The organism is Paractinoplanes aksuensis (assembly GCF_024137025.1).
Classification (GTDB): domain Bacteria; phylum Actinomycetota; class Actinomycetes; order Mycobacteriales; family Micromonosporaceae; genus Actinoplanes; species Actinoplanes aksuensis.
The window spans coordinates 1-56,145 of the sequence record NZ_JAMYJR010000029.1 but is presented as its reverse complement, the minus strand read 5'-3'; the positions used below and the strand labels follow the sequence as shown (position 1 = coordinate 56,145).

General features: G+C 71.2%; 57 protein-coding genes. 37 read left to right on the top strand and 20 right to left on the bottom strand.

Going from position 1 to position 56,145, the window contains the following annotated elements:
* Positions 1–9 precede the first annotated feature (9 nt).
* The 4 genes from M1L60_RS26620 to M1L60_RS26605 all read left to right on the top strand — a co-directional run bounded on the left by M1L60_RS26620 (position 10) and on the right by M1L60_RS26605 (position 4,372).
* Complete coding sequence (locus M1L60_RS26620; RefSeq protein ID WP_253240257.1) at positions 10–282, top strand: Rossmann-fold NAD(P)-binding domain-containing protein; 273 nt, start codon at positions 10–12, stop codon at positions 280–282.
* Entirely contained in the window at positions 252–530 is a 279-nt protein-coding gene (locus M1L60_RS26615; protein WP_253240256.1) for a hypothetical protein, read from the top strand. The genes M1L60_RS26620 and M1L60_RS26615 overlap by 31 nt, the downstream gene beginning before the upstream one ends.
* Positions 531–617: 87 nt before the next feature.
* A complete protein-coding gene (locus tag M1L60_RS26610; RefSeq protein ID WP_253240255.1) occupies positions 618–3,542 on the top strand; it encodes a M36 family metallopeptidase in 2,925 nt (974 codons plus the stop codon).
* Positions 3,543–3,667: 125 nt separating this feature from the next.
* Entirely contained in the window at positions 3,668–4,372 is a 705-nt protein-coding gene (locus M1L60_RS26605; protein ID WP_253240254.1) for a GTP pyrophosphokinase, read from the top strand.
* Here M1L60_RS26605 and M1L60_RS26600 read toward each other — a convergent pair.
* Positions 4,369–5,175, bottom strand: a complete 807-nt coding sequence (locus tag M1L60_RS26600) for an SAM-dependent methyltransferase (protein ID WP_253240253.1) — start codon at positions 5,173–5,175, stop codon at positions 4,369–4,371. The genes M1L60_RS26605 and M1L60_RS26600 overlap by 4 nt on opposite strands.
* 166 nt (positions 5,176–5,341) lie before the next feature.
* Here M1L60_RS26600 and M1L60_RS26595 point away from each other — a divergent pair, with 166 nt between their 5' ends.
* Positions 5,342–6,079 carry an aquaporin gene (locus M1L60_RS26595; RefSeq protein WP_253240252.1) on the top strand — a complete coding sequence of 246 codons (738 nt, stop codon included), beginning with the start codon at positions 5,342–5,344 and terminating at the stop codon, positions 6,077–6,079.
* On the opposite strand, the gene M1L60_RS26590 is transcribed toward M1L60_RS26595, so the two are convergent.
* Complete coding sequence (locus M1L60_RS26590) at positions 6,076–6,825, bottom strand: SDR family NAD(P)-dependent oxidoreductase (protein WP_253240251.1); 750 nt, start codon at positions 6,823–6,825, stop codon at positions 6,076–6,078. The two genes, M1L60_RS26595 and M1L60_RS26590, sit on opposite strands and share 4 nt — an antisense overlap.
* A gap of 100 nt (positions 6,826–6,925) precedes the next feature.
* On the opposite strand from M1L60_RS26590, the gene M1L60_RS26585 reads away from it, so the two are divergent.
* The gene (locus M1L60_RS26585; RefSeq protein ID WP_253240250.1) at positions 6,926–8,107 is read left to right on the top strand and encodes an MFS transporter; all 1,182 of its coding nucleotides are present in this window, start codon (positions 6,926–6,928) and stop codon (positions 8,105–8,107) included.
* 724 nt (positions 8,108–8,831) lie between these two features.
* Here M1L60_RS26585 and M1L60_RS26580 read toward each other — a convergent pair.
* On the bottom strand, positions 8,832–9,191 hold the full coding sequence (locus tag M1L60_RS26580) for a cupin domain-containing protein (protein WP_253240249.1): 360 nt from the start codon (positions 9,189–9,191) through the stop codon (positions 8,832–8,834).
* A 51-nt stretch (positions 9,192–9,242) separates the two neighbouring features.
* On the opposite strand from M1L60_RS26580, the gene M1L60_RS26575 reads away from it, so the two are divergent.
* Positions 9,243–10,232: a GlxA family transcriptional regulator gene (locus tag M1L60_RS26575; protein ID WP_253240248.1), complete on the top strand. Its 990-nt coding sequence runs from the start codon at positions 9,243–9,245 to the stop codon at positions 10,230–10,232.
* Between the two features lie 400 nt (positions 10,233–10,632).
* Here the strand turns inward: M1L60_RS26575 and M1L60_RS26570 are convergent, their stop codons facing one another.
* The 4 genes from M1L60_RS26570 to M1L60_RS26555 form a co-directional block, all read right to left on the bottom strand.
* The gene (locus tag M1L60_RS26570) at positions 10,633–11,565 is read right to left on the bottom strand and encodes an NADP-dependent oxidoreductase (protein ID WP_253240247.1); all 933 of its coding nucleotides are present in this window, start codon (positions 11,563–11,565) and stop codon (positions 10,633–10,635) included.
* Positions 11,566–11,637: 72 nt separating this feature from the next.
* Complete coding sequence (locus M1L60_RS26565; RefSeq protein ID WP_253240246.1) at positions 11,638–11,889, bottom strand: type B 50S ribosomal protein L31; 252 nt, start codon at positions 11,887–11,889, stop codon at positions 11,638–11,640.
* Positions 11,886–13,745: a sensor histidine kinase gene (locus M1L60_RS26560; protein ID WP_253240245.1), complete on the bottom strand. Its 1,860-nt coding sequence runs from the start codon at positions 13,743–13,745 to the stop codon at positions 11,886–11,888. The genes M1L60_RS26565 and M1L60_RS26560 overlap by 4 nt, the downstream gene beginning before the upstream one ends.
* The gene (locus M1L60_RS26555; RefSeq protein WP_253240244.1) at positions 13,738–14,424 is read right to left on the bottom strand and encodes a response regulator transcription factor; all 687 of its coding nucleotides are present in this window, start codon (positions 14,422–14,424) and stop codon (positions 13,738–13,740) included. Before M1L60_RS26555 ends, M1L60_RS26560 begins: the two co-directional genes overlap by 8 nt.
* Before the next feature lie 101 nt (positions 14,425–14,525).
* Here M1L60_RS26555 and M1L60_RS26550 point away from each other — a divergent pair, with 101 nt between their 5' ends.
* From M1L60_RS26550 to M1L60_RS26520, 7 genes are read left to right on the top strand one after another with little or no spacing between them, the layout of a single operon-like run.
* Positions 14,526–15,053 (top strand): hypothetical protein, encoded by a 528-nt coding sequence (locus tag M1L60_RS26550; RefSeq protein ID WP_253240243.1) that lies wholly within the window; start codon positions 14,526–14,528, stop codon positions 15,051–15,053.
* On the top strand, positions 15,040–16,062 hold the full coding sequence (locus M1L60_RS26545; protein WP_253240242.1) for a peptidoglycan-binding domain-containing protein: 1,023 nt from the start codon (positions 15,040–15,042) through the stop codon (positions 16,060–16,062). Before M1L60_RS26550 ends, M1L60_RS26545 begins: the two co-directional genes overlap by 14 nt.
* Positions 16,059–16,721 carry an ABC transporter ATP-binding protein gene (locus M1L60_RS26540; protein WP_253240241.1) on the top strand — a complete coding sequence of 221 codons (663 nt, stop codon included), beginning with the start codon at positions 16,059–16,061 and terminating at the stop codon, positions 16,719–16,721. The genes M1L60_RS26545 and M1L60_RS26540 overlap by 4 nt, the downstream gene beginning before the upstream one ends.
* Complete coding sequence (locus M1L60_RS26535) at positions 16,718–17,869, top strand: ABC transporter permease (RefSeq protein WP_253240240.1); 1,152 nt, start codon at positions 16,718–16,720, stop codon at positions 17,867–17,869. Before M1L60_RS26540 ends, M1L60_RS26535 begins: the two co-directional genes overlap by 4 nt.
* A 29-nt stretch (positions 17,870–17,898) precedes the next feature.
* Entirely contained in the window at positions 17,899–18,510 is a 612-nt protein-coding gene (locus M1L60_RS26530) for a flavodoxin family protein (RefSeq protein ID WP_253240239.1), read from the top strand.
* 49 nt (positions 18,511–18,559) lie between these two features.
* Complete coding sequence (locus M1L60_RS26525) at positions 18,560–19,333, top strand: cyclase family protein (RefSeq protein ID WP_253240238.1); 774 nt, start codon at positions 18,560–18,562, stop codon at positions 19,331–19,333.
* The gene (locus M1L60_RS26520; protein ID WP_253240237.1) at positions 19,330–20,988 is read left to right on the top strand and encodes a thiamine pyrophosphate-binding protein; all 1,659 of its coding nucleotides are present in this window, start codon (positions 19,330–19,332) and stop codon (positions 20,986–20,988) included. The genes M1L60_RS26525 and M1L60_RS26520 overlap by 4 nt, the downstream gene beginning before the upstream one ends.
* 23 nt (positions 20,989–21,011) lie before the next feature.
* Here the strand turns inward: M1L60_RS26520 and M1L60_RS26515 are convergent, their stop codons facing one another.
* Positions 21,012–21,359, bottom strand: a complete 348-nt coding sequence (locus M1L60_RS26515) for an STAS domain-containing protein (RefSeq protein ID WP_253240236.1) — start codon at positions 21,357–21,359, stop codon at positions 21,012–21,014.
* 113 nt (positions 21,360–21,472) lie between these two features.
* On the opposite strand from M1L60_RS26515, the gene M1L60_RS26510 reads away from it, so the two are divergent.
* The gene (locus tag M1L60_RS26510) at positions 21,473–22,138 is read left to right on the top strand and encodes a hypothetical protein (RefSeq protein WP_253240235.1); all 666 of its coding nucleotides are present in this window, start codon (positions 21,473–21,475) and stop codon (positions 22,136–22,138) included.
* Positions 22,139–22,141: 3 nt separating this feature from the next.
* On the opposite strand, the gene M1L60_RS26505 is transcribed toward M1L60_RS26510, so the two are convergent.
* A complete protein-coding gene (locus M1L60_RS26505; protein ID WP_253240234.1) occupies positions 22,142–22,957 on the bottom strand; it encodes a MurR/RpiR family transcriptional regulator in 816 nt (271 codons plus the stop codon).
* Between the two features lie 58 nt (positions 22,958–23,015).
* Between M1L60_RS26505 and M1L60_RS26500 the strand changes: the two genes are divergently transcribed.
* Both M1L60_RS26500 and M1L60_RS26495 read left to right on the top strand, forming a co-directional pair.
* A complete protein-coding gene (locus tag M1L60_RS26500; protein WP_253240233.1) occupies positions 23,016–24,029 on the top strand; it encodes an ornithine cyclodeaminase family protein in 1,014 nt (337 codons plus the stop codon).
* Complete coding sequence (locus tag M1L60_RS26495; protein WP_253240232.1) at positions 24,026–25,417, top strand: aromatic amino acid lyase; 1,392 nt, start codon at positions 24,026–24,028, stop codon at positions 25,415–25,417. The genes M1L60_RS26500 and M1L60_RS26495 overlap by 4 nt, the downstream gene beginning before the upstream one ends.
* Here the strand turns inward: M1L60_RS26495 and M1L60_RS26490 are convergent.
* On the bottom strand, positions 25,395–25,757 hold the full coding sequence (locus tag M1L60_RS26490; RefSeq protein WP_438862155.1) for a hypothetical protein: 363 nt from the start codon (positions 25,755–25,757) through the stop codon (positions 25,395–25,397). The genes M1L60_RS26495 and M1L60_RS26490 overlap by 23 nt on opposite strands.
* A 29-nt stretch (positions 25,758–25,786) precedes the next feature.
* The gene (locus M1L60_RS26485) at positions 25,787–26,770 is read right to left on the bottom strand and encodes a LacI family DNA-binding transcriptional regulator (RefSeq protein ID WP_253240231.1); all 984 of its coding nucleotides are present in this window, start codon (positions 26,768–26,770) and stop codon (positions 25,787–25,789) included.
* Between the two features lie 326 nt (positions 26,771–27,096).
* Here M1L60_RS26485 and M1L60_RS26480 point away from each other — a divergent pair, with 326 nt between their 5' ends.
* Both M1L60_RS26480 and M1L60_RS26475 read left to right on the top strand, forming a co-directional pair.
* Positions 27,097–27,984 (top strand): amidohydrolase family protein, encoded by an 888-nt coding sequence (locus M1L60_RS26480; protein ID WP_253240230.1) that lies wholly within the window; start codon positions 27,097–27,099, stop codon positions 27,982–27,984.
* Entirely contained in the window at positions 27,981–28,475 is a 495-nt protein-coding gene (locus M1L60_RS26475; protein ID WP_253240229.1) for a cysteine dioxygenase, read from the top strand. The genes M1L60_RS26480 and M1L60_RS26475 overlap by 4 nt, the downstream gene beginning before the upstream one ends.
* Here M1L60_RS26475 and M1L60_RS26470 read toward each other — a convergent pair.
* Positions 28,442–29,899 (bottom strand): aromatic amino acid lyase, encoded by a 1,458-nt coding sequence (locus tag M1L60_RS26470; protein ID WP_253240228.1) that lies wholly within the window; start codon positions 29,897–29,899, stop codon positions 28,442–28,444. The two genes, M1L60_RS26475 and M1L60_RS26470, sit on opposite strands and share 34 nt — an antisense overlap.
* A 114-nt stretch (positions 29,900–30,013) precedes the next feature.
* Between M1L60_RS26470 and M1L60_RS26465 the strand changes: the two genes are divergently transcribed.
* From M1L60_RS26465 to M1L60_RS26445, 5 genes are all read left to right on the top strand, one after another.
* On the top strand, positions 30,014–31,024 hold the full coding sequence (locus M1L60_RS26465; protein WP_253240227.1) for an ABC transporter ATP-binding protein: 1,011 nt from the start codon (positions 30,014–30,016) through the stop codon (positions 31,022–31,024).
* A complete protein-coding gene (locus tag M1L60_RS26460) occupies positions 31,024–31,674 on the top strand; it encodes an ABC transporter permease (RefSeq protein WP_253240226.1) in 651 nt (216 codons plus the stop codon). Before M1L60_RS26465 ends, M1L60_RS26460 begins: the two co-directional genes overlap by 1 nt.
* Positions 31,671–32,330 (top strand): ABC transporter permease, encoded by a 660-nt coding sequence (locus tag M1L60_RS26455; protein ID WP_253240225.1) that lies wholly within the window; start codon positions 31,671–31,673, stop codon positions 32,328–32,330. The genes M1L60_RS26460 and M1L60_RS26455 overlap by 4 nt, the downstream gene beginning before the upstream one ends.
* 11 nt (positions 32,331–32,341) lie before the next feature.
* The gene (locus M1L60_RS26450; protein ID WP_253240224.1) at positions 32,342–33,274 is read left to right on the top strand and encodes an ABC transporter substrate-binding protein; all 933 of its coding nucleotides are present in this window, start codon (positions 32,342–32,344) and stop codon (positions 33,272–33,274) included.
* A 99-nt stretch (positions 33,275–33,373) separates the two neighbouring features.
* Complete coding sequence (locus M1L60_RS26445; protein WP_274622905.1) at positions 33,374–34,975, top strand: sensor domain-containing diguanylate cyclase; 1,602 nt, start codon at positions 33,374–33,376, stop codon at positions 34,973–34,975.
* On the opposite strand, the gene M1L60_RS26440 is transcribed toward M1L60_RS26445, so the two are convergent.
* Positions 34,935–35,555 (bottom strand): DUF998 domain-containing protein, encoded by a 621-nt coding sequence (locus tag M1L60_RS26440; RefSeq protein WP_253240223.1) that lies wholly within the window; start codon positions 35,553–35,555, stop codon positions 34,935–34,937. The two genes, M1L60_RS26445 and M1L60_RS26440, sit on opposite strands and share 41 nt — an antisense overlap.
* A 29-nt stretch (positions 35,556–35,584) precedes the next feature.
* Between M1L60_RS26440 and M1L60_RS26435 the strand changes: the two genes are divergently transcribed.
* Positions 35,585–36,400, top strand: a complete 816-nt coding sequence (locus M1L60_RS26435; RefSeq protein WP_253240222.1) for an SDR family NAD(P)-dependent oxidoreductase — start codon at positions 35,585–35,587, stop codon at positions 36,398–36,400.
* Positions 36,401–36,408: 8 nt separating this feature from the next.
* On the opposite strand, the gene M1L60_RS26430 is transcribed toward M1L60_RS26435, so the two are convergent.
* Positions 36,409–37,581 (bottom strand): lycopene cyclase family protein, encoded by a 1,173-nt coding sequence (locus M1L60_RS26430; protein ID WP_438862156.1) that lies wholly within the window; start codon positions 37,579–37,581, stop codon positions 36,409–36,411.
* A 65-nt stretch (positions 37,582–37,646) separates the two neighbouring features.
* Here M1L60_RS26430 and M1L60_RS26425 point away from each other — a divergent pair, with 65 nt between their 5' ends.
* Complete coding sequence (locus M1L60_RS26425; protein ID WP_253240221.1) at positions 37,647–38,243, top strand: CBS domain-containing protein; 597 nt, start codon at positions 37,647–37,649, stop codon at positions 38,241–38,243.
* Positions 38,244–38,250: 7 nt separating this feature from the next.
* Here the strand turns inward: M1L60_RS26425 and M1L60_RS26420 are convergent, their stop codons facing one another.
* Positions 38,251–38,535 (bottom strand): universal stress protein, encoded by a 285-nt coding sequence (locus M1L60_RS26420; RefSeq protein ID WP_253240220.1) that lies wholly within the window; start codon positions 38,533–38,535, stop codon positions 38,251–38,253.
* Positions 38,536–38,651: 116 nt separating this feature from the next.
* On the opposite strand from M1L60_RS26420, the gene M1L60_RS26415 reads away from it, so the two are divergent.
* The gene (locus tag M1L60_RS26415; RefSeq protein WP_253240219.1) at positions 38,652–40,739 is read left to right on the top strand and encodes a glycoside hydrolase family 99 protein; all 2,088 of its coding nucleotides are present in this window, start codon (positions 38,652–38,654) and stop codon (positions 40,737–40,739) included.
* Between the two features lie 135 nt (positions 40,740–40,874).
* Complete coding sequence (locus M1L60_RS26410; RefSeq protein ID WP_253240218.1) at positions 40,875–41,786, top strand: NADP-dependent oxidoreductase; 912 nt, start codon at positions 40,875–40,877, stop codon at positions 41,784–41,786.
* Here the strand turns inward: M1L60_RS26410 and M1L60_RS26405 are convergent.
* Complete coding sequence (locus M1L60_RS26405) at positions 41,767–42,714, bottom strand: NAD(P)/FAD-dependent oxidoreductase (protein WP_253240217.1); 948 nt, start codon at positions 42,712–42,714, stop codon at positions 41,767–41,769. The genes M1L60_RS26410 and M1L60_RS26405 overlap by 20 nt on opposite strands.
* 102 nt (positions 42,715–42,816) lie before the next feature.
* On the opposite strand from M1L60_RS26405, the gene M1L60_RS26400 reads away from it, so the two are divergent.
* Positions 42,817–43,824: a hypothetical protein gene (locus M1L60_RS26400; protein ID WP_253240216.1), complete on the top strand. Its 1,008-nt coding sequence runs from the start codon at positions 42,817–42,819 to the stop codon at positions 43,822–43,824.
* Between the two features lie 181 nt (positions 43,825–44,005).
* Complete coding sequence (locus tag M1L60_RS26395) at positions 44,006–44,533, top strand: SigE family RNA polymerase sigma factor (protein ID WP_253240215.1); 528 nt, start codon at positions 44,006–44,008, stop codon at positions 44,531–44,533.
* Positions 44,534–44,827: 294 nt separating this feature from the next.
* On the opposite strand, the gene M1L60_RS26390 is transcribed toward M1L60_RS26395, so the two are convergent.
* The 4 genes from M1L60_RS26390 to M1L60_RS26375 all read right to left on the bottom strand — a co-directional run bounded on the left by M1L60_RS26390 (position 44,828) and on the right by M1L60_RS26375 (position 50,233).
* A complete protein-coding gene (locus M1L60_RS26390; protein ID WP_253240214.1) occupies positions 44,828–46,558 on the bottom strand; it encodes a beta-galactosidase in 1,731 nt (576 codons plus the stop codon).
* A gap of 122 nt (positions 46,559–46,680) precedes the next feature.
* Positions 46,681–47,622: a carbohydrate ABC transporter permease gene (locus tag M1L60_RS26385; protein ID WP_253240213.1), complete on the bottom strand. Its 942-nt coding sequence runs from the start codon at positions 47,620–47,622 to the stop codon at positions 46,681–46,683.
* Positions 47,619–48,575 carry an ABC transporter permease gene (locus M1L60_RS26380; RefSeq protein WP_253240212.1) on the bottom strand — a complete coding sequence of 319 codons (957 nt, stop codon included), beginning with the start codon at positions 48,573–48,575 and terminating at the stop codon, positions 47,619–47,621. Before M1L60_RS26380 ends, M1L60_RS26385 begins: the two co-directional genes overlap by 4 nt.
* The gene (locus M1L60_RS26375) at positions 48,572–50,233 is read right to left on the bottom strand and encodes a type 2 periplasmic-binding domain-containing protein (RefSeq protein WP_253240211.1); all 1,662 of its coding nucleotides are present in this window, start codon (positions 50,231–50,233) and stop codon (positions 48,572–48,574) included. The genes M1L60_RS26380 and M1L60_RS26375 overlap by 4 nt, the downstream gene beginning before the upstream one ends.
* A gap of 100 nt (positions 50,234–50,333) precedes the next feature.
* Between M1L60_RS26375 and M1L60_RS26370 the strand changes: the two genes are divergently transcribed.
* The 7 genes from M1L60_RS26370 to M1L60_RS26340 all read left to right on the top strand — a co-directional run bounded on the left by M1L60_RS26370 (position 50,334) and on the right by M1L60_RS26340 (position 55,998).
* Entirely contained in the window at positions 50,334–51,581 is a 1,248-nt protein-coding gene (locus M1L60_RS26370; RefSeq protein ID WP_253240210.1) for an ROK family transcriptional regulator, read from the top strand.
* Positions 51,582–51,691: 110 nt separating this feature from the next.
* On the top strand, positions 51,692–51,904 hold the full coding sequence (locus tag M1L60_RS26365) for a hypothetical protein (protein ID WP_253240209.1): 213 nt from the start codon (positions 51,692–51,694) through the stop codon (positions 51,902–51,904).
* Positions 51,905–52,013: 109 nt separating this feature from the next.
* Complete coding sequence (locus tag M1L60_RS26360) at positions 52,014–52,589, top strand: hypothetical protein (RefSeq protein ID WP_253240208.1); 576 nt, start codon at positions 52,014–52,016, stop codon at positions 52,587–52,589.
* A gap of 205 nt (positions 52,590–52,794) precedes the next feature.
* Complete coding sequence (locus tag M1L60_RS26355; protein WP_253240207.1) at positions 52,795–53,205, top strand: hypothetical protein; 411 nt, start codon at positions 52,795–52,797, stop codon at positions 53,203–53,205.
* A gap of 166 nt (positions 53,206–53,371) precedes the next feature.
* Positions 53,372–53,761: a hypothetical protein gene (locus M1L60_RS26350; protein WP_253240206.1), complete on the top strand. Its 390-nt coding sequence runs from the start codon at positions 53,372–53,374 to the stop codon at positions 53,759–53,761.
* The gene (locus M1L60_RS26345; protein ID WP_253240205.1) at positions 53,758–55,098 is read left to right on the top strand and encodes a serine hydrolase domain-containing protein; all 1,341 of its coding nucleotides are present in this window, start codon (positions 53,758–53,760) and stop codon (positions 55,096–55,098) included. The genes M1L60_RS26350 and M1L60_RS26345 overlap by 4 nt, the downstream gene beginning before the upstream one ends.
* A gap of 159 nt (positions 55,099–55,257) precedes the next feature.
* A complete protein-coding gene (locus M1L60_RS26340) occupies positions 55,258–55,998 on the top strand; it encodes a MerR family transcriptional regulator (protein WP_253240204.1) in 741 nt (246 codons plus the stop codon).
* Positions 55,999–56,145 lie beyond the last annotated feature (147 nt).

Sequence of the window (56,145 nt, the reverse complement as noted above, 5' to 3'; positions counted from 1 at the left end):
GAGCAAGGAGTGGTCCAGATTTCGGCCTCGACCAACCGCCGCCGGCTGCTGGCCGACGGCACGCTGGCCCCCGGGGCGCGCGTCATCACGATCGCCGGCGACCTGGTCACCCGCGGCCGCCGCGACCTCGCCCGGCCTGACGTCACCGGCACGTCCTGGCGTACCAGATATTCGCAGCTCGCTGTCCACGGCACAGCCAAGCTCGCGGCCGTGCTGGCCACCTCGGCCCTGGCCGAGCGGCTTCGGCCGGGATGTCCGCCTACAGCGCCAACCCCGGAGTGATGCGCACCGGCTTCAACGCCAAGGCGGGCGGCCTGCTCCGGCTCACCTCGGCCGTCACCAACCTGTTCGCCACCATGCCGCAGCAGGCCGCCCGCACGCCTGTCCGCCTGGCCACGGCGGCCACGCCCGAACCCAGCGGCGCCATCTTCGGCAAGAGCGTCGAGGTGGACCCCGCCCTGGCGTCCGAGGTGTACGAGCACACGGCCCGGACGCTCGGCCTGAGCCCGCTAAGCATCACGTCGTTATAGATGTATTTAGATGTTTGGCCCATGTTCCGCAGGTCGGGGGTGCGATCGGATGGCTGTGGTAACGAATTAATCCACAGAGGAGGTACCGTGCGCACCCCACCCCGTGCGTTGGCGGGAACCGCTGCCGGCTTTTTGGCCGCCGCGATCGTGTTGACCGCTTCATCCGGCGGCAACGCGGCCCCCGCGACACCGGCCCCGGCCCCGACCCAGAAGGTGCAGGGCGACGACCACCACGAGCACGTCGTCGACAACAGGCAGGGCCGGGTCGCCCCGACCACCGGCCAGCGGGCGGCCGCGGTGGGCACCTCGGCCCGCTGGAACGCCCTCGGCACGCCGGCCACGCTCACCGCCACCGGCGCTGCCCTCGAGACCGGGTTGCCGGCCGATCCGGTCGCGGCCGCCCGGGCGTACGTCAATAAGAACTTGGACGTTCTCGGGCTCACGGCCCGGGGCGCGCAGGCCTTGGAACACCTGACCACCTCGCCGATCGGGGAGGGCGCGGCGGTCGTCCTCCGGCAGAAGTTCGGTGACCTGGTCGCCGGGCGCGACGGCCTGATCTCGGTCGGCGTGCGCGACGGCAAGGTGTGGTTCGTGAGCTCGTCGCTGGCCCGGGACGCCGTGGCGCCCGAGCCGGCCACCCTGACCGCCGAGCAGGCCGTGACCGCGGCCGCCGCCGAGGCCGGGGTCACGAACCCGACCGTCATCGCCAACAAGCTCGTGGCCGTGCCCACGCCCAGCGAGGGGGTCCGCGCCGCCTGGCAGGTCACCTTCGGCGCCGACCTGAGCGGGGTCGAGCCGGTCGCGTACACCTCGTACGTCGATGCCCGTGACGGCGGCATCCTGGTCCGCGAGGACATCGTCGACCACGACAGCGACAACCCGTCGTGGGACGTCTTCCCGAACTCGCCGCCCACCGACTACTCGTCGCGGGACACCCGCAAGACGTGGTGCTGGGGGCCGCAGCGGGGCTGTGACGAGATCGTCGCGACCACCGCCTCCCCGCTGGCCTGGGACGTCGACCCGGCCACCAACGAGCCGACGTTCACCACCAAGGGCAACAACGCGATCGCGGTCGAAAATCTGAACTCGAACGACGCGTTCTCGGTCGGCACCGAGACGGCGACCGCGAAGCCGGACCGCGACTACAACTACAAGTGGACCAACCAGTGGTACCGGGAGCGTTGCTCGCCCGACGTCCACACCACGCCGCAGCGCAACGACCTGGATGCGGCCCGGGCCAACCTGTTCGGCATGCACAACCGCATGCACGACTGGTCGTACCACCTGGGCTTCACCGAAGCGACCTGGAACATGCAGGACGACAACCTGCGCCCGGGCGGTCTGGGTGACGACTACGAGCAAGGCAACGCGCAGGCCGGCGGCATCAGCGGCGGCCCGCCGAGCTTCGCCGCCCGCAACAACGCCAACCAGATCACCCCGCCCGACGGCGAGGCGCCGATCACCAACATGTACCTGTGGCAGCCCATCGCGGCCGCCTTCTACGGCGCGTGCGTCGACGGCGACTACGACATGTCGGTGATCGGGCACGAGTACGGCCACGCCATCACCGGCCGCATGATCGCCGGGCCCGACGCCGGTGTGAGCACGCCACAGGGCATGAGCGAGAGCTGGTCCGACCAGATGGCCGTGGAGTATCTGGCCGAGCACGGCTACGCGCCCAAGGGCGAGCGGGGCTTCACCATCGGCGAGTACGTCACCACCGACAAGGTCGCGGGCATCCGCAACTACAACATGAGCAACAGCCCGCTGAACTACTCGAGCGTCGACTACGACTTCGTCGGGCTGCAGGTGCACGCCTCGGGTGAGGTGTGGAGCGCCACCAACTACGACATCCGGCAGGCGTTCATCCGCAAGTACGGCGCGGGCACGCCGGCGCTGCAGAAGTCGTGCGCCAACGGCAAGACGCCGGTCACCAAGTGCCCGGGCAACCGGCGCTGGGTCCAGCTGATGTTCGACTCGTTCCTGCTGATGGCCAACAGCCAGAACAGCATGGTCGACGCGCGCGACGCCATGCTCGGGGCCGACCTGGTGCGCTTCAACGGGGCCAACCAGTCCCTGATGTGGAACGCGTTCGCCAAGCGCGGTCTGGGCGAGGGCGCCGTGAGCGTGGGGGCCGGGGACGCCGACCCGACGCCGAGCTTCTCGTCGGCGTACGCCAAGGAAGGGACCTTCAAGTTCCGCCCGGTCGACGAGAAGGGCAAGCCCGTCGTCGGGGCCAAGCTCTTCGTCGGCGACTACCAGGCGCGGGCGGTCGCGGTGGCCGACACCGACCCGGCCACGCCGCTGACCGACGAGGTCAAGCTGGTGCCGGGCACGTACGGCTTCATCGCCCAGGCCCCCGGCCACGGTCACACCCGGATCAGCCCGAAGCTGGTGCTGCCCGGTCTGACCCTGCCGCTGTTCGTCTCGATGCCGGCCAACCTGGCCTCGACGACGACCGGCGCGGTGGCCACGGGCGACGGCGTCAACCTGGCCCGGATCACCGACGACGACGAGGCCACGAACTGGGCCTCGCTGGGCAGCGCGGTGGCCGGCAAGCAGGTCACCGTCGACCTGACCGGTGGGGCCCAGACCGTACGCCGGGTGCAGGTCAGCGCCCAGCTGCGACCGCCGGTGACCGGTGACGTCGACGCCGGCACCCAGAACCGGTACACGGCACTGCGGCAGTTCAAGGTGCTCGCGTGCACCGCGACGGCCACGGTGACCTGCTCGAACGCGGCCGAGTTCAAGACCGTGTTCACGAGCAAGCCGGATGCCTTCCCGTCGGGCGCCCCGCGGCCGCGCGTGAAGGACCTGGTCGTGAAGTCGTTCGACATCCGCGACACCAAGGCCACGCATCTGCGCCTCGAGGTCGTGACCAACCAGTGCACCGGCGCGCCCGACTACGCCGGCGAGCAGGACGCCGACCCGCGGGCGAACACGGACTGTGCCACGGCCAGTCCGCAGGCGCTCAACGTCCGGGTGTCCGAGTTCCAGGCGTACGCGAAGTAGTTTCACCTCGAAGTGGGCGGGCCGACCCTGGTCCGCCCACTTCTTGTGTCTCCGGGATGATGGTGGCGCCGGGCCCTTACGGTGGGGAACGGCGCGAGTGGATCTCAACGGCGGAGACTGGAACCTTGACGACCGAGGACAGCGATCGGCAGGTCGCGCGCTGGAGCGGCGCCGGCCACCCGCTACCGGCGACCACCACGGGGGAATTCGACCCGTTCCGGGGCATGACCGACGAGTTGACCCATTTCATGCTGGTCTACAAGTTCGGTCTGGCCGAGATCGGCACCAAGATCAGCATCCTGTCCGAGGAGCTGGCCCACCGCGGCCGGGGCAACCCGATCGAGCACGTGCTCCCCCGGCTCAAGACCCCGGCCAGCATCAGCGCCAAGGCCCGGCGGATCGGCTGCCCGCTCGCCTTCGACGACCTGCGGGCCCGGATCCGCGACATCGCCGGCATCCGCATCGTGTGCAGCTTCGTCTCGGACGTCTACACCGTGGCCGAGATGCTGACCCGCCAGCCCGACATCACGATGCTGCAGACCAAGGACTACATCGCCCAGCCCAAGGCCAACGGCTACCGCAGCCTGCATCTGATCGTCGAGATCCCGGTCTTCCTGTCCGAGCGCGTGGTCCAGGTGCCGGTCGAGATCCAGCTGCGCACCGCGGCCATGGACTTCTGGGCCAGCCTCGAACACAAGATCCATTACAAGTACGACCCCCGGGTGCCCGAGTCCCTGCGCGACGAACTCGCCGCGGCCGCCGAGGACGCCGCCCGCCTCGACCGCCGCATGGAACTGCTCCACCGCGAGATACACGGGCCGCGCCGCTAGTTCTTCCGGGCCACCACGGCGTAGATGCCGAGGTCGTCGCTGACCGGGCGGCCGGCCGGGTCGTCGTCGGCCCACCAGTCGCTGACCAGGGTGAGGCCGGGCTCGACGATCTCGAGGCCGTCGAACCAGCCCAGGATCTGCTCGCGACCGCGGGCGCGGACGTCGGTGCCACCCGCGGCGAACATCTTCTCGTACCGGGCCACCCCCTCGGCCGAGCTGACATCCATCGTGCCGTGGGTGAGGGCCACGAAGCTGCCCGGCGGCAGGGCGTCGACCAGGGTGCGCACGGAGGTGGCAGCCTGCCCGTCGTCGTGCACGAAATGCAGGACGGCGATGAGCAGCAGCCCGACCGGTTGCCCCAGGTCGAGGGTGTCGCGCAGGGCCTCGTGCTTCAGCACCGCGCCGGGATCACGCACGTCGGCCTCGATGTAGGCCGTGCGACCGCGGGGGTCGCCCTGCAGCAGGGCCCGGGCGTGGGTCATGACGATCGGGTCGTTGTCGACGTAGACGACGCGCGCCTCGGGGGCGACCCGCTGGGCGACCTCGTGCGTGTTGTCGGGGGCGGGCAGGCCGGTGCCGACGTCGAGGAACTGCCGGATGCCCTCGGCGGCCAGGAAGCGTACGGCCCGCCCGAGGAACTTGCGGTTGGCCCGGGCCAGGTCGACGACGATCGGGAACGCCTTGGCGATGGCGTCGCCCGAGGCGCGGTCGGCCGCGAAGTGGTCCTTGCCGCCCAGCCAGTAGTTGTAACGCCGTGCTGGATGCGGCACCGACGTATCGATGGTCTCCCCTGCCTCGCCCACGTGCGGATCATAGTGGATGACCGCGCCTCCACATCGGACTATTTGCATGGTGAGTGCGAGCGACGTCACACCGGCTCCGACGACCTACGAGTCATTCGACCGATGCTTCCCGGCTGCGGCCGTCGCACCCTCGAAATACAGGGATGCGAGGCTGGGGGGCCGGAAAATGGCGACAGAGACAGCGCAGCGGCGGGAACTGGGGCTGCACGGGCACGAACTGCACAGCGAGACCGGGCGCGCCGCGGTGGCCGAGGTGGCGGGGACGTTCGTGCTGGTGCTGGCGATCGTCAGCGTGGCCGTGGCGGCCACGCTGAACACGCCGGTGGCCGGTGGGGCGTACAGCTCGGAGACGGTGGCCCTGGCCGGCGGCGGGGCGCTGGCCCTGGTCGTGGCGGCGCTGGGACCGCTGAGCGGGGCCCATCTCAATCCGGCGGTGACGGTTGCGCTCGCGCTGACCGGGCGGTTCCCGTGGGGGCGGGTGCCGGCCTACGTCGTGGCCCAGCTGGCGGGGGCGCTGCTGGCGGCGGTGGCGGCCTGGGGTGCGTACGGGGATCAGGCCCGCACCGTGGCGAACCTGGGCGCGACCGGTCCCGCCGCCGAGGTCGGCAGCCTGCGCGTGCTGTTCGTGGAAGCGCTGGTGACGTTCGTGCTGGTGCTGGTCGTGGTGCTGGTGGCCAACGACGCCCGGGTCGGGCGGGGCGCGGCGGCGCTGGCCATCGGGCTCGCGCTGACCGTGGCCATCCTGATCAGCGGGCCGGTCACGGGGGCCGGCGTCAACCCGGCCCGGGCCCTCGGGCCGATGATCGCCGCCGCCCGGTTCACGGACTGGTGGGCGTACCTCATCGGCCCGCTGCTCGGCGGCGCCGTGGCCACGTACCTGTATGAAAAGGTCTTGAAGGCCTAGGGCAGGATCGCGTCGACGTAGCCGCCGTCGACGCGGAGCGCGCCGCCGGTGGTGGCCGAGGCGAGCGGCGACGACAGGTAGACGACCATGTTGGCGATCTCCTCGGGCTCGATGAGGCGCTGCAGCAGCGACTGCGGCCGGTGGGCCCGCATGAACTCGCGCTGCGCCTCGTCCCACGGCAGATCCTTGTCGACCAGCGAGTAGACGAAGTCCTCGACGCCACCGGTGTGGGTCGGGCCGGCGATGACGCTGTTGACGGTCACGCCGGTGCCGGCCGCCTCCTTGGCGAAACCGCGCGACACGGCCAGCAGAGCCGTCTTGGACATGCCGTAGTGGATCATCTCGACCGGGGTGACGACGGCCGAGTCGCTGGCGATGTAGAGCACGCGGCCCCAGCCGCGCTCCCGCATGCCCGGCAGCACTTCACGGGTCAGGCGGACTGCGGCCAGCACGTTGACCTCGAAATAACGCCGCCAGTCGTCGTCGGTGATCTCGAGTGCGGGCTGGGCGCCGAAGATGCCCAGGTTGTTGACGAGGATGTCGACCGATCCGACCGCCTCGAGCGCGGCTGCGGCACCCTCGGCCGTGCTCACGTCGGCCGGAACCGGCACGAAGTCCCCCTCGCCCAGCTCGGACAGAGCCCGGTCGACCGACTCCGGAGAGCGGCCGTTGACTCCGACCCGGGCTCCGGCCGAGGCCAGCCCGGCCGCGATGGCCCGGCCGATGCCCTGGGTGGATCCGGTCACGAGAGCCGTCTTTCCAGCAAGATCAAGGCGCATAAGTGTGAGCTTTCCCCACTCCCGCGCCGCTAACACGGCCGGGGCCCGGTGTGTACGTTCGTACGCAATGAACACCGCACGCCGCCGCCTCGCCCTGTTCGCTCTCTTCTTCCTGCCCGGCCTGGGCATCTCGTCGTGGGTGACCCGCACCCCCGACATCCGCGACCTGCTCGGCGCGTCCACCGCGCAGATGGGCCTGGTGCTGTTCGGCCTGTCCGCGGGCTCGATGCTGGGCATCCTCGGCTCCGGCCGCGTCGTCTCCCGCTTCGGCACCCGCCCGGTCGTCGCGGCCGGCATCCTGACCACGGTCCTCAGCATCCCGGTCATCGGGGCCGGCGCCGGCCTGCACCAGACCGCCCTGGTCACGGCCGGCCTGTTCCTGTTCGGCTTCGGAATGGGCAGCGGCGAGGTCGCCATGAACATCGAGGGCGCCGACGTCGAACGCATCACCGAAAAAGCAGTGCTACCCACCATGCACGGCTTCTTCAGCCTGGGCACGGTGGTCGGCGCCGCCATCGGCATGGTCCTGACCGCGGTGGCGTTCCCGGTGCTGTGGCATCTGGTGCTGATCGGCCTGATCAGCGTGCCGGTCGCTCTGGCCGCGATCCGTCACGTCCCGTACGGCGTGGGCCTGACCCCGACCGGCAGCGCTCACGAGGCCGGCCAAGAGCCGGTCCGGCGCGACAAACGCCTGTGGCTCATCGGCGTGATCGTGCTGGCCATGGCCCTGGCCGAGGGCGCCGCCAACGACTGGCTGCCGCTCATCATGGTCGACGGCCACGACCTCGACGCCGCGTGGGGTTCGGCCGTCTACACCGCCTTCGCCGCCGCCATGACCATCGGCCGCTTCGGCGGCGGCTGGTTCCTCAACCGTTTCGGACGAGCCACCGTGCTGGGCGCCAGCGCCGTGCTGGGCGGCATCGGCCTGCTGCTGGTCATCGCCGTCGACAACCAGCTCGTGGCCGGCGCGGCCGTCCTGCTGTGGGGCGTCGGCGCCGCGCTGGGCTTCCCGGTCGCCCTCTCCGCAGCCGGCGACTCCGGCCCCAACCCGACGGCCCGCGTGTCGCTGGTCGCCACCGCCGGCTACGTCGCCTTCCTGGTCGGCCCACCCGCCCTGGGCTTCCTGGGCGAACACTACGGCCTACGCAACGCCATGATCGTCGTGCTGGCCCTGCTCGCCCTGGCCGCGGCGTGCGCGCCCGCCCTCAACCGCCGCCCCACCCCCGACAAGGAACCCGCCATCCCCTGACCCCTGCTCCGCCTCCGCGCGGACGTCTCCACAACGGTTCGAGCGAAGGGCGGAGCGGTCACCACCAAGACCCGAGGCGAGACGAACCGTTTCGTCTCGCCACCGGTCGCGAGCGGAGGCCAGAGCAGTCACAACCTCGACCGGACGCGAGACGATACGTTTCGCCTCACGAACGGTCGCGAGCAGCGACCAAAGCAGTCACCACCTCGACCGGACGCGAGACGATACGTTTCGCCTCACGAACCGTCGCGAGCAGCGACCAAAGCAGTCACCACCTCGACCGGACGCGAGACGATACGTTTCGCCTCACGAGCGGTCGAGGCGAAACGTATCGTCTCGGCCGGGTGCTGAGAGCTGTGGAAACGGAGGGCCGGCCCCCGCGACAGGACCCTGCGGGTGGAACAACGCGCCCACCCTCGATAGCCGGCCGAGATCACGCGCTGGTGGTGGAGGCGCTGCGGGCGGCTTGCGCGTTCGACACGGCCCGGCCCCACCACCACGAGGCCTGGCCGAGGTGGTCGTGCCTCGTGACGGGAAACGATCAGGTGTGGGTGAGCGGCCCCCGGGGCGAAGCGGGCGGGCCTGTTGGCCGGGCAGATGGCGTTCGCATCCGAGCGCAGGCGCGGATCTGCGCCTCCACGTAGTGGTCCATCGTGTGCCCAGGTTCCGGCCGCTCGTCTCGTCGGGGTGAGTCGCACTGCCGGCCCGATCACCGGAGTCAGCGCTAGTCGGGGTCGCGGTGGCTCCAGTCCGGCTTGCCGCCGGCCGCGTTCGACGTGATTTCGGGGCCGATCAGCAGGAAGTGGGCCTCGTCGCCGTTGACCCGGGGGCAGTGTTCTACGCCGCGCGGGATCACCAGCAGGTCGCCGGGGGTCAGGTGGACGTCGCCGTCGCGCAGTTGGATTGTCATATCGCCCGACAGGAGCAGGAACGTCTCGTCCTGGTCGTCGTGGGCGTGCCAGTTCGTCGAACGGGTGCCCTTGGCCACCTTGAGCAGGTTGCCGTTAGCGGTGGCGAGGACGCGCTGGGACCAGAACTCGGTGAGGGCGGCCGCTTCCGAGGCGACAGCGAACTTATTGAGCATGCATCGATCCTGGACCGCCCGCACCGGAAGCGGCCCTGCTAGAAATGACCAGTGCCGCAAGGATCCTCACACCGGGTCGTCCTGGTCGTCGATGAGCAGTCCAATCCGTTCGAGGTCGGCTGCGCCTGCGAGATCTTCGGTGGGCCGCTGCGGCCCGAGATCGGATACCCGCTGTACGACCTGCGCGTGGTCGCACCGCGCCGGTCCACGCCGATGCGTGATTCGTTGTTCAGCATCGGGGCGGTCGGGCGGCTCGACGAGATCGAGCACGCGCGGACGGTGATCGTGCCCAACCGGCCGTATGTCGAGACGCCGTCGCGGCCGGCGCTGCTCGCCGCCCTGCGCCGCGCTCACGAGCGGGGTGCGCGGCTGGTCGGGCTCTGCACGGGTGCGTTCACGCTGGCCGAGGCGGGACTGCTCGACGGGCGCCGGGCCGCGGTCCACTGGAATCTGGCCGATGAGTTCCGGCAGCGCTTCCCCGCAGTCGATCTTCAGCCCGACGTCCTGTTCGTGGACGACGGGGACCTGCTCACCTCGGCCGGCAGCGCCGCCGCGCTCGATCTCGGGCTGCACATCGTGCGGCTCGACCACGGCGCCGAGGTCGCCAACCACGTCAGCCGCCGGCTGGTGTTCGCGGCTTACCGCGACGGGGGCCAACAGCAGTTCGTCGAGCGGCCGATGCCGCCGGCCGTCGACGATTCGCTCGGCGCGGTGGTGGCCTGGGCCCAGCAGCGCCTGGACGAGCCGATCACCGTCGCCGACCTGGCCCGCCGGGCCGGGATGAGCACCGGGAGCCTGCACCGCCGATTCCGGGCCGAACTGGGCACCACCCCGCTGGCCTGGCTGACCGTCGAACGGGTCACCCTGGCCTGCCGCCTGATCGAGCAGGGCGCCCCGGGCCTGGAAACCGTCGCGCGCCGATCCGGCCTGGGCACCGGGGCCAACATGCGCGCCCTGTTCAAGCGCCACCTCGGCATCAGCCCGGCCGACTACCGCCGCCGCTTCACCACCGCCAAAACCGACACCCCAGCCACCGCCTGAGCCAACGCCAAGCCGACCCCAGCCCACCACCCGAGCCAACGAACCGAGCCGCCACCCGGGCCAACACCAAGCCGGCCCAAGCCGACGCCAAGCCAACGACGCCGCTCCGCGCCCACCGCCCGAGCCAACGAAACGAGCCGTCGCCCGAGCCAACGACGCCGACGCCTCCGCACCGGGCCAACGGCAAGCCGGCCCGAGCCCACCGACCGAACCGACGCCGAACCACCGCCTGAACCGGCGCCCGGAGCTACCACCAAACAGACGCCCACGAGCTACCGCTCGAGCCGACGCCCGAGCAACCGCTCCTGCCGACGCCCGAGTCGCCGCCCGAGCCGATACTCGAGCCAGCCGAAAGCCCGGCCAAAGAGCTGAGCCAGGCGAGGCCCCGAGACAGGCAGCTCTAATCGACGGTGAGGACGATTTTGCCGTTGACGTGGCCGTCGAAGATCTGGCGGTGGGCCTCGGCGGCCGAGGTGAACGGCAGTTCCTGGGAGACGTGGACGCGCAGCCGGCCGTTGGCGGCCAGCGCGCCCAGCGTGCTCAACTCGGCCCCGTCGGGGCGCACGAACACGTACCGACCGCCCTGTTCCTTGACCGCGGTGTCGACCACCGAGCAGTGCCGCACCGGGTGCCGCACCAGCGCCGGGCTCTGAGTCAGTGCTTCGCCCCCGTGGAAGTCGGCCACCGCGTCGACCCGCCCGTCCCCGCCGACCAGGTCGGCCAGCCGTTTGGGGAGGTCGTCACCGTACTCGATCGGCTCGGCCCCCAGCGACCGGATGAACTCGTGGTTGCCGGCCGAGGCCGTGCCGATCACCCGGGCCGCGCCGACCGCGCGGGCGATCTGGACCGCCAGGTGCCCCACTCCCCCGGCCGCCGCGTGCACCAGCACCACGTCGCCGTGGCTGACGCCGATCGCCGACAGCGCCTGCAACGCCGTCAGCCCGGCCAGCGGCAGCCCGCCCGCCTCGACCAGCGACATCGCCGCCGGCACGTGGGCGACCGCGCGCTCGTTGACCGAGACCAGCTCGGCGTAGGTGCCGTCCTGCACGTGGTCCTTTCGGGCGTACGCCATGACCTCGTCGCCGGGCGCGAACCGGGTGACCGCGGGCCCGACCTGGTCGACGATGCCGGCCGCGTCCCAGCCGGGGATGAGCGGGAAGTGGTGAGGGTAGGCGCCTTCGAGGTACCCGGCCCGCATGATGTGGTCGACCGGGTTGACGCCGGCCGCCCGCACCCGGATGCGGACCGTGTCCGGCCCGACCGGCGGGTCGGGAAGCTCCCGCAGGGTCATGACGTCGACGTCACCGAACTCGTCCAGCGCGATTGCCCTCATACAGCGCATTTTGCCCTATGAAGGCGATAAAAAACGCCCGACGTCGCAAGGACGCCGGGCGTTGATGCTGTGTTACTTAGCGAACTTCGCGTACTTGTTGCGGAACTTCTGGACTCGGCCCTCGGTGTCCATGACCCGGGTCCGACCGGTCCAGAACGGGTGGCTCGCCGCCGAGATCTGCACGTCGATCACCGGATAGGTGTTCCCGTCGCTCCACTCGACCGTCTTCTCGCTGGTCTCGGTGGACCGGGTGAGGAACGCGTAGTCGGCGTTGCGGTCACGGTAGACGACGGTGTTGTAGGCGGGGTGAATGCCGTTCTTCATGTCTCTGTCCTCCTGGGGAGTGCGTTGGTCTCAACCACGGACCCACCCCGGTTATTTCCACCCTCTCCAAGACTTATCGTGAAGCTCGAGCCGCGCCCGTATGTGCTGGTCACGGTGGCTTTCCCGCCGTGCGCCTCGGCCAGTTTGCGCACGATCGAGAGACCCAGGCCACTTCCGCCCGTACGCCGGTTGCGGCTCTTGTCGGCCCGCCAGAAGCGCTCGAAAATCAGCTCCTGGTGCTCGGCCGCGATGCCCTCCCCGGTGTCCGCGACATTGATCGAGGTCAAACCCTTTTCGGTACGCGCGGAAAGCGTCACCCGTCCACCGGCCGGAGTGTGCCGAATGGCGTTGGCCACGAGGTTCCCGACGGCCTGCCGCAACCGCACCGGGTCGGCCTGCAGGATCCCCGCCGACGGTTCGACCACCAGCTCGACCCCGGCCCGGTCGGCCGAAGCCGCGAACGCGTCGGCCGTCGACCGCAGCAGGTCGTCCACCGCAACCGCCGACCGTGTCAGCCGCAACTCCCCGGCGTCGAACGCGGCCAGGTCCTGCAAGTCGTCGATGACATGCTGTAGCAAAAGCGCTTCCTCGAGCAGGGACGAGGTCAGCTCCCGGTCGAGCGGCACCACGCCCTCGTCGGCCGCCTCGAGCCAGCCCCGGATGTTGGTCACCGGCGTGCGCATCTCGTGCGCCACGTCGCCGACCATGGCCCGCCGCAGCTGTTCGACCTCGTGCCGGCGCTCGGCCATGGCGTTGAAGGCCGTGCCGAGCCGGGCGATCTCGTCGCGGCCGGTCACCGCGACCCGGGTGCCGTCGTCGCCGTCGCGCATCCGCCCGGCCGCCGCCGTCAGCGCCCGCAACGGCCGGACCATCCGCACGCCGACCAGCGCCGTCACGCCCACCGCGAGCAGCAGCACCAGGCCCGCGACGCCGATGACCCGGTTCCGGTTGCCCGGCGACAGGTCGAAGCTGGGCCCCGCGGGTGCGCCCGGGGTGGTGACGAAGAGCAACGCCGCCGGGGCCACGTAACCGGCCAACTGCTCGCGACGCGACGCCGCCAGGCAGTCGGCGACCGCCCCGGCCCGGCTCTCCCCGGCCCGCGCTGCGGCCTGGTCGGCCCAGGTCCAGGTGTTGTCCAGACCGACCCGTACGGCGGGCAGCCGTTGACGTTTCAGACAGGCCCCGACCAGCGTGTTCAGACGGCCGAGGGCCCGCTTCTCGGTCGCGGTCGGCTCGGCCAGCGCGGCTCGGGGACGGGCGCAGGCCAGATCGGTCGAGAGATCGGTGCCGGGAGTGTCGATGCGGGGGCGGCCGCTGGGCTGGTCGACGACCACGGCCGTCCGGAAGACGGACTCTTGCTGTTCGGCGGCCGGGCCGGCCGGTGGCTCGCGCAGGCAACCGGCCACCCGGTCGGCGACGATCCGCAGGTCGGCCCGCTCGGCCGCGGTCAGCCGGAACGGGCCCACGGCCCGGTCGTCGATGCGGTCGTCGTGGGCCGAGGGCAGCAGGTCGGGGTCGACGCCGAGCGCGTCGACCGTCGCCGAGACGCGGGGCGGCAGCGCGCCCGACGCGGAATCGGCCAGCGGCCCCCGGACCCGGTCGGTCAGGGCGATGCGATGGCCCGTACGGGAAGCGAGGTCGTCGACCAGGGGGCCGACGCCGGACCAGTCCCGGTGGGTGGCAGCGTAGCCGAGCAGCGCGTCGTAGATCCGCGCGTCGTCGGTGAGCGCCTGCACCTGCTCCTGCTGGATGGCCCGGGTCGTGGTGCGGACGGCCAGCCACGCGGTCGCGGCCACGGAGAGCACCGAGACCACGACCGACAACGCGAGCAGCCGTAGCAGCAAGTGGCTACGCATCGGCGAGTTTGTAGCCGACGCCGTAGACGGTCAGTAGCCGTACGGGATTCTGCGGGTCGGCCTCGATCTTGCGGCGCAGATTCATCACGTGCACGTCGACCGTGCGGGCGGTCACGTACGAGTCGTAGCCGTGCAGGTGCCGCAGCAGCTGCTCGCGTGTGAAGACCCGCCCGGGCTCGGCGACCAGGGCGTGCAGCAACTGGAACTCACCGGGTGTGCAGGTGATCGGCCTGCCGTCGGCCCGCACCTCATGGCGTACGGGATCGACCTGAAGATTTCCCTGCCGCAGCACCGGATCGGCGGGCCGGTCGGTGGGCCGGCTCCGGCGCAGCAGAGTTCGCACCCGGGCCGCGAGCTCGCGCGGGCTGTACGGCTTGGTCATGTAGTCGTCGGCCCCGAGGTCGAGCCCGAGCAGCAGGTCGTCCTCGCCGCCGCGCGCGGTCAGCACGAGGATCGGCAGGTCGGAGTCGCGGCGCAGGATCCGGCACACGTCGAGCCCGTCCACCCGCGGCATCATGACGTCGAGGATCAGCAGGTCGGGCGGGTTGCGGCGGGCCTCGTCGAGCGCGGCCCGGCCGTCGGGGACGACCAGCACGGCGTGGTTCTCGTGCTCGAGGTAGCGCCGCAGCAGCTCGGCCTGCTTGGGATCGTCCTCCGCGACCAGCAGATATGCGCACACGGCGGCGAGTCTAGGCCGGGCCGGCGAGCCGAATCGGGTGAGAACGGCAGTACTACCGGATCACAACAGGTCTCTGACAAGTGGCGGCCAGAGTCCCGGCCATGTCTCGATACCTTCTGCTCGCCGTCGTGCTGCTCGGGGCCTGTTCCACGCCGGTCGAGCAAGATCAAGTTGCCACGCTGGCGAGCGCGCCTCCGGTCGCCGGCGCGCCCGCCGCTGATGCGGGCCGCCCTCAGCTGCGACTCGACACCAGCGACGAGGAGGCCCAGCGCTTCTGGACCGCGTACGACGACTGCCTGGTCGCCAATGGGGTCAAGGTCAACCCGGTCGACCAGCCGGGACCGGCCGGGCCGGGGCGGCGCCTCGACCAGAGCGGCGAGCCCAAGTCGGCGTACGTGGCCTGCAAGGGAAAGCTGCCGTTGCAGCCGCCGGAGCTGGACGACCAGATCAACCCGCAGTACGCCGCCCAGTGGAACGACAACGTGCGGTGCCTGCGCGCGCACGGGCTCATGGTGCACGCGACCGAGCCGGGTTCGTGGACGTACGACGACGGCGACCACCCGATCCCCGCCAACCAGGACGAGCTGGAGAAGTCCTGCCTGCTGGAGGCGTTCGGTGGGAAGAAGTAGGGTCGTCGCCCCGGTCGTGGCGGCGGTGCTGCTGGTCGGCGGCGGGGCGTACGCCGTGGTGCGCCACCGGCCGGCGCCGGCCTCGTCCGAGGTCGAGCCGGTCCTGGCCACAACACAGATCGAACGGGTCGACCTGACCGACGCGCGACTGCTGCCGGGCACGCTCGGGTTCGGCTCGGCGCGCACGCTCAAGGGCGCGGGCGACGGGGTGATCACCAAGCTCCCCGCGGCCGGCACGTCGGTGACGCGGGGAAAGAAGCTGTTCCGCGTCGACGACCAGCCGGTGGTCGTGTTCTACGGCAGCACGCCGATGTTCCGGGCGATCGACAAGGTCGGGCTGACCGGCAGCGACGTCCGCCAGCTGCGGCGGAACCTGAACGCGCTCGGTTACCGCACCTGGGCCCGCGATTCGTCCGAAGTCGATCAGCCGTTGCTCGACGCGCTGAAGCGCTGGCAGAAGCACCTCGATCTGCCCACGCCGGGCGTCCTGCGACCGGGTCAGGTGGTCGTCGTCGACGGCCCGGGGCGGGTCGACACAGTGACCGCCGCGCTGGGCGATCCGGCGGCCGAGCCGGTGCTGACGATGACAAGCACGACCAAGGTCGTCACCGTGCCCATGAGCCCGACCGAAGCCGGCACGGTGCGTACGGGAACGAAGGTGACTGTCGTGATGCCCGACGGGAAGTCGGTGGCCGGCAGTGTCACCGCCGTCAGCCGTACGGTGAGTGAGTCCCAGGACGGCGCGCCACCCGAAGTGACCGTGGTCGTGAAGCCCGCGAAGGCCGATCACGACGCGGCCCCGGTCCAGGTGCGGCTGACCACGATCACCCGCCGGAACGTGCTGGCCGTCCCGGTCGGCGCGCTGGTGGCGCTGCGCGAGGGCGGATATGCCCTGCAACGCCCCGACGGTTCGCTGGTCCCGGCCAAGATCGGTGTCTTCGCGCGCGGTCTGGTCGAGGTCAGCGGTTCCGCGCTGACCGAAGGCGCGACCGTGGTGACCACGCCGTGACCGCCGTCCTGGATCTCGCCGGGGTCAGCCGGGTCTACCCCGGCGGCGTGAAAGCCCTCGACGACGTCACATTGACGATCAGCCGCGGCGAACTGGTGGGAGTGGTCGGCCCGTCCGGCTCCGGCAAATCGACGCTGCTCAACGTCATGGGCACGCTCGACCGTCCGACGACCGGCACGATCCGCCTCGGCGGCGACGATGTGACGACGTACAAAGACGGCGCTCTCTCCACGCTGCGGGCCCGCCGCCTCGGGTTCGTCTTCCAGCAGTTCCACCTGGCCGACACGCTCACCGCGGTCGAGAACGTCCAGACCGGTCTGCTGTACGCCGGTGTGCCGCGCCGCCGCCGGCGGGAGCTCGCGACCCAGGCCCTGGACCGGGTCGGCCTCACCCACCGGCTCGGCCACCGCCCGCACCAGCTCTCCGGCGGCGAGAAACAGCGGGTGGCCATCGCCCGTGCCCTGGCCGGCTCGCCCGACCTGGTGCTGGCCGACGAGCCCACCGGCGCGCTCGACTCGGCCAACGGCGAGGCCGTGCTCGCCCTGCTGACCACGCTCAACGCCGAGGGCGCGACCATCGTGGTGATCACCCACGACCGCGACATCGCGGCCCGCCTCCCCCGCCAGGTGGTCATGCACGACGGCCGGGTGATTCGGTGATCCTCGACCTGCTCGACCTGGGCCTGCAGGGGGTGCGCGCCCGCAAGGCCCGGGCCGCCATGTCCGCGCTGGGCATCGCCATCGGCGTGGCCACGATGATCGTCGTCACCGGCATCCCGGCCGCCAGCCAGAAGGCGCTCGACGACCGCCTGGCCGCCCTGGGCAGCAACATGCTGCGGGCCGCCCCCGTCTCGGCCGGCGGTCAACCGTCGCCGCTGCCGGCCGAGTCGGTCGACATGGTCGCCCGGGTGGCTCCCGTGACCGAGGTCAGCGCGGTGGCCAACGTGCACGCCGTGGTGCGCCGCTCGGATCTGGTCGACCCGTTCGACGGCTCGGGCCTCACGGTGCTGGCCGGCCGCACCGACCTGCTGGCCGCGGTCAACGGCCAGGTCGCCCGCGGCAGCTTCCTCACGGCCTCGACCGCGGCGTTCCCGACGGTCGTACTGGGCGCCGAGGCCGCCGCCCGCCTGGGCTCACCCCCGCAGGTGAGCATCGGCAACCGCTGGTTCACCGTGATCGGCACGCTCGAGCCGGTGCCGCTGGCCCCCGACCTCGACCAGTCGGTGATCGTCGGCTGGGCCGCCGCGCGCAGCCTGCTCGCCTTCGACGGCCACCCCACAGTGCTTTACGTACGCTGCCAGGAGCGCGCCCTGGAGGACGTGCGCGCGGTCCTGCCCGCCACCATCAACCCCGCGTTGCCCGGACTGGTGCAGGTCAGCCGCCCCTCGGACGCCCTCACAGCCAAGCGGGCGGCCGCCGAGACGTTCGGCTCCCTGCTGCTGGCCCTGGCCGGGGTGTCCCTGCTCGTCGGCGGTGTCGGCGTGGCCAACACGATGATCGTCGCCGTGCTGGAACGCCGCCGCGAGATCGGCCTGCGCCGGGCCCTGGGCGCGCACCGCAGCCACATCCGCCTGCAGTTCCTCACCGAATCGACAATCCTGTCCCTGCTGGGCGGCATCACCGGCGCGGCCGCCGGCCTGGCGGCGACGGCGGGGTACGCGTGGTACCAGGGCTGGCCCCCGGTCGTACCGGCTTGGACCGTCGTCGCAGGCCTGGCCGGCGCCCTGGTCATCGGGGTGGTGGCCGGCCTCTACCCGGCCATGCGCGCGGCCCGGTTGCTGCCCACCGAGGCCCTGCAGGGAGTTTGATCGCCCCCGCACCGGGCACGCACCGGACCATGACAACGTTGCGTGCCCTGGTGCTGGGCTGTTCCCTCAAGTCGGGCCCGCAGGAATCGAGCAGCGACCTGCTGGGCCGCCAGATCCTCGACGCCCTGGCCGACCACGACGTGGACGGCGACCTGATCCGCGTGGCCGACCAGAACATCAAGTTCGGCGTGAGCACCGACGAGGGCGACGGCGACGGCTGGCCCGCCGTCCGGGAAAAGATCCTGGCCGCCCAGATCCTGGTCATCGCCACCCCCATCTGGCTGGGCCAGCCTTCCAGCGTGGCCAAAATGGTGCTGGAACGCCTCGACGCCGAACTGTCGGAGACCGACGCCCGCGGCCGCCCCTCCATGTACGACAAGGTCGCCGCAGTCGGCGTCGTCGGCAACGAGGACGGCGCCCACCACACCGTCGCCGAGGTCATCCAGGCCCTCAACGACGTCGGCTTCACCATCCCCGCCGCCGGCTCCGCCTACTGGGTCGGCGAGGCCCTGGGCAAAGTCGACTACAAAGACGCCGGCCCCAAGCCCGACACCACCGGCGCCTCGGTCAAGGACCTCGCCGCCAACGCCGCCCACCTGGCCCACGCCCTGGCCGCGACGCCCTACCCAGCCGGCCAGTGAGCGTCGTAGTCTGCTCGCGTCGTGGCGGTGATCACAGGGCGGAGCAGTCGTGGGCATTCTCAGTCAGCTGGTGGACGCGGTGCGGACCGGGTCGGTGGAGGTTGTGGACCTGACTGCGCCGTTGTCCAGTGAGACGCCGATTCTGCAGTTGCCGCCGCCGTTCGCGAACACGATCCCGTTTGGTCTGGAGGAGATCAGCCGGTACGACGACCGGGGGCCGGCCTGGTACTGGAACAACATTCACACGGGGGAGCACACCGGCACGCACCTCGATGCGCCGGTGCATTGGGTGACTGCCAAGGACGGCCGGGACGTCTCGCAGATCCCGCCCATGGAACTGGTCGCGCCGGCGGCGGTCATCGACGTGTCGGAGCGGGTGGCCGACGACCACGACTTTTTGCTCGAGATCGCCGATGTCCGGGCCTGGGAGGCCACGCACGGGGCGCTTCCGGCCGGTGGGTGGCTTCTGGTGCGTACGGGGTGGGACGCCCGTTCCGCCGGCCAGGCCGACTATCTCAACGCGAACGACACCGGGCCGCACACGCCGGGCATCTCGGTCGAGTGTGCCAAGTGGCTGGCCGAGGAGGCGCCGGTCATCGGCGTCGGGGTCGAGACGGTCGGCACCGATGCGGGGCAGGCGTTCGGGTTCGACCCGGCGTTCCCCTGCCATTCGTACGTGCTCGGGGCGGGCAAGTACGGCCTGACCCAGCTGCAGAATCTGGCCGTCCTCCCGCCCACCGGCGCTGTCGTGATCGCCGCGCCGCTGCCCATCGTGGGCGGCTCGGGCAGTCCGACGCGGGTGCTGGCCCTGGTCGAACGGTGAACGTCGCCGAGGTCGTCGGGGCCACCCTGGCCGGGCTCGGCGCGACGCACGTGTTCGGGGTGGTCGGCAGCGGCAACTTCCACGTGACCAACGCGCTGGTCGCGCACGGCGTCCGGTTCGTGGCGACCCGGCACGAGGGCGGGGCGGCCACCGCGGCCGACGCCTTCGCCCGGGTGTCGGGGCAGGTCGGGCTGGTCAGCGTGCATCAGGGGTGTGGCCTCACGAACGCGATGACCGGGCTGGCCGAGGCGGCCAAGAGCCGTACGCCGATGATTGTTCTGGCCGCCGAGCCGGCTGCCTCGGCCCTGCGGTCGAACTTCCGGGTCGACCAGGACGCGCTGGCTGTGGCCGTGGGGGCGTCGAGCGAGCGGGTGCGCAGCGCGGCCACCGCCGTTGCCGACACCGTACGAGCCTGGCGCGTGGCGGCCGACGAGCGCCGAACCGTCGTCCTCAACCTGCCCCTGGACGTGCAGGCCACGCCCGCCGAGTTGACCGCCCCGCCGGAGCCTGTCCGGATCTCGCCACCCCGCGCGTCCGACGAGGCCGTCGGCGAGCTGCGCGACCTGTTGGCCGGCGCGGAACGGCCGGTGTTCATCGCGGGCCGGGGCGCCCTCGACGCGCGTGCGCCGCTGGAGGCGCTGGCCGCCGCCTACGGGGCGCTGCTCGCCACCTCAGCCGTGGCCCGCGGGTTGTTCGCGGGAAACCCGTGGAGCCTGGACGTGTCGGGCGGTTTCGCCACCCCGCTGGCGGCCGATCTGATCGGAGCCGCCGACGTCGTGGTGGCGTGGGGCGCATCGCTGAACATGTGGACCACCCGGCACGGTCGGCTGCTCGAAAGGGCGACGGTCGTGCAGGTCGACCTCGAGCCGGGCACCCACCATGCAGTCACCCTGGGCGTCACCGGCGATGTCGCCGCCACGGCCCAGGCCCTGCTGAACGCCACGGCGGGTGTGGAGCCGCCGGAATCGCGGTTTCCGTCGGTGCCGGGAGAGAGGGCCGGTTACCGCACCGCCGATGTCCTGGAGCGGATCGTCGCCGAGGGCCGGTGGCGCGACGTGTCGTACGACGACGACGGCGACGCCACCCACATCGACCCGCGGACGTTGAGCATCGCGCTCGACGACCTGATCCCGCGCGAACGCGTCGTGGCCGTCGACTCCGGCAACTTCATGGGCTACCCGTCGACGTACCTGTCCGTTCCGGATCAGCGCGGCTTCTGCTTCACCCAGGCGTTCCAGTCGATCGGCCTGGGCCTGGCCAGCGCGCTCGGCGCCGCCCTGGCCGCACCCGGCCGCGTGCCCGTGGCGGCCTGCGGCGACGGCGGCTTCCTGATGAGCATCGCCGAGCTGGAAACGGTGCGCCGCCTCGGCCTGGGCCTGCTGATCGTGATCTACAACGATGAGGCGTACGGGGCCGAGGTGCACCACTTCGGGCCGCACGGCCACCCCTTGGCCACGGTTACGTTCCCCGAGACCGACCTGGCCGCGATCGCCCGCGGTTATGGCTGCGAGGCCGTGACCGTACGCCATCCGGCCGATCTGGCCCCGGTCGCCGCCTGGCTGGCCGGCCCGCGCGAGGTCCCGATGCTGGTCGACGCCAAGGTCGCCGCCGGCCGCCCGTCCTGGTGGCTGGAGGAGGCGTTCCGCGGCCACTGATCAGGCTGTCAGCCCGTCCCTGGTCAGCCTCGGATGACCGACCCCTCGGGCACGCCGGCCAGGGCCAGGCGCGAGGCGAGTTCGGGGCCCGGGTTGACCAGGAAGACGGCCACCGCGTGGTCCTCGCCGAGCAGGCAGGCCGCGATCAGCGTGCCCACGTTGATCGGGTCGAGCGTGACGACCTCGGTCAGATCGACGACCAGCCGCAACGGCCGGACCCGCCGGACCGTGCGCACGACCAGCTGGCGCAGCTCGACCGCGCACTCCGGGCCGACGCCGCCGCGCAGCAGGATGATCACACTGCCGTCGTCCGCCGTGCGCACCTCGACCACGCCGGCCGAACCGCCAGTGGTCACCGGCTGTTCACTCACGCGATCACCATAAGACCCTTCCGCCGCCGCAGCATCCACCGCCCAGCCGATCCCGGACGGGGTGGCATGAAGGGGGGATCAGAGTTCCCGCGGCTCTCCGTAGCGTGACCGGCATGGATGTCACACGGGGATCAGTACTGCTGGCGGCGGTCGCCGTCCTGGCCACGGCGGGATGCGCGCAGGCCGGCAGCACCAACGACAACGCGGCGCCGAGGACGACGGCCAGTGCCGACAGCGGCATCGGCCGGAACCCGGCCACCGGTGGAGCCGGCGCGGCCGCTCCCACCACGACCAAGCCGGCGCCTGTCAAGAAGACGACGACGACGGCGCCGCCGCCGCCGAAGGAGACGGAAGAGGCGAGACCGGCCTGGGCCCGGCTCGTCGAGGCGTGCCCGAACAAGGGGCAGAAGGTCGAGATCCAGCAGGTCCTCGAGGGTGACGTCACCGGCGACGGCCGGGCCGACACGATCGTCGCGCGCACCTGTGAGGCGTCGACCTCGTACTGGCCGTCGACGATCGAGGTGTTCGACGGGGCGTCCGACCCGGTGCGTCCGAAGCGGATCGGGCAGCCGCTGCTGACCGAGCGGCACAAGGAGGACGAGCCGGTCGTGACCGGGCTGAGCATCAACGCCGGCATGATCGGGGTCAAGGCGTACGGCACCAGCCCGAAGGGCACCCGGGCCTGCCCCGACCTGAAGCTCTTCTACCGCTACGAGCACCAGGGCGACGGGTTCAAGCTGGTCTGGCGGGACTGGGGTCCGGGCGAGAAGTGCGAGTAGCAGTCACAGGGCCCACCGGTCGATGAGCGACTCGTGGGCCTCGAGCCGCTGCTGGGTGCGCTGCGGGTCGGTGCCGGCGATCGCGTCGAGCAGGCTGACCGCGAGCACCACGACCGCCGCGTGCGAGTCGAAGACGAGGCCGGTGCCGACGGGGGCCACCAGCAGCGCGTCGGCGTCGTCGGCGAACGGGACCAGCGGGCTGTCGGCCACGACCACCGTGGCCAGTCCGAGCTGCCGGGCCAGGCCGATGGCGGCGACGGTGGCGGCCGGGTAGCGCGGCATGGCGAACACCAGCACCGCGCTCGCCCCCTGCTCGTGCAACTGCAGCACGGCGTCGTCGAGGGTGCCGGCGTCGGTGTGCACGGACACGGCGGGCAGGGCCCGGCGCGCGAAGTAGCCGAAGTAGTCGGCCAGCGCGGCCGAGGCCCGCAGGCCGATCACGCCGAGCGGGGAGGTCGCGGCGAGCAGGCGTACGGCCGTGGCCATCGCCTCCCCGCCGAGCTCACGCCGCAGGCCCGTGACGTTGTCGATCTCTTGCCCGACCGAGTCGACGGCCCCCTGCCGCGGGGCGACCGGCGCCGACAGAACCACTTCCCGCATCGCCGTACGGAATTCGGGGTAACCGGCGAAGCCGAGCGCGGTGGCCAGGCGCGTGACAGTGGGCTGGCTGACCCCGGCCCGCTCGGCGATCTCGATGGTGGACAGGAACGCCACCTCGGGGAACATGCCGAGCATCCGCTGCACGATCTGGCGCTGGCTGGGCGACAGGCGGTTGCGCTGCGCGAGGTCGAGCAACCAGTCCTCGGCGCGAAACGTCACAACACCGCCTAGAGAGAACCTGAATACGCTGAAACACCAAGGCTATATGGTGCATGACATGATTCAGGAGATCTGGCTCCGGTTTCTCAACGGCGCCGACATCGACGCCCTGAACCTGGGCGCGGCCGACGTGATCGGCGCCGTCGAGGACGTGGTGGCCGCGCACGGCCGCGGCGAGACCGTGTTCGAACCCCGTACGCATCTCGTCCCCAACAACGGGGGCACGGGCCACTTCAACGTGCTGCGGGGCCACGTCGACAGCCTGGGCGAGCGGGGGCTGAGCGGGGTCAAGGTGGTCGGCGACTTCGTGCCGAACTACCAGCAGGGCCTGCCCAGCGAGCTCGCGCTGATGACCGTTTTCGATCCGACCAACGGCGTGCCGCTGGCAATCATGGACGCGACGCTGATCACCGAGGTGCGCACGGGCGCCATGACCGCCGTGGGCGCGAAGTATCTGGCCCGGAAGGATTCGAAGGTCCTCGGGCACGTCGGCGCGCGGGGCACGGCGTTCGCCAACGTCACCATGCTCGACAGCCTGTTCCCGCTCGAGGAGATCCGGGTCACCAGCCGCCGGCCCGAGTCGCGCGAGGCCTTCGCGGCCCGGCTGCGCGAGGTCACCGATACGCCGGTGCGCGCGGTGGCGACCGCCGACGAGGTGTTCGACGGCGCCGACATCCTGGTCGAGGCGTCCCGGCTGGAAAGACCCGAACCGCTATTGCGTACGGCGGCCGTGAAGCCCGGCGCGTTCGTCGTTCCCTACGGCACGATCAGTGCGGTGGAACTCGACCTGCTCGACGTGATGGACAAGGTGGTCGTCGACGACTGGCGCGAGTCCCGGTCGGGGCGCTTCGGCAGCCTGCGCGCGCACGTCGATACCGGGCGGCTGAGCGAGGACAGCCTGTACGCGCAGATCGGCGAGGTCGTCAGCGGGCAGAAGCCGGGCCGCGAGCGCGACGAAGAGCGCATCCTGTTCTGGCACCGCGGCCTGTCGATCCTCGACGTGGCCCTGGCCCACCTGATCCTGACCCGCGCCGAGGCCGCCGACGTGGGCACGATGCTGCGCTACCGATGAAGGTTCTGCTGCAGCAACGCGAAGACCTCGACCGTACGGTCATCGCCGCCGTCGCCCGGGCCGGCTGCCACCTCGAACTGGCCGAAGGTCTGGTCGACTCCCTGGCCGAGAGTCGCCGGGCCACGCTGGCCGACCTCGACGGCAAGATCGTGTACGGGGTGAACACCGGCATGGGCGCGATGTCGGGCCTCCGCCTCGACGCCGAGGCCCAGCGCCGCCACCAGGACAACCTCATGGTCGGACGAGCAGTCGGCTCCGCCCCCTGGCTGCGGCGCGACCAGGCCCGGGCGCTGCTGGCCGCGCGTCTGCGCTCGTTCCTGGACCCGGCCGCCGGCGTCTCGCCCGAGCTCTGCCTGGCCCTGGCCGACCTGCTCAACGCGGACGTCGTGCCGGCCGTCCCGGCCCGGGGCAGCGGCGCGGCGGGCGAGATCATCCCGCTCGCCCACGCCGGCTCGGCCCTGCTCGGCCGGGGGCAGCTGCTCGCCGGGCCCGAGCCGGCCCCCTACTCGTTCGGCCCCAAGGAGGGCGTCGCGTTCCTGGAGGGCGTCCCGGGCCTGACCGGGCTGGCCGTGCTCGGCAGCGCCGACGCCCGGGCGCTGATCCACCAGGTCGTCGTGGGCGCGGCCGCCTCGCACACCGCGATCCGGGCCAGCCTCGACCCCCTGCACCCGGCGCTGGCCGACAGCGCGGAGCTGCGGGCCGTACTGGAAAGCCTGCGGGACGGCCGCGACGGTGGCGAGCCGGGCGCGTTGCAGGCGCCCGTGTCGTTCCGGGTCACCGCACCGGCCCTGGCCGTCGCGCTGCGGGCGGTCGACACCCTGGACGCGGCGATCGACCGTTCCCTGAACGCGGTGACCGACTCCCCGGCCCATCTCGACGGCGAGTTCGTGGGCACGTTCGGCTTCGCCGGCACCGAGATCACCGCCGCGCTGGGCGCGTTGACCACGGTCCTCGTGCACCTGGCCGAGGTGGGCGCGGCCCGCCTGCACCGCCTGCTCGACGCCCGGGTCACCGGTCTGGCCCCGCAGCTCTCTCACTCCCCCGGCCTGCACGTGGGGATGGCCGCTGTCCACAAGCGAGCGGCCGGGGTGACCCACCGGTTGCGGCGCTTCGCGATCCCGGCGCTGACCGGCGCCGTCGAGACCTCGCTGGGCCAGGAGGACGTGCAGAGCTTCGGCTTCGAGGCCGCCGAGTGCCTGGACGAGGTGCTCACCGGCCTGCGTGACGTGCTCGCCTGCGAACTGCTGGCCGTCGTTCAGGCCCGGCGCCTCGGCGCGCCGTCCGGCGCGGCGCTGGACGAGCTCGACGCCGGCCTGCCGCCGGGCACCGCCGACCGTCCGTTCGGCCGCGACCTCGACCACATCGTCAACCATCTGCCCGCCGGCTGAACGCCTTCCACAGCTCGGCGTAGGTGCCGCCCGACCCGACCAGTTCGTCGTGCGTACCGGTCTCGACGATCCGGCCGTGGTCCATGACGACGATGCGGTCGCACTCGGCCGCCTGGGACAGGCGATGGGCGATGACCAGCCCGGTGCGGCCGGCCAGAGCGGCCCGGGAGGCCCGATCGAGCGGACCCGCCTGGGTGGATCCGGCCTCGGCGGTCGCCTCGTCGAGGACGGCGAGCTCCGGGTCGGCCAGCAGCAGCCGGGTGAGCGCTCGCCGCCAGCCGCCCGCTCGCCGCCCGCGCCCTTCACCGCCCGCGCCCTTCACCGCCCGCGGCGCGAGCACGGGGGCCTGGTAGGCGCCGGGTGAAGTGCTCAGCGGAGGGCGCAAGTGGAGCCGCGGACTACCAGGTCGGGGCGGAACAGGGGGGCGCCGCCGGGTGAGTCGAGCTGTTCGACGGCGGCGGTCACGATGGCGTCCTCGTCCCAGGCCATGGTGGTGAGGCCCGGTTCGACCAGGACGGCGAGCTGGTGGTCGTCGTAGCCGATCACCGAGAGGTCGTCGGGTATGCGTAGGCCGGCGTCGCGGGCGGCCCGGTAGACGGCGAACGCCAGCGAGTCGCTCAGGCAGAACACGCCGGTCGGGCGGTCACGGGCGGCCAGCAGCGACGACACCACGTCGATGGCGTCCGCGGTGGCGGCGGGCGCGGCGATGGCGACCAGCTCGATGCCGAGCGCGTCGGCGATCGACGGGGCCAGCAGCTGGGCCGGGCGTCCGGGCGTGGACGGGAGCGCGGGTGCGAGCAGGCCGACCCGCCGATGGCCGAGCTCGGCCAGGTGGGCGAATGCTGTCCGCACTCCGTACTCGTTGTCGAACAGCACGCTGCTCGAGCCCGGGCGACCGATCAGCGCGTCGCCGATCGAGACGACCGCGACCGACGGATCCAGCAGCCGCCAGTAGTCGGCTGTGGGGTCGACCGGCGAGACCAGCGCGCCGTCGACCCGCTGGGCGGCGAACTGCTCGACGATGCGGCGTTCGAGTTCCGGGTCGGCATCGGCGTCGGCGATTGTCGCGAACCGGCCCTCGCGGCGCAGGGCCCGGGTCAGCAGCACCGAGAAGTCCTGTTGCCAGAGGTCACGCAAGGAGCCCGAGACCCCGACCCATCCGGTCCGGCCGGAGGCCAGGGCGCGGGCGATCGGGTCGACCGTGTAGCCGAGCTCGTCGGCCAGCTCACGGACCCGCTGGATGGTCGCCGGCGAACCGCGCAGACCCCGCAACGCGTACGAGGTGGCCGCCAGCGACAGGCCCGCCGCGGTGGCCAGGTCCTGCAGCGTCCGTCGCCCGGGCTGCCTCGACACCGGCCGACAGTAACACCGGCCGGCCCGCCCGGACGCCCGCAGCCGCCTCACCCACCGCCCGCCCACGCGCCCCGACCTCGCCCACCCGCCGGCATACCGACCCAGCCGACCCGTCACCTCCCGACCCGCGCCGAGTCACAGCCCGCGCCGGATTTCGGCCCAGACCACCCATCGCGGTCCGGCTCCGACCGCCCGGGACAGCCGGGAACGAGAAGGCGGGCGCCGACAGTTCATCCCGGTGCCCGGGAACACATTGCCAAAGTGGGGAGGGAAGCGCTTCACTTGTGCCCGGATGTGAAGCGCTTCCCTAGCCGTGAGGAGGGCCGATGGTGATCGACTGCCACCAGCACCTGTGGCCGCCGCGCCTGGTCGAGGCCCTCCGCCGCCGCCAGAGCTACCCCTACCTGCGCGGTTGGACGCTGCACCTGCCGGGCGAGGATCCGTACGAGTGCGACCCCGCCCACCACGACATCGAGCTCCGCCGTCGCACCGAGCGGAGCGAGCGCGCGCTGATCTCCCTGTCGAGCCCGCTCGGCATCGAGCACCTGCCCGCCCACGACGGCGCCGAGCTGATCACCATCTGGCACGAGAGCGCGCTCGAGCTGGGCGAACCGTTCCACGTCTGGGCCGCCGCCCCGGTCACCGAGCTCGACCCGGACGGGCTGGCCAAGATCCTGCGCGAGGACAGGATCGCCGGCCTGCAGCTGCCCGCCACCGCGCTGGCCGACCCGGCCGGCATCGCCCACGTCGCCCCGCTGCTGGCCGAGGCCGAGCGGGCCGACAAGCCCGTGCTCGTGCACCCCGGCCCCGCACCCGCGTGCGACCCCGGCCTGCCGTCGTGGTGGCCGGCCCTGGTCCCGTACGTGTCGCAACTGCACCAGAGCTGGCTGGCCTGGCACGTCGCCGGGCGCCGGCAGCACCCGGCCCTGCGCATCGGTTTCGTCGCGCTGGCCGGCCTGGCCCCGCTGCACCACGAACGCCTGGCCGCGCGCGGCGGCGGCCTCGGTGCGCTCGATCCCAACGTCTTCTACGAGACCTCGTCGTACGGCACGCGGGCGGTCGACGCCATGACCCGCGTCGTCGGGGTCGACCCGATCGTGTCGGGCTCCGACCGTCCGTACGCGCAGGCCGTCGACCCTGGTCTGGGCCCGGCCTTCACCCACGCGTTGTTCACCGCCAACCCGCACCACTTTTTAACAGGAGACGCCCGATGACCGTGTTGCCGGCCCCGCCCGGTCGCGTGCTGGACACGCAGGAACTGAAGCGCTGGGTGAGCGATTTCGCCGCCCACCCCGAGATGTGGCAAGAGCACGTGCGGCACGACACCGGCGGCCGGCACTACGCGTCGGTCTACCGCGACAGCGACATCGACGTCTGGGTGCTCTGCTGGAACACCGCCGACGACACCGGCTGGCACGACCACGACACGTCCTCCGGCGCCGTCGCGGTCACCCGGGGCGCGGTCACCGAGGCCACCCCGCGGATGGGCGGCGAGCCGGTGACCCGCGTCGTCGAGGCGGGACGCACGTTCGCGTTCGGGCCCGATCACATCCACCGGATGGGCGGGGCGGTCGACGGCTCGGTCACGATCCACGCGTACTCGCCGCCGCTGTGGCGGATGGGCCAGTACTCGATCAGCCGCTCGGGCGTGCTGCGCCGCAAGGCGGTCAGCTACGCCGACGAGCTCAGGCCCATCGACGAGTAGTCGAGCACCGCCCCCAGCCGGGGCAGCAGGTCGGCCGCTCGTTCCAGGTCGCCGCCCAGCGGCCGGTCCTCCTCCGACGGGTCGATCGCCTCGGACGCCATCTCGAAGGCGTCCCGCAGCGGCCCGGCCGTCAACCGGCCCGGGGCCATCCGCAGCGCCCGCACGGCGGCCAGCAGTTCGGCCGCCAGCAGGGTCGGCGCGAGCTGGGTCATGTTGCGCAGCGAGCGGGCGCCCTGAGTGGCGAAGCTGGCGTGCTCCTCCAGGCCGAGCGAGATGCTGAGCGTGCCGGCCGCGGTCGGGGTCATGCCGACGCGGAGCTCGGTGAGCAGGTCCTGGACGACGTACTCGCTGATCATCAGGCCCGAGCTGCCGGCCGGTCCGGCGGCCAGGAACGCCCGCAGGCCGGTCAGGTCGGGTCGCATGAGCAACCCGAGCCGGGCCGTCGAGAGCGAGAGCACGGGCAGGAAGGCGCCACGCGCCGCATCCAGCTGGGACGCGAGCGTGGCCGTGTGGAACTGCCCGTGGTGGCGTACGCCGTCGGGGGTGACCAGGGGGTTCTCCACGGCCGCGTTGATCTCGGCGGTGACCGCGTCGTCCAGGGTGCGGGCGGCGTGGATGGCGGGCGCGGTGACCTGGGGCAGCACCCGCAGACCGAACGGGTCCTGGATGCGCACCGGGGCCACCCCGCCGGCGACCAGGCGGCTGAGCAGCCGGGCCACCTCGACCTGGCCCGGGTGGGCGCGGTTGCGGTGCACGGTCACGTCGTACGCCTCGGGGTTGCCCCGCAGGGCGAGGAAGCTGAGCGCGGCCACGACGATGGAGGCGCGCAACTGGCTCTGCACCCGGTCGAGCGCGAGCGCCGCCGTGGCCACGGTCAGCGCGCTGGAACTGATCATCGGCAGCGCATCGGTGGCGCCGAACGTGGTGACCGGCCCTTTGCCGTCGCGCCAGGGCCGCTCCCCGGCCAGCGTGAGGCTGAGCTCGGCCAGCGCGGCCAGGTCGCCGGTGCCGATGGCGCCCCACGAGTGGATCGCCGGCACCGCCCCGTCGTGCAGCGCCTCGGCCAGCGCCTCCGCGACCCGGCGGGACACGCCCGAGCCGCCGGCCAGGATCTGGTTGAGCCGGACGGCCATCATCGCCCGCGCCGTGACGTCGTCCTCCAGGGGCCCGACGGCCGCGCAGTGGCTGCGCAGAAGGCGCAAGCCGCGCTCTTCGTCCTCGGCCGCGCGTTCGTGCCGATTGGCGCCGACACCCGTGTTGGCCCCATAGACTGCGCCATGCGCCCGTGCTTGCTGCAGACGCGCATGCCGTCCCTCGACCCGGCGCAGCGCGGCCGGATCGGCCTCGACCCCGGACCGGCCGGCCGCCACGGCCAGCAGCGCGGCCACCGACAGACTGCGACCGTCGAGTCGTTCCACCTGCATAGTGCCCCACCATCACCGTGTTTCGGACCCGTAACGGCTCCCCCGGGCCGTTGACATCCTATTCACTACCCCTGAAGTATGAATAGTGGTATTCAATCGCTAGCCTGGAGCGCCATGATCACATTCGATGACGTCGTGAAGGTCTATCCCGGCGGCGGCACCGCAGTCGATCACGTCTCGCTCGAACTCCCCACCGGCAAAACTACGGTGTTCGTCGGGCCGTCAGGCTGCGGAAAGACCACTTCCCTCCGCATGATCAACCGAATGATCAGCCCGACCTCGGGCCGCGTGCTCATCGACGGCCAGGACGTCGCCGGCCAGGACGAGGCCTTGCTGCGCCGCGGCATCGGCTATGTGATCCAGCACGCGGGCCTCTTCCCGCACCGTACGGTCCTCGACAACGTCGCCACCGTGCCGGTGCTCCTGGGCAAGACCCGCCGTGAGGCCCGCGCCGCCGCCCTCGAGCTGCTCGAGCGGGTGGGCCTGGCCCCCGAGTTCGCCAAGCGCTACCCCGCTCAGCTCTCTGGCGGCCAGCAGCAGCGCGTGGGCGTGGCCCGGGCCCTGGCCGCCGACCCGCCCGTCATGCTGATGGACGAGCCGTTCAGCGCGGTCGACCCGGTCGTCCGGGAGCAGTTGCACCGCGAGTTCCTGCGCCTGCAGCAAGACCTGGGCAAGACCATCGCCATGGTCACGCACGACATCGACGAGGCCATCAAGCTGGGCGACGTGGTCGTGATCTTCCGTCAGGGCGGCGTGGTGGCCCAGGTCGGCACCCCGCAGGAGCTGCTGGCCGACCCGGCCGACGAGTTCGTGGCCGAGTTCGTGGGCCGCGACCGCGGGCTGCGCAGCCTCTCGTTCGACACCGCGGCCGAACTTCCGGTCCTTCCCGTACCGGCGGAGCTGGTTCTCGACGAGGCCGGGCGCCCGGTCGGCTGGCGCACCGGCGCCGACGACGTGCGGCCCACCGGCGGCACCTTCACCAGCGCCGACACGCTGCGCCTGGTCGCCGACCTGGCCATCCTGTCCCCCGTCGGCATCGCCGTGCGGGTCGACGGCGACGGCAAGGCCGACGGCATCACCCCCCACCACGACCTGGCCGACTACCTGGCGGCGCGGCGCGGCTGATGATCAATTACCTGCAGAACAACTCCGACGCCGTGCTGACCGCGTTGCGGCAGCACATCTGGCTCGCGCTGCTCCCGGTGGTGCTCGGGTTCCTGATCGCGCTGCCGATCGGCTATCTGGGTGTCCGCTTCCCGTGGCTCTACCACCCGCTGGTCAACGTGGCCGGGGTGCTCTACTCGATCCCGTCGCTGGCCCTGTTCGTGTTCCTGCCGGTGGTGCTGGGCACGAAGATCCTGTCGCCGCTCAACATCGTCGTGGCGCTCACCATCTACACCGTCGCGCTGCTGGCCCGTACGGTCGCCGACGGTCTGCGCTCGGTCGACCACCTGATCACCGAGTCGGCCACCGCCATGGGCTACCGCCGGTTCCGCCGCCTGATCGACGTCGAGCTGCCGGTGGCCCTCCCGGTCATCCTGGCCGGTCTGCGGGTGGCCACGGTGTCCAACATCAGCCTGGTCAGCGTGGGCGCGCTGATCGGCGTGGGCGGTCTCGGGCAGCTGTTCACCCGGGGCTTCCAGCTCTTCTACCTCGAGCCCATCCTGGTCGGCGTCATCCTCTCGGTGCTGCTGGCGGGCGTGGCCGACCTGATCATCGTGATCATCCAGCGGGCGGTCACGCCGTGGACCCGATTCCAAGGGGGCCGGGCATGAACCTCGACTACCTGTTCGACGCGGCGCACTGGGAGTTCGGCACCTCGGGCAGCATCCCGCAGCTGCTGCTCTCCCACCTCTGGTACGTCGTGCTGGCCCTGGCCATCGGCACCGTGATCGCGTTGCCGATCGGCCTCTACATCGGGCACACCGGCCGCGGCTCGTTCATCGCCATCAACGCCGGCAACGCCGGGCGCTCGCTGCCGACGCTGGGCCTGCTGATGCTGATGGTGACCCTGCTCGGGCTGGGTCTGCTCCCGGTGCTGATCGCCCTGACCGTCCTGGTCATCCCGCCCATCCTGACCTCCGCGTACGCCGGTCTGCGCTCGCTCGACCAGCGGGTCGTCGACGCCGCCCGCGGGGTCGGCATGCGGCCGTGGCAGGTGCTCACCCGCGTCGAGCTGCCGATGGCGCTGCCGGTGTTGATGAGCGGCTTCCGCAGCGCCGCCCTGCAGGTGGTGGCCACGGCGACGGTGGCCGCCGCGGTCGGCCTGGGTGGCCTGGGCCGCCTGCTGATCGACGGCCTGGCCGTCAACGACTACTCCCGTGTGCTGGCCGGCGCCATTGTCGTCGCGGTGCTGGCCGTATTGCTCGATCTGGTTCTGGCGTTCGCACAGCGCTGGATCGTCTCGCCCGGTCTCCGGGTATCCCGATGAAAGGTTCGTTGATGATGCGTTTCGGTCGATTCACCGCAGTGACAGCCGCCCTGGCTCTCACCGTTGCCCTCACCGCCTGCGGCGCCGACGAAGACCCGCTGGCCAACGACAACGGCGGCGGCAGCGCCGCCCCTGGCACCATCACCATCGGCTCGGCCAACTTCGCCGAGAGCGAGCTGCTCGCCGAGATCTACTCGCAGGCCATCGAGGCCAAGGGCGTGCAGGTCAAGCGGCAGTTCAACATCGGCGCCCGCGAGCTCTACCTCAAGGCGCTGCAGGACGGCTCGATCGACCTGCTGCCCGAGTACAACGGCGCCCTGCTGTCGGCGCTGACCCCGGGTGGCGCGCCCGAGGGTGTGAGCAAGCCCGAGGACGTGCTGGGCGCGCTCAAGAAGGTGCTGCCCGCGGGCACCGAGGTGCTCGAGCAGTCCCCGGCCGAGGACAAGGACACGCTCACCGTCACCCAGGAGACGGCGACCAAGTACAGCCTCAAGTCGATCGAGGACCTCAAGCCGGTGGCCAAGGACCTCGTCATCGGCGCCGGCCCCGAGTGGCAGGAGCGCTACCAGGGTCTCAAGGGCCTGGAGGCGGTCTACGGGGTCAAGTTCAAGGAGTTCAAGCCGCTCGACGCCGGTGGCCCGCTGACCGTCAACGCGCTGGTCAAGGGTCAGATCCAGGTCGGCAACATCTTCTCCACCGACTCGTCGATCACGGTCAACAAGTTCGTCGTCCTCGAGGACCCGAAGAGCCTGTACCTGGCCGAGAACATCATCCCGCTCATCCGCACGACGGCCAACAACCCGACCGTGAGCGGCGCGCTCAACGCCGTCTCGGCCAAGCTGACCACCGAGAACCTGACCACCACGCTGGCCAAGGTTCAGGTCGACAAGCAGGACACGGCGTCCGTGGCCAAGGCCTGGCTGACGGAGAACGGCCTGGTCTGACCGTTTTCGAGGGTGCCGCTACGGGCGGCACCCTCATACGGCGGTTCTTCCCGCCGATTAAGTAGGGGACGCCCGCCCGCGACCCCGAGGACCGCCCGCATGAAGGCAACCGGCCTGAGCCGCTGGATCGGCATCGCCGTGGTCCTGGCCGTGCTGGTGGGCGGGACGGCCGCCTCGGTGGCGGCCATGGCCGGGGTGTCCCGGGTGCAGCGGCAACAAGCCTCGCTGCTGATGGACCACAACGCCGACGCCATCCAGCGCGCGGTGGCCAACGAGGCCGCCCGATACACCGAGACCCTGGCCGACATGGCGGTGGCCGTCGGCTCGCAGACCCAGTTCAACGCCACCGATTTCGAGGCCATCACCTCGCGCCTGAGCCGCTCCCGGCTGCCCGGAGCCAGCATGGTCGGGTTCATCGTGCCGGCCCGGGCCGACGAGACGGCCGAGGTGCAGCGCTACTGGCGAGGACACGGTGCGACAAATCTGCGGCTGCAGACCGTCGGTGACGCCTACGAGCACCAGTACCTCATCTTCAACCGCTCCCTCGACCACATCCCGTTCGCGGCCGGACGGGACATCACCCAGGCCATCGAGCCGGCCGACGCGCTGCGCTTCGCTCGCGCCAGCGGCCAGGTCACGGCCAGTCACCCGTACATCCTGCTGAAGGACCGCGATCTGCCGCTCACGCACCGCCAGCAGTCGTTCGTCCTGGCCGCGCCGGTCACCGGAACCCCGGGCACACCGGCCGCCGGGGAATTTCTGGGCTGGATGTTCCTGTCGATGCGGGGCGGCGACTTCGTCGAGGAAACCCTTCAGACGTACGCCGGAAAGCTCGTCAAAGTCACGCTGAGCGACCTGAGCGGAACGCCCGCCACCGCTGTCGCCTCCACGAAGACGTCCGCGGCCACGTTGCGCGATCCGGACCTGCGCCGGGTCCGCACGGTCGTCGTCGGCGAACGCGAATGGCAGCTGAACATCCAGCCGACCGAGCGCCTGATCAGCGACACCGATCGCCGGCTGCCGCTGGCCACCCTCGGCATCGGCCTGCTGGTCACCCTGCTGACCGGGGTGCTGGCCGACTCCCGCCGCCGCGCCCTGAAGCGGGTGGCCGACGCGACCGCCCTGCTGCGCCACGACATCGAACGGCGCAAGACCGTCGAGGCCCGGCTCCTCGACCGCGAGGACGAGCTCCGCCACCTGGCCATGCATGACGCGCTGACCTCCCTGCCCAACCGGGCCCTGTTCCGGGAACGGATCGACCAGGCCGCCCCCGACCAGCCCCGGGCCGTGTTCTTCATCGACCTGGACGGCTTCAAGGCGGTCAACGACGGCCTCGGCCACAGCGCCGGCGACCGCCTGCTGGTCGAGGTGGCCCGCCGTCTGTCCCAGTGCGCCCGCACCGGCGACACGGTGGCCCGCCTGGGCGGCGACGAGTTCGCCATCCTGGCCGCCACCCCGGCCGCGACGTCGTTCGCCGAGCGCATCGTGACCAGCCTGCGCGCGCCGTTCGACATCGACGGCCAGCCGGTGACCATCAGCTGCAGTGTGGGGGTGGTCGTGGCCGATGCCGGACCGGCCGACGCCGAGCAGCTGATCCACGCGGCCGACGAGGCGATGTACGCGGCCAAGGCGGCCGGCAAGAACCGCTACACGATCGCGGTCACGACGTCGGCCGGGGCACTCGTCGACGGGCCGGGCTGAGCGCCACGACCAGGGCCGAGCCGACCAGCCAGCCGACCGCGATCACCAGCGCGAGGCGCTCGACGTAGGCGCCGAAGTCGCTGCGCCCGATGAACAGCATGGTCAGGCCGAGCGCCGCGCCGACCGGGACGATCAGCACCACCCCCACGGCGGCCAGCCGGGTCAGCGCGGGGCGTGGGTTCGCCCACCAGACGGCGGCCATCGCCCCGGCCAGCACGATCATGCCGAGGACGCTGGCCGAGGCGTGGATGATGTCGGCCGCGGTGGCGGGCTCGTAGGGCGGCAGCGGACACGTGTCGCTGCACGCGACGAGGCCCGAGGTGGCGGCCAGCACCGACGAGAGCAACAGGCTCCCGCCGACCAGGCGCAGGTCGCGCAACGCCCAGCCGACCAGGGCCACACCCGCCGCGAGCACGACCAGACCGGTTCGGTACGGAACGGCGTACGGCTGACCGGCCGTGCCGGCCTCGCTGACATAGCCGTCCCACCAGCTGCCTGGCGGCGCGACCAACGCGACCAACATGACGACGGCGCCCGCGGTCACCGCCAGCGCCCCGGCGATCGCCGCAAGTCTCGTCACCCCTCCATCATGATCGATAGGGTCGACCCATGCCTCGAACCGTGGTCGTGACCGGCGCCAGCTCGGGGATCGGCCGGGCGGCCGCCGTGGCCCTGGCTCGCCGTGGGGATCGGGTGATCCTGCTGGGTCGCGACCCGGGGCGGCTCGCGGCGGCGGCGGACGAGGTGCGCGCGGCGGGTGGGAGCACGCCGCCGACCTATCGGGCGGATTTCGCCGTACTCGATGAAGTGCGCGCTGCCGGTGAGCGGATAGCGGCCGAGCACGAACAGATTCACGTGCTGGCCAACAATGCGGGAAGGCTGGCGGGCGCACGCCGGCTGACGGTGGACGGCCTCGACCCGACGATGCAGATCAACCATCTGGGCGGCTTCCTGCTGACGCATCTGCTGCTCGATCGGCTGCGGGCTGCGGCTCCCGCTCGGATCATCACCACCGCTTCGGCGGCGGAGGCGTGGGGTGCGCTGGACGTGGATCGGCCCGGTCGGCGGCAGCAGTTGCGCTGGCTGGCCTACGGGGCGAGCAAACAGGCCAACATCCTGTTCACGATCGAGGCCGCCCGGCGCTGGGCGTCGTACGGGATCGTGCCGACGGCCTACTTCCCGGGCCTGATCCGCAGCGGGTTCGGCAGCACCAGCCCGGCTTTCAGTGTGGCCCGGCTGCTCTTCCGCGGTCCGGACGAAGGCGCCGACACGCTGACCTGGCTGGCCACCGAGCCGGCGGCCCTCGTTCCGGGTGGCTACTTCGCCTGGCGGGCGCCTTTCCGGGCCAGTCCGCGCTCGACCAGCCCGGCCCGAGCCGCCCGCCTGTGGCAGTCCAGCCTCACCGCCGTCGGCCTGACCGGCTGACCACGGCATCAGCGCCGTAGGCGGCCGATCGCGTCGCCGAAGGCGGCTCGAGTCATGGGCAGGAGCGGGGTCGACGACATCAGTGTCAGGTCCTCGCGCAGGGTCGTGGTGCCGTCGAGGAAGCGCAGCACCCGCTCGGCCGGGTTGCGGGCGAACAGGCGGTCGAAGAACGCGACCCCGTCGACCAGGCCCCGGTCGAGCGCGCGCAACTGCACGGCGTCCATCCAGAGGTGCCGGGCCGGGTACGGCGGGGACGGCACGGGCGGGCGACCGGCGGCGACCGCTTGCGCGATGTCGTCGGCCTGGCGGGCCATGGCCGAGAACGTGAACCCGGTCGACGGCCGGGTCGCGCCGCCCGCGGTGCCGAGGCGTACCACGCGCGGCGACGGGTGCGGGTCGAACGGCCCGTCGGTCATCGGGATGACGCCGTCCTCGATCTCGCGCACCCGCAGTTCGCCCAGGTCGAGGCCGAGCAGGTCGGCGTAGCCGCGCAGCGCCGCGTCGTACTCGTCGCTGCTGAGCACGGCCGGGGAGAACTCGGTGTACTCGACGAGCGCGAACCGGTCGCTGACCGGCAGCACGTAACCGAACGACACTCCGCGGGCCGGTTGGGGCGTGCGGAAGTCCATCAGCACGGCCCGGCCGGGGTCGAACACCGGGCGGTCCGACTCCAGCCACCAGCCCCGGAAGTGCTGCAGCCAGCTCGTGCGCCCGGGCCGCCGAGGTGGACGCGGGCGCGAGTCGAGCGCCCAGGCCGCGCGGACCAGGGGCTCGCCGTCGGGCCCGCTGATCACCACCCGCGAACCGTCGTCGACGGCCTGCTCGGCGCGCTCGGTGACCCGTACGGCGGAAAGCAGTTTCTCGGCCTGACCGGCGAGCTCGTAGAGGGGCGCCGAGCGCAACATCGCGTACCGCAGCGGCTGGAGCGGCAGCACCCGGCGGCCGGCCGGGGTCACGACGTCAGCCTCGGACCAGGTCGCGCTCAGCAGCGGGTCGAGGAACGTGCCCGGAGTGCCCCAGAACGCCCAGGTACGATCCTGACCGCGCTTGTGCACCGGGTCGACGATCGCCACTCGTACGCCCGGGTTGTACCGGCCCAGCGCGGCCAGGACGAGCGAGGCCGCGCCACCCCCTCCGACCAGGGCCAGGTCCACGTCCACGGGTGCGCTCACACGGCCCAGCCTGTCATGCGACCGCGGGACTTCGGCCTCTGCCCCACGCGGCCGCCAAGCGCGATGCTGAAGTGGTGCGAGCCAAGGACATCATGAGCAGCCCCGTGCACACTGTCGAGCCCGGCGCCCCGGTCGAGGACGCGGCGGCGCTGATGGCCGCCCGCGCGGTGACGGCGCTGCCGGTGGTGGACGGTTCGGGCCACCTGGTCGGCATCGTCAGCGAGGGCGACCTGCTGTGGCGCCGGGTGCCGGCCGACCCGACGGCCCAGCTGAGTCGCCGGCCCGCGGCCCCGGCCATCCGCCCCGGTCAGGTGGCCGAGGTGATGTCACGCTCCCCGATCACCACCCGGCCCGACGCCGACCTGGCCGAGGTCGCCGAGACGATGCTGATGTACGACGTCCGCAGCATGCCTGTGCTGGACAACGACGTCCTGGTCGGCATAGTCAGCCGCCGCGACATTCTGCGCGCGATGGTCCGCACCGACGAGACCCTGGTCCGCGAGGTGCAACATCGCCTCGACGAGTACGCCCGGGGCCGCTGGACGGCCACGGTCCACCAGGGCGCGGCCACGGTGTCGGGCGCCTTCACCGACTCCACCGAACGAGAAATCGCGGCCGTCCTGGCCCGAACCGTCCCCGGCGTCGCCGACGTGCGGATCGAGCCCTCATAACCGGGGATCAGCACCGGCTGTGCTCCCGGCTCACCTGCTCGGGGGCCGAGTGGGCGCGCACCAGGACTACCGAGCCGGGGGCATGGGTAGCGATGCGGCGGCTCAGGGAGTCCGGCCGGAGGGCGGCCAGGCCGCTCCGGCCGGGATTGCCCACCACGAGCAGTTCGGCGTCGCGGGCCATCTCGAGCAGCCGCGGCCGTCGAGGGCAGAGCGTCAGTGCCCGTCCACCCGGGACCAAAGCCCCTGGCACCGCCGAGTCGATCCATCGGACCGCGAATCGATTAGCGAGCATCGACTAACGGTCGCATTATTTCAGGCGATGGTTCAAGTATTGCGTTCTCGTGAACGGAACTGTCACGATGACCGTCGATCCGTTCCCCGCATCCCCCGGATCGACAGGAGTTCCCCATGCCCGTCTCGCGTCGCACCCTTCTGTCCACAGCGGCCCTCGGCTCGGCGGCCGCGTTACTCGCCAGACCCGGTCCGGCCTCGGCGGCGTCGCCGCCGGGGGACGTCGTCGGCAAGATCAGCGTTGGCTATCAGGGCTGGTTCTCGTGCCCGGGCGACGGTGCGCCGATCGGCGGCTGGTGGCACTGGAGCCGTGACCGCTTCCAGCCGCCCTCGCCGACCAACACGACGATCGTGTCGTGGCCCGACATGCGCGACTTCACCCACGCCTACCCCACGGCGTACCCGAACCTCGGTGACGGCCGACCTGCGACTTTGTTCTCTTCGTATGACCAGCAGACAGTCGACACGCACTTCCAGTGGATGCGTACGTACGGCATCGACACGGCCGCGCTGCAGCGCTTCAACCCGATGGGCGACGAGGGCCCGACCCGCGACGCCATGACGGTCAAGGTGCGGGCGGCGGCCGAGGCCACCGGCCGCAAGTTCTACGTCATGTACGACGTCACGAGCTGGACGGCGATGCAGAGCGAGATCAAGGCCGATTGGACAGCCAGGATGTCGAGTCACACGGCGTCGTCCGCGTATGCCCGGCAGAACGGCAAGCCGGTCGTCTGCATCTGGGGTTTCGGCTTCTCCGACGACGCCCGCCCGTTCGCCCCGGGCCCGTGCCTCGACGTCGTGAACTGGTTCAAGGCCCAGGGCTGCTACGTCATCGGCGGCGTGCCCACGTACTGGCGCGAGGGCAAGAACGACAGCCGGACCGGCTTTTCCGACGTCTACCACGCGTTCAACATGATCTCGCCGTGGATGGTCGGGCGGACCGGCACACTCGACGGGCTCGACTGGTTCCTGGCCAATGTGAACACGGCCGATCAGGCCGACTGCAACGCGTACGGGATCGATTATCAGCCCTGTGTGCTGCCGGGTGATCTCTCGACCGGCGCCCGCCACCACGGCGACTTCTACTGGCGCAGCCTCTACAACATGATCAAACTGGGCGCTCAGGGCCTCTACGTGTCGATGTTCGACGAGTTCAACGAGGGCAACCAGATCGCCAAGACCGCCGAGACGGCCGCCTCGGTCCCGGCCGGCAGCGGGATCCGGCCGCTCGACGAGGACGGCACGTTCTGCTCGTCCGACTACTACCTGCGCATCACTCAGGACGGCGGCCGGATGTTGAAGGGCCAGCTCGCCCTCACCGCCGTCCGGCCGACCCCGCCCGTCACCGGCACTCCCCCGCCGCCCACCGGCGACCTCGCCGCGGGCAAGCCGGCCACCGCGAGCAGCGTCAACGGCCCGTACGCGGCGGTTAACGCGGTCGATGCCAGCACCTCGACCTACTGGGAGAGCTCGGGCGCGTTGCCGCAGTGGTTCCAGGTCGACCTGGGCGCCGGGCACGCGGTCAACCGGCTCGTGCTGCGGCTGCCTGCGGGTTGGGAGCGGCGCACGCAGACCCTGACGGTGCAGGGCAGCACGAATGGCACGACCTTCACCACGCTGGCCGGGCCGGCCGGTTATGTGTTCGATCCGGCCTCCGGGAACACTTCGACAGTCACGCTGTCGAATGCCACGGTTCGTTACCTTCGGCTGAGCTTCGCGGCCAACACCGGGTGGCCGGCGGCTCAGCTCGCGCAACTACAGGCGTACGCGGAAAGCACGCCACCGCCACCGGCCGGCGACCTCGCCCGGGGCAAGCCGGCCTCCTCGAGTGGCCACACCCAGTCGTACGCGCCGGGAAATGTCGTGGATGGCGAGGCCGGAACGTATTGGGAGAGCACGAACAACGCCTTCCCGCAGTGGATCCAGGTCGACCTCGGCGCGACGACCGCGGTGGGCCGGGTCGCCCTCAAGCTGCCGCCCGGCTGGGGCTCGCGCTCGCAGACGATCGCCGTCGCCACCAGCACGAACGGCACCTCGTTCACGACCTTCGCGGCCGCCGCGGCCCGAGCCTTCGACCCGGCCGCCGGCAACACGGTGACGGTCAGCGGCTCCTCGACCCAGGCGCGCTTTGTCCGGGTCACCGTGACTGCCAACAGCGGCTGGCCCGCCGGCCAGCTCTCAGCCGTGGAGGTGTACGCGACCTGACCGGTCTGCCCCACCTGGCGTTCCCGTCGCTGTAGCAACCGAGCACGGGAAGGTCCGCACCACTTGGCGTTCCCGTCGTCGGGGTGGCCGCACAGAATGAACTGTTGGCCGCCTCGACGATGAGGGAGTGGGGACATGCGAGCCATAACTGTGACCGACCGTGACGCGGGCGCCCGGGGTCTGACCCTGACCGAGATCGAGCATCCGAAGCCGTCGGAGAACGATGTCGTGGTCGAAGTGCACGCGGCGGGCTTCACCACCGGCGAGCTGGACTGGCCCGGCACCTGGACCGACCGCAACGGCCACGACCGCACCCCGAGCGTGCCCGGGCACGAGGTGGCCGGGATCGTGGCCGAGCTGGGTTACGGCACTACCGGCCTGACTGTGGGCCAGCGGGTCTTCGGCCTCACCGACTGGACCCGTAACGGCTCGCTCGCCGAGTACGTGGCGGTCGAGGCCCGCAATCTGGCGCCCCTGCCCGCTTCCGTCGACTTCGTCACCGCCGCCGCGCTCCCGGTCTCGGGGCTCACCGCATGGGAGGCGCTCTTCGATCACGGCCGCCTCCAGGTCGGCCAGACGGTGCTCGTCCACGGCGCGACCGGCGGCGTCGGCTCGCTCGCCATCCAGCTCGCCCGCACCGCCGGGGCCAGGGTGATCGCCACCGGCCGCACCGACCACCGCGACAAGGCCCTCGACCTCGGCGCGGACGCCTTCCTCGACCTGCGGCACGACCCGTGGGAGAAGGGCGAGGAAGCCGATCTGGTCCTCGACGTCATCGGGGGCGAGATCTATATGAAGTCCCTGGAGGTGCTGCGCCCGGGCGGCCGCATCGTCACGATCCCGGAGCCGCCGGCCGTCCGGCCCCAGAACGGGGAGGCCATCTTCTTCATCGTCGAGGCCGACCGCAGCCGCCTGACCGAACTGGCCCAGCGGGTGAGCGCCGGCGTCCTCGCCCCCGTGGTCGGCGCGGTGCGGCCGCTGGAAGAGACGGCCGACGCCTTCGTGACCCGGGCCGCCGGCCGGACCATCATCGAGGTGCGGCGCTGAGACGCAGCCCGGCCAGCTCGTCGGCTTCGGTGTCGTCGACGAGCTCGCCGGCGATGAGCCGGGCCGCTTTCGGGGCCAGGGTGATGCCGGAATGCATCACGGCCACGTAGGCCCGCTCGAGGCCCGGGACGGGACCGATCAGCGGCATTCCGTCGGCCGGCATGGGGCGCGCGCCGACTCGCACGTCCAGCAGCCGCACGCCGGGGGCGTCGAAGGTGGCGGTGAGGCGCCGCAGCATCTCCGGCCCCGGATCTCGCGTGTCGCCGGCGGCAGCGACCAGCAACTCGCCCTCGGCCGCCTCACGAACCTCCAGGTCCGGGGTGACGAAAATGGTGCGCACCAGACCCGGGGGCGCCGCGAAGCGCACGAGCAGGGCGGGCGACGATGTCACGGGCAGCTCGAGTCCCAGCAGCGCGGGAGCACCCGTTCCGGCGGCGATCACCACGACGTCCGCGTCGAGGCCGGCCCGCACCGCCGCCGGCGAGACGGGTGTATGCGTTGACAATCGTGCTCCGTAACTCTGGGCCCCGCTCACCAGGGCTCGCGTCACGGCGACGGGATCCACGGCGCCGTGGCTCTCCAGGAAGACGGAACGCGGAGGCGGCTGCCGGAGGTGAGGCTCGAGCTGCGACGCGTCGGCGTCACCGTCCTCGCCGCACAGCAACGCGCCGCGCCACTGCACCCGAACGCCGGGCACCTCGTCCTCCCAGCGGTGCCAGTCGGTCAGCGCACCCCGCCGCAGGGGCGTGCTCGCGTCGACCGGATCACCGTCGCGGGGCTCACCGATCCAGGCGAACGAACGGGCAGTGACGCCCGACCCGGGCTCCCCCTGGTCGACCAGCACGACATCGCCGCCGGCCCGCGCGATCTCATAGGCGATGCCGGCCCCGACGATGCCCGCCCCGACGACGGCGATCCGCTTCTGCATACGTATCAGCTTCGTCCGGACACACGGGGAACCGAAAGGACGGTCGATGTCTTTGAGGAGGATGTCGGGGCTTCACAGGCGAAAGACCAATTGGGGTACGGGATGACCGAGCGCATCAAAGATCTGCTGGACGAGGCGGTGTCCCGGGTGGAGCCGCGCACGCTCGACCCGGCGGCGGCCGTCGCCCGGCGCCGACGGGCCCAGCGGCGCCGGACGCTCGTGGCCGGCGGATTCGCGGTGCTGGCTGTGCTGGCCGGCGGTGGGCTGGTCGTGCCGCAGCTGCAGAAGGATCCGCCGGTTCCGGTCGCCGTTCCCGACCGGCCACTGCCGGTGCCGCACTTCGCTGACGGAGTGCTGGTGTCCGGTGGCCTGCGCCTGCCGGTGCCGCCCGGTTGGCAGGCCGCCACCGAGACCCGCGACCGGTCGTGCGCCGACTCGAAGCGCACCATCCTCATCGCCGACCGCCTGGACGGTATCCCGGAGGACACGGCGCCGGCCTGCCGTCTCGCCGCCATCACCGTGTCGGTCCGGGACGAGGAGATGTCGGCTCCCGCGCGCGGTCTCGTGGCCGAGGACGGTCTCGTCGCGGCACCGCCGATCTCGATGACGCTGCCGGGTGGCGAGCCGGCCTGGCTGTCGAACCGGATCTCCGCCGCCGACACCATCGGAGGCGCGTACGACCTGCACCTGGTGCTGCCCTGGTCCCGCACCACCGTCTTCTTCCGGATGAGCCTCGCCGACACCCAGCGGATCCTCGCCACCATCCGCACCGAACCGATCGACGCCGGCCGCCTGCTCGTGCCCGACGTCCCGGCCGTCGCGGAGCTGATCGCCCCCGACCAGGACTCCGTCCGGCACGGCAAAACCACAGAAACAGCCAAAATCTTCGAGGTCGTACGGGTGTTGCGGGACCAGACAAAGGCCGTGCCCGACAACAAGGCCTGCGCGGGCCCCGCTCAGAAAGGCCTGCGGCTCGACATCGGAACGGCCCACGTGGTCGTCGCCCTCGGCCCCCACTGCCAGGAGGCAGTGTCGTCCCTCGGCGGCCGCGTCCACTTCAGCAACGACGCGGTGACCGAGCTCGAAACGCTGTTCGGGATCGAGAAGTGAACGCCGCGACCGTACCCGCCGGGCTCACCGGGCCCGAAGAGCGGATCGGGACCGCGATTGAACGCCGGAACCGCGCCCGCCGGACTCAACGCGCTCGAAACGCTGCTCGGGGTCGAGAACCGAACGCCGCGACCGCGCCCGCCGGACTCACCTGGCCCCAAAGGCTGATCGGGATCGAGAAGTGAACGCAGGGACGGCACCGCCCGGGTTCACCGAGTTCGTCAGCGCCCGCTATCCGGCGCTGGTCCGTTACGGCACGCTGCTCACCGGCGACCTCGGGCACGGCGAGGACCTGACCCAGGACGCCCTCGTGAAGACGTATCGCGGCTGGCAACGGCTGGGCTTCCCGGCCGGCGGCGACCCCGAGGCGTACACCCGCCAGGTGATGGCCCGCGCGGCCTGGCGGGCGGGCCGACGGATGTGGCGGCGCGAGCTTCCGGCGGCCGCTCCACCGGACCGGGCCGCCGCCGGGAACGCATACGACCGTCACGACACCGCCGAGGTGGTGCTGGCCGCCCTACGCGAACTGCCACCCGGCCAGCGGGTCGTGCTCGTGCTGCGCTATTGGGCCGGCCTCTCGGAACAAGAGATCGCGGCGCAATTGGGCTGCTCGACCGGCACGGTGAAGAGCCGGGCCAGCCGAGCCATCGCCACGATGCGCCGCACAGTTACCCTGACCGACGCCTTCACCCTGACCGAAACCACCTGAACGAGGTCCGACCATCTGACCGTCTGATTGTCCGGTTGTCCGACAATCTGCGTGGTCGGCGTGGCGGGACCCGGCACGAGCCGACGCTGCCGTTTTGGACCATCCGCTCCCACGAATGCGCAGAGCGAGGCTTGCACGAGCGCACCCGACCGGGCCCCAGCCCGTGCTGTCAATGGACCAGCGCGCACCCGGCCACCCACCAACGGCGTCGTGTCCGGTCCAGCCACGCTCGGCCGACCGCCGACGGCGCCGTTCTGGATGAGCTGCGCTCGGACGGCCGGCGGCGAGTCGAAGTCAGCGGGCCGGGGTGAGCCAGGGGTCGAGGTCGGGCAGGTCGGTGGCGAGGAAGCGGACGAGGCCCTCGCCATAGGAGTGTTCGGTCACGAGCGGCCGGTCTTCGGGGTCGCGCAGCTGCACCTTGGCGGTGGTGGGCTCGACCTCGTCGAGCCAGACGTGACCGTCCCCGGGGCGACGGCGGACGATCCGGACGCCGAGCAGGTCGTCGAGGGCCTGCGGCGTGACCCGGCAATGTTCGTCGGTCAGGGCGGACGCGAAGGTGAGGACGAGTGTGCCGCCGGCTCGGACGTAGGAGCGCAGGGCGGCGTGGGTGGCCGCCGACATGAGGTGGAGCAGCGGCGCGGCCACCATCCGGTAGCCGTCGAGCGGGGCGTCGACCGGAAGGACGTCGACCGGCGAGCCGAGCGCGCGGTGCCAGCGGCGGCAGGTCGCCTCGTAGTCGATCTGGTTCGTGGGCAGGTGCGGGGACTGCCAAGCCCACATCGTCTGTTCGTCATACAACAGTGCACGGGTATCGGCGGGGCTCTCCGGCATCCGGCCCACGATTGCGGCGCCGACGGCCGCGATCTCGTGGAAGACCGGGGTGTCCGGGCCCTCGTGCGGCACGACCGCCGGGTGCCACTGTTCGGCGCCACTCCGGCTGGCCCGCCACTGGAAGTACATGACGCCGACGGCTCCGCGCTCGACATAGGCCTGGGCGGCCGCCATCGCCTCGCCCTCGGCCAGCGCCCGCACGACACCCTGCTCCAGCACAGCACCCGGCGCATGCTCCATAACCATCCACGGCCTGCCCCCAGCCACCCCGGCCATGCCATCAGGCCCAGCTCCGGCGTACGCATCAGCAGAAGCTCGCGGGCCGGCGGAATTGGGCGGGCCGGCGGAATTGGCCCAGCCGCGGGCCAGGTCGGCGACGAAGGCGCGGTCGTCGAGGTGGCCGGCGACCGAGGTTGGGTAGTCGTCGACCGCCACGACGTCGACCTCGCGGGACCAGCGGGCGTGGTCGACCGGCACCCAGCCGCCCAGGGCGAAGTTCGTTGTCACCGGCTTGCCCGACGGTCGGACAATCTCGCGCTGCCGCACGTAGTGGTCGAGCATCGCGTCCGACACGAAGCGGCGGTAGTCCAGCACGTGGGCGGGATTGCTCAGATACTGGGTCTTGCGGGGCGGCCGCACCTCGGCGAACGACGCGTACCGCTGTGACCAGAAATCGGTGCCCCAGGCCGCATTGAGCGCCTCCGGATCCCCGTACGCGCGGAAGAGCCACCCCCGGAAGGCGACCGCGCAATGCTCGCAGTAACACGTCGTGCCGTACTCGTTGTGAACATGCCACATCCGCACCGCCGGATGGTCCGCGTAGCGCGAAGCCAGCGCCGAAGCGATACGCGAACTGGCTTCCAGATAAGCCGGAGCGTTGACGCAGTAGGTGTCCCGCGAGCCGTACGTCAACGCGACACCGTCCGCCGTCACCGGCAGCCCGTCGGTGAACCACGGCGGCGGTGACGCGGTCGGCGTGGCCAGGCAGGCCCCGATCCCGTTGTCCCGCAGCAGATCGAGCACCTCGTCGAGCCAACCGAACTCGAACTTCTCCGGGGTCGGCTGCAGCCGCGACCAAGAGAACACGCCGACCGTCACCAGGTTGACGTGCGCCCGGCGCATGAGCTCCACGTCAGAGAGCCACACCGACGACGGCCACTGCTCCGGATTCCAATCACCGCCGAACCAGATCATCGCTGTTCCTTCATGAGCAGTTCGGCCGCGCGGAACAGGGGGATTGGCGTGCTGACCAGATCATCGTTGTTCCTTGATGAGGGCTGACCGCGGGGAACAGGAGGTGTGGCGTGCTGACGAGATCATCCCTTGATCGCCCCGAGCAGGACGCCCTTGGTGAAGTGGCGTTGCACGAACGGGTACACCAACAGGATCGGGATCAGGGTCAGCGTGACCACGGCCATCTGGATGGCCAGGGGCGTGATCTCCTGCGTACCGAAATATTGGCCTGTCGTGTTCTGACCCGAGCCGGGCATCGCGTTGCCCTGCAACGTGTACGTGTAGATGACCATCTGCAGCGGCCACTTCTGGTTGTCGGGCAGGAACAGCAGCGCGTTGAAGAACGTGTTCCAGTAGCCGACCGCGTAGAACAGCGCCACCACCGCCGTGACCGCTCGTGACGTCGGCAGCACCACGGACCACAGCGTCCGCCACTCCCCCGCGCCGTCGATGGCGGCCGCGTCGATCAGGTCCTGCGCGGTGTTCGAGAAGAACGCGCGCACGACCAGGATGTTGAACACGCTCACCGCGGTCGGAAGGATCATCGACCAGTAGCTGTCGTACCCGCCCAGGGCCGAGACGACCAGGAACGTCGGGATGATGCCGCCGCTGAAGAACATGGTCGCCACCAGCAGCAACAGGATCGGGCGGTGGGCGAACGAGCCGTGCCGGGACAACCCGTACGCGCACAGGATCGTCACCACCATCGAGATGAGCGTGCCGACGATCGTGATGCCCAGGCTGACCACGAGCGAGTGCATCACCAGCTGATTGGTGAAGATCTGTTCGTACGCCGCGAACGTGATGCCGTCGGGCACGAGCACCATGCCGCCGGCCTCGTTGACCGCGCTCTGGGTGGACAGGCTGGTCAGCAGCACCATCCACAGCGGGATGGCGACCACGGCCACGACCAGGAAGAGCACCACGCCCTTGCCGGTCTGCCCGGCCACGGTCGGCGGCTCTTCCCAGTTGGGCCGGTTGGGGTTGCGGCGGTTCGGGTCCGCCGGCGGGGTCACGACAGTCATCGCCGATACAGTCCGTCCTCGCCCAGCAGGTGCGCGATTTTGTTGGCGGCCAACAGGAAGAGCAGCGACAGCACGCCCTTGAACAGCGAGGCGGCTGCGCCGAGGCTGAAGTTCGCGTTCACGACGCCGTAGAAGTAGGCGTACGTGTCGAGCACTTCGGCCGCATCACGCCCGACCGCACCGCGCTGGATGAGCATCTGCTCGAACCCGACGGTGAGCACGTTGCCCAGGCGCAGCACGAGCATGAGCACGATGACCCCGCGGATGCCGGGCAGCGTGATGTGCCACAGCCGCCGCCAGCGCCCGGCGCCGTCGGCCGCCGCGGCCTCGTACAACTGGGTGTCGATCGCGGCCAGCGCGGCCAGGAAGACGATGATGCCCCAGCCCGCTTCCTTCCAGATCACCTGCGAGGTGACCAGGAGCGCGAACGTGTCGGGGTTGGTCATCGCGTCGAACGTGCCCAGCCCGTTCTGCCGCAGGAACTGGTTGAGCGCCCCGGCCCCGCCCAGCATCTGCTGGAAGATGGTCACGGCCAGCACCCACGAGAAGAAGTGCGGCAGGTAGACCACCGACTGCACGATCGTACGAATCTTGGTGCTCATGATCGAGTGCAGCAGCAGGGCCAGCGCGATCGGGATCGGGAAGTAGAAGACCAGCTGGACCAGGCTGAGCATGAGCGTGTTGCCGAGCGCGCTCCAGAACAGCGGATCCGAGAACAGCTGCCGGAACGTCTCGAAGCCGACCCACGGGCTGTGCCAGAACCCGGCGTAGATGCTGTAGCGCTGGAACGCCGTCGCTGTGCCGAACATGGGCACGTAGTTGAAGACGATCAGCAGCAGCACGGCCGGGATCACCATGAGCAGCAGCGAGCGGTCGCGCTTGAACCGGCTCTTCTTGACCGGCTTCTCGTCCGGCGGCCGAAGAGCCGGTGGCGCCTCGTGGAGGGCTGTCACTGGCCCGTGCCGTACTTGCTGCGGATGTCCTCGTAGAACGCGCGCAACTGGTCGCCGCCCTGCGCCTTCCAGGTCTTCAACCCTTCCTGGTACGCCGACACGGGCTTACGGCCGAAGCGGATGTCCTTGACCAGATCGACCATGGGCTGGTTGATGCTCGCGTACTGCGCGGGCTCGGTGACGTTCATGCCGTAGAAGGCGGGCTTGGCCGCGTACTTCACCATGTCGGCCTCCCAGGCGGCGTAGTCCTTGACGACCTGGGTCTGCCCGGCGATGACGGTGGTCGGGCTGATCGGCGTGATGAGGAACTGGTAGGTGGTGGCCACCTCTTTGCTGCCGCGCTCGGTCAGCACCGGGTTGCCGTCGACCATCGTGTAATCGGTGCCCTCGACCCCGAAGTTGACGGTCAAATACTCTTTCGACCCGTACGGTGCGGCCAGGTAGTTCGCGATGGCCAGGCACTCCTTGATCTGGTCGCCGCTGAGCTTGGCGTTGAGGAAGCTGTACATGCCGGCGCTGGGGTTCATCCAGATCTGCGGCTTGCCGTCGGTCGACAGCAATTTGAAGGCCTGACGTTCGTACGACGGATTGGCCGCCTTGCCGCTCTTGGCGTCGTCGCCCTTCCACGCGCCCGGACCGTCGCCGGTGATGGCCACCTTGCCGCTCCAGAAGCGCTGCTTGGCGTCCTGGGTCTTGTCGGCCAGCGCGTCCGGGTGCACGTGCCCGGCCTTGGCCTGGGTCTGGTACCAGTTGAGCGCCTCGATCAGCCCCGGCGTCTCCCACCGGTGGATGATCTTGCCGCCCTCGTCGATGACCCAGCGGTTCGGGTCGACCGGGAACTTGAAGATCTGGCCGATCGCGTCGAAGACGTCGTCGAACGCCCACCGGCCGGCCGAGGCGCTCGTGAGCTGCTGGCCCAAAGCGGCCAGGTCGTCCGGCGTCTTGATGTCGTCCGGGTTGATGCCCTCCTTGGCCAGGATGTCCTTGCGGTGGAAGAGCGTGCCGGCGATCGTCGCGCCGCTGTAGTAGACGGGCAGGCCGAACAGCTTGCCGTTCCAGATACAGCACTGCCAGGCGCTGGTGGGGATGGCGGCCAGATTGGGGTACGCCTTGATGGCGTCCCCGGACAGGTAGGGCCCCAGGTCGGCGAACTTGTTGACCGCGTCGGCGAAGCCCAGGTTGCCCATGTTCCAGCCCGGGATCTGCACCCAGTCGGGCAGCTTGTCCCCGGCGAACAACGTCGGCAGAACCTTGTCGTAGTTGTTGCCGTCGGCCGGCTGCAGCTTGAGCGTGGCGCCGATCGCCTTGTTGACGGCGGCGTAGTAGGCGTTGCCGCTCGCCGACGGAATGGCGCCCCACAGCGGCGTCATGGTCGTGTAGTTGCCGCCCTTGCCCGGCACGCCCGTCACCGTCGTCACGGGGTTGGCCGGATATTTGAGGAAGGCCGGGTTGCTGAAGAAGCCGTTGGCGCCCTGGACGCTGGGGATGTCGGCCTTCACGAGCTCGTTCGGCGTGTAGGCCGGCAGCAGCTTGGTCAGCTGGTCCTGAGTGGTCGTGCCGGGCCCGCTGGACGTCTTGGCGTCGCCGCAGGCCGCCAGCACCGACGACGCCGCCCCCAGCCCGGTCAGCGCGAGCAATTGCCTTCTATCGAGTTTCATCGTTGACTCCTCCGTCTTTAGTTGGGACGGTAAACGAACTAAGTGCGGCCCGGCAAGACCTGACGGGGATCGGTGCCGTACGCTGCCGGAGGGAATGTTCGTGGGGCGGGGGTCGTCGGTGCTCACCAGGGAGAACGGGCCACAACCGGCCGATTTCGCCGACGTCCGGGCGACCAATCTGGCCGTCGTGCTGCGCCACCTGCGCACCCACGCGCCGTGCTCCCGGGCCGACATCGCGGCCACCACCGGCCTCAACAAGGCCACCGTTTCCAGCCTGGTCACCGACCTCATCGACCGGCGCCTGGTGCGCGAGGTCGGCATGACCGAGAACCGCATCGGCCGCCCCGCGGTGATGCTCGTCCTCGACGGCTCCCCCTACGCCGCGGTCGGCCTCGAGATCAACACCGACTACCTGACGGCCGTGGCGCTCGACCTCGCCGGCGAGCGCCTGCTGTCGTGGCGAAGAGCCTTCACCGGTACGGCGGGACAGCCCGGCCAGGCGATAGCGGCCCTCGCGGCCCTGGCCCGGCGTACGGTGTCCAAGCTGTCCCACGACGGCCGCCGGGTCCTCGGCCTGACGGTCGCCGTGCCGGGCCTGGTCGACGCGGACGGCGTGGTCGAGCTCGCGGCCGGCCTCGGGTGGCAACGGGTCGACGTACGCAAATCTCTGCTGGCGGCGCTGGGCGAGCCGGGCTATCCCCTGCTGGTCGAGAACGACGCGAACCTGGCCGTGCTGGCCGAGCAGAGGTTGGGCGATCAGTCGGGGGCGGGCGACCTCGTGTATCTGACCGGTGGGGCCAGCATCGGCGCGGGCATCATCAGCGACTTCCGCCTGCTGCGGGGCGCGCGGGGCTTCGCCGGCGAGTTCGGGCATCTGCCCCTCGACCCGGCCGGCCCCGCGTGCGGCTGCGGCCGGCGGGGCTGCCTGGAGGCGTACGCCGGGGTGGGCGCGGTGATCAGGCGGGCCCTCCCCGACGTGGGGATCGAGACGGCCCTGTCGCCCTCGGAGTTCGGCCCCCACATGGACGAGATCCAGCGCCTGGCCAAATCGGACGACCCCCACGTGCTGGCCGCCCTGACCGAAACGGGCGGCCACCTGGGCCACGGCATAGCCATCCTGGCCAACCTCATCAACCCGGCCTGCGTGGTGCTGGGCGGCTACTTCACCGAACTGGCGCCGTGGCTGATCCCGGCGGCTTCGAGCGAGCTGGCAGCCCGCTCAGCCGCCGCCGACAGCGGAGGCACCATCATCGTCGCCTCCGCCCTCGACTCCAGCGCAGCCGCCGCCGGCGGCGCCACCCGAGTCCTCGACGCCATCGACGCCGGCCTCCTCCCCACGCCACGCTGAAGCCGGTTGCAGCGCGGGGGATCATTGCCGGCTCCGGCGGCACGTCCGGGCTGGGCGGCGGGATCGGCACCTGCGCAGCAACACCTTCGGCGCGTACTGAGGAGAAACGAGTGGACAGGGCCATCGCAGGCATCGTGCTGCTCATGGGCATCACCGCGATCGTGATGAACCGCCGGTTCGTTCCTCCCGGGGCCAGGAAGGGATCCGCCCACAGCACGCAGGTCAAGGTGTCTCGGGCCTTTGCCGTGATCGTCGGGGCATTCCTCGCGGTCGTCGGCCTGTTGGGGCTCTTCGGCACGGACTTCCGAACCCTGTTCGGCTGACCGGCCGTGAAGACATCGTCAGCTCATCGAGCCTGCGGAGATCGGTGGCGTACAGTGCGGAGCCGCTCGTGATCGAATGCCGGGTGGCCGGACGCCTGGAGGAGCCACCATGCCGAGTTCGTTCCGTCGATGGGCACCCACGGTGACCGCTGTCCTGGCGGTCCTGGCCGCCGCGCCCGGGTGCCGCGCCGCGTCCACCACCGACGAGATGGCGCGGCCGCTGACCGACGAGCAGGCGGGCGCGGCGTGCCGGCGCGATCTCGCCGAACTCAACGGCGAGATCGCCGACCGGCTGGAGCAGCGGTTCGTGGCCCGCGACGGTGACGGGCAGATCCGCGTCTACGTCTCCGAACCCGACGAGCGGATCAGCACCTGCCGGCTCGGCGCTTCCGGGGTGGAGGAGACGTTCGCCACGAGGACGGACGACGGACCGCAAGACAAGATCATCTTCTACGGCGGGGCCGACGCGGTGTTGAAGGCTCATCTGCTGATCGGGCGCCTGCCCGCCCGGGCGAGCTCGATCACGGCGTCACTGCCGTCCGGCGCCACCCTCACCGGCTCGACCGACCGCGACCTGTTCCTGATCTGGGCGCCGGGCACCGCGGTCGGCGGCGCCCGGTTGACCGCACGCGCTACGGACGGTACGACGATCACCACCGCGACAGCCCCCGGCTTGGGCACTTGAATGCTGGTCCCAACGCGTTGACTCTCAACAGGGAGGCCCCTGACACGGCGGCCGCGGCACAGTCGGATCGCCGCCTGTGCGGACAATAGGCCATGCCCATTTTGTACGCGTTGGCCTACTCGCCAGACGGCCCAGGAGTTGAGCCGAGCGTCATCAGCGCGTTCCGCCGGGCGGCCCGGTGGTCGAGCATGATTCGCTCGCAGACGTGATCACTTCCGAGAGCGCTCTGCTGGCGTCGACCGCGGCCCATTTCGGCTTCCAGGCGACGGTCACGGCAGTGGTGTATCCGGCCTTGGCCAAGGTCCCCGCCGCGCAATGGCCGGTCGCCCACCAAGCTCATTCCCGGGCCATCACCAGGCTTGTCGTCATCATCTACGGCGCGTTGGTGTCAACCGGGGCTTGGGCGCTGTGGTCAGGCCCCAGCGCCTGGACGCTGGTGGCGCTGGCGGCGACCGCGGTGGCGTTCACCGTCACCGCGGTTGCGGCGGCGCCGGCCCACGCGCGGCTGGGCGCGCGGCACGATCCGGATCGGATCGCGGCCCTCCTGCGCGTCGACCGCATCCGCGCCGCGGCGTCAGCGGTCGCGTTGGTGGCCACAGTCGCCGCCTTCTGGTGATTTCCCAACCGGCCGGATCAGGTGCAACTTCATCGGCAGATACGCGCGGCCGCTCCTCCGTCAAACCAAGCCGCGCGCGGTGGTGCCCAGACCGGGCGACGCCTACGAGCTTGCGGGTGACCAGTCTCCTGCTTTGCGGTGCGGACGATTGCGGCGGCGGCGCGGGTTGACCGAGTCGGCGTCGCAGGCGCTGGATGCGTATCTGGCTACTGGTGCTGCGAGGGCCGATCATTCGGTCGGGGTGGTGCCGCACGGTGTCGCGTTGTGCGGTGTCTCGGTGTTGACCGGGTCGTTCGCGCTGAGCGCTCTGCTGCAGGCGGGGGCGCAGGCCGGCCCGCACCCGATCCCGGCCTCGAAATCCGACGAGATCCGCGACCGGACGGACGGTGTGCGCCGCGGCTTCGGCTCGGTGCGCGTGAAGGCGTCGATCGGCGTCGCGGAGTCGGTCGGACGGGGCGAGCCGGGCGCCGTTCGGGGTGGTGATGGCTGTGCTGGGTTTTCTGGTGGCTCGGGGTTGACCTTGCCCCAGGGTCAAGGTCCGACGATCGGTGCATGAACGAAATCGAGCACATCAGCAAGCGGGCCGCCGAGTTCTGTGACGCGGCGGGGGTGCCGGGGTTCGTGGCCGGCGTTCACCGCCGGGGCGAGGCCGGCGTGGCGGCGTACGGCGTGGCCAACCTGGGGACGGGCGCTCCCATGCGGGAGGACACCGGGTTCCTGTTCGGGTCGATCACGAAGATCATGACGACCACGCTGGTGATGCGGCAGGTCGAGCGGGGAACGATCGATCTGGAGGCATCGGTAATCGATTATCTGCCATCGATCGGGGTGCCGGGGTTGCGCGTGCGGCACCTGCTCTCGCACAGCAGCGGGATCGACGCCGACCTCTTCTTTCCGGACGCGGCGGGGCGGGAGGCGCTCGCGACGTACGTGGAACGACTCGGCCCGGAATGTGGGCAGCTGTTCGAGCCGGGTGCGTACGTCAGCTACTCGAACGGCGGGATGATCGTGGCGGGGCGGCTGCTCGAAGTCGTCACCGGGCTCAGCTATCACGAGCTGCTCGAGCGGGAAGTCTTCGAGGCGGCGGGGATGAGCACCGCCTGCACGTCGGCCGAGCGGGCGATCCTGCGGTCCACGGCGATCGGGCACTTCCCGGACCCGGCCACCGGCGCCGCCCGGCCCACCGAGATGTTCATGCTGCCGCCGACCTGGGCTCCGGCGGGGTCTACAGCGATCGGAACCATCGATGATCTGCTGGCCTTCGGGCGGGTGCATCTCGGGGAGCTGCCGTCGGTGCTGAGCGCGGAGTCGGTGGCGCGCATGCAGGTGGTCGAGCAGGACAACGGCACGCCGGACTCGTCGCCGGTCGGGTTGGGCTGGCTGCTGCGGGAGGTGGCGGGGACGACCGTGCTGACCATGACGGGGGCGTCGCCGGGCGGGATAGCGGTGCTGGCCGTCGTGCCGGCCCGAGGGCTGGCCTTCGCGGCGTACGGGAATGACGCCCGGGCTTTGGAACTGCACGACGAGCTGCTGTTGTGGCTGCTCGACGGGACCCCGGACGCCGGGTACACGGCCCAGGAGATCGACCTCCGGCCGTACGCGGGAACTTATCGCTCGAATCAGCTGCAAATCGACGTGCGGGTGGTCGACGGCGGGCTGGAAGAGACGGTGACCTACGAGCCGGCCGACGCGGACCAGAAGCGGATCTTCACTGGTTTCGTGGGCGGCCCGTTCGCGGCGCCGCCGATGCGCTACGTGGCGGTCGGTGAGGGCCTCTTCGCGCCGGACGGCATTCCGCTGGACGGGCTGCCCTCGTACTACCTGGTGTCGTATCACGGCAACGCGGCCTACCGCAGCTCCGGCGGCCGCATGACCCGCCGCACACCGGCATGACCAGTAACCCGGCGGCACCACCCACAACGCGGCGGCACCGCCCTCGCGAATCGATAATCGAGAGGAGACTCGCGATAGTCGATAATCGAGAGCCGGACAGGTCACGAGGCGTTCCGTCAGGGGCGGACGAGATCACGGCGGGCTGACACGATGCGGGGCATGAGCGATGAGCGCCGGCTACTGACGATCGGGCAGCTTGCCGGGTACGCCGGGGTGACGATCAAAGCGGTCCGCGTTTACCACGAGCGCGGTTTGCTGGCCGAGCCGCCGCGGGATTCCTCGGGATATCGGGGGTACGGGGCGGAGCACGCGATTCAGCTCGTCAAGATTCGGACGCTGGCCGAGGCGGGGGTGCCGCTGGCCCGGGTCGGGGAGCTGCTCGGAGCGGGGGCGGAGGAGTTCGCGGCGGCGGTTGACGAGATCGATCGGAATCTGCGCACGCGGGCCGAGGAGATCCGGCAGGCGCGGCGGCGGATCGCTCAGTTGCAAAGCGGGGATCGGCTCTTCGTGTCGGGCGAGGTCGCCGACTATCTCGGCCGCCTGCGGGAGATCGGGGTCAGCGAACGGACCGTTCGGCTCGAACGTGATCTCTGGATCATGCTGCAGTCGGCGGCGCCGAAGCAGGCTGAGGTCTGGATCGCTGACAAGTTGGCCGCCGTCGCTGATCCGGAGTTCTGCGAACTCTATGTGGAGTACGACGCCGCGTTCGACTGGTCGGCCGACGACCCGCGCCTGGTTGGGCTGGCCCAACGCACGCGGCGCTGGTTCGAGTCCCAGGCCGGGTCCGCCGAGGAAGCGCCGCCGAACGACCCGGCCACAGCCGCCCTGGCTGCGGCTACGACCAGCGCCGCCTCCCCCGCGTGGGCCCGCATCGGTGAACTAGCCGCCGGCCTGCCCTGACCCACGACCAGCACCGCGCGCATCAGCAGAGCCGTGCGGACAGCCGAACACCGCGCCCGGGCGGCGGGCCGCGTACAGGGGGGCAGACAGCCGGCGGGCGGCGCGCAGCCGGCGGGCGGCGCGCAGCCGGCGGCAGGCGGGCGGCGC

Coding starts and splice junctions, on each gene's coding strand:
- M1L60_RS26615 (WP_253240256.1), top strand. CDS start 252: ATGTCCGCCTACAGCGCCAACCCCGGAGTGATGCGCACCGGCTTCAAC.
- M1L60_RS26595 (WP_253240252.1), top strand. CDS start 5,342: ATGGCGACAGAGACAGCGCAGCGGCGGGAACTGGGGCTGCACGGGCAC.
- M1L60_RS26585 (WP_253240250.1), top strand. CDS start 6,926: ATGAACACCGCACGCCGCCGCCTCGCCCTGTTCGCTCTCTTCTTCCTG.
- M1L60_RS26580 (WP_253240249.1), bottom strand. CDS start 9,191: ATGCTCAATAAGTTCGCTGTCGCCTCGGAAGCGGCCGCCCTCACCGAG.
- M1L60_RS26570 (WP_253240247.1), bottom strand. CDS start 11,565: ATGAGGGCAATCGCGCTGGACGAGTTCGGTGACGTCGACGTCATGACC.
- M1L60_RS26565 (WP_253240246.1), bottom strand. CDS start 11,889: ATGAAGAACGGCATTCACCCCGCCTACAACACCGTCGTCTACCGTGAC.
- M1L60_RS26560 (WP_253240245.1), bottom strand. CDS start 13,745: ATGCGTAGCCACTTGCTGCTACGGCTGCTCGCGTTGTCGGTCGTGGTC.
- M1L60_RS26550 (WP_253240243.1), top strand. CDS start 14,526: ATGTCTCGATACCTTCTGCTCGCCGTCGTGCTGCTCGGGGCCTGTTCC.
- M1L60_RS26530 (WP_253240239.1), top strand. CDS start 17,899: ATGACAACGTTGCGTGCCCTGGTGCTGGGCTGTTCCCTCAAGTCGGGC.
- M1L60_RS26510 (WP_253240235.1), top strand. CDS start 21,473: ATGGATGTCACACGGGGATCAGTACTGCTGGCGGCGGTCGCCGTCCTG.
- M1L60_RS26500 (WP_253240233.1), top strand. CDS start 23,016: ATGATTCAGGAGATCTGGCTCCGGTTTCTCAACGGCGCCGACATCGAC.
- M1L60_RS26495 (WP_253240232.1), top strand. CDS start 24,026: ATGAAGGTTCTGCTGCAGCAACGCGAAGACCTCGACCGTACGGTCATC.
- M1L60_RS26480 (WP_253240230.1), top strand. CDS start 27,097: ATGGTGATCGACTGCCACCAGCACCTGTGGCCGCCGCGCCTGGTCGAG.
- M1L60_RS26475 (WP_253240229.1), top strand. CDS start 27,981: ATGACCGTGTTGCCGGCCCCGCCCGGTCGCGTGCTGGACACGCAGGAA.
- M1L60_RS26470 (WP_253240228.1), bottom strand. CDS start 29,899: ATGCAGGTGGAACGACTCGACGGTCGCAGTCTGTCGGTGGCCGCGCTG.
- M1L60_RS26465 (WP_253240227.1), top strand. CDS start 30,014: ATGATCACATTCGATGACGTCGTGAAGGTCTATCCCGGCGGCGGCACC.
- M1L60_RS26460 (WP_253240226.1), top strand. CDS start 31,024: ATGATCAATTACCTGCAGAACAACTCCGACGCCGTGCTGACCGCGTTG.
- M1L60_RS26455 (WP_253240225.1), top strand. CDS start 31,671: ATGAACCTCGACTACCTGTTCGACGCGGCGCACTGGGAGTTCGGCACC.
- M1L60_RS26450 (WP_253240224.1), top strand. CDS start 32,342: ATGATGCGTTTCGGTCGATTCACCGCAGTGACAGCCGCCCTGGCTCTC.
- M1L60_RS26445 (WP_274622905.1), top strand. CDS start 33,374: ATGAAGGCAACCGGCCTGAGCCGCTGGATCGGCATCGCCGTGGTCCTG.
- M1L60_RS26435 (WP_253240222.1), top strand. CDS start 35,585: ATGCCTCGAACCGTGGTCGTGACCGGCGCCAGCTCGGGGATCGGCCGG.
- M1L60_RS26420 (WP_253240220.1), bottom strand. CDS start 38,535: ATGCTCGCTAATCGATTCGCGGTCCGATGGATCGACTCGGCGGTGCCA.
- M1L60_RS26415 (WP_253240219.1), top strand. CDS start 38,652: ATGCCCGTCTCGCGTCGCACCCTTCTGTCCACAGCGGCCCTCGGCTCG.
- M1L60_RS26410 (WP_253240218.1), top strand. CDS start 40,875: ATGCGAGCCATAACTGTGACCGACCGTGACGCGGGCGCCCGGGGTCTG.
- M1L60_RS26405 (WP_253240217.1), bottom strand. CDS start 42,714: ATGCAGAAGCGGATCGCCGTCGTCGGGGCGGGCATCGTCGGGGCCGGC.
- M1L60_RS26400 (WP_253240216.1), top strand. CDS start 42,817: ATGACCGAGCGCATCAAAGATCTGCTGGACGAGGCGGTGTCCCGGGTG.
- M1L60_RS26390 (WP_253240214.1), bottom strand. CDS start 46,558: ATGATCTGGTTCGGCGGTGATTGGAATCCGGAGCAGTGGCCGTCGTCG.
- M1L60_RS26385 (WP_253240213.1), bottom strand. CDS start 47,622: ATGACTGTCGTGACCCCGCCGGCGGACCCGAACCGCCGCAACCCCAAC.
- M1L60_RS26375 (WP_253240211.1), bottom strand. CDS start 50,233: ATGAAACTCGATAGAAGGCAATTGCTCGCGCTGACCGGGCTGGGGGCG.
- M1L60_RS26360 (WP_253240208.1), top strand. CDS start 52,014: ATGCCGAGTTCGTTCCGTCGATGGGCACCCACGGTGACCGCTGTCCTG.
- M1L60_RS26345 (WP_253240205.1), top strand. CDS start 53,758: ATGAACGAAATCGAGCACATCAGCAAGCGGGCCGCCGAGTTCTGTGAC.
- M1L60_RS26340 (WP_253240204.1), top strand. CDS start 55,258: ATGAGCGATGAGCGCCGGCTACTGACGATCGGGCAGCTTGCCGGGTAC.